Origin of the sequence: Ornithinimicrobium cavernae (assembly GCF_003121625.1) — a bacterium.
Classification (GTDB): Bacteria; Actinomycetota; Actinomycetes; order Actinomycetales; family Dermatophilaceae; genus Ornithinicoccus; species Ornithinicoccus cavernae.
This window is the reverse complement of record NZ_QDDJ01000013.1, coordinates 1-57,110: the sequence shown is the minus strand read 5'-3', so window position 1 is coordinate 57,110 and position 57,110 is coordinate 1. Positions and strand designations below refer to the sequence as shown.

The 57,110-nt window shown below is 71.3% G+C and carries 48 protein-coding genes (1 of these 48 running past the window's edge); 32 read left to right on the top strand and 16 right to left on the bottom strand.

Annotated features, from left to right (window positions below; all coding sequences use genetic code 11):
- The 5 genes from atpD to DA085_RS15105 all read left to right on the top strand — a co-directional run.
- A protein-coding gene (atpD, locus tag DA085_RS15125; protein ID WP_109473820.1) for a F0F1 ATP synthase subunit beta crosses the window boundary here: on the top strand, positions 1 to 519 show its end. The gene continues 939 nt to the left of window position 1, outside the view; 519 of the gene's 1,458 nt are visible here — the last part of the coding sequence; its start codon lies off the left edge, out of view; the stop codon is at positions 517 to 519.
- A 115-nt stretch (positions 520 to 634) separates the two neighbouring features.
- Positions 635 to 904: a F0F1 ATP synthase subunit epsilon gene (locus tag DA085_RS15120; protein ID WP_109473819.1), complete on the top strand. Its 270-nt coding sequence runs from the start codon at positions 635 to 637 to the stop codon at positions 902 to 904.
- Positions 905 to 911: 7 nt separating this feature from the next.
- Positions 912 to 1,340 (top strand): DUF2550 family protein, encoded by a 429-nt coding sequence (locus DA085_RS15115; RefSeq protein WP_109473818.1) that lies wholly within the window; start codon positions 912 to 914, stop codon positions 1,338 to 1,340.
- 146 nt (positions 1,341 to 1,486) lie between these two features.
- Positions 1,487 to 2,146 carry a cob(I)yrinic acid a,c-diamide adenosyltransferase gene (locus tag DA085_RS15110; RefSeq protein WP_109473817.1) on the top strand — a complete coding sequence of 220 codons (660 nt, stop codon included), beginning with the start codon at positions 1,487 to 1,489 and terminating at the stop codon, positions 2,144 to 2,146.
- Positions 2,147 to 2,383: 237 nt separating this feature from the next.
- Positions 2,384 to 2,788, top strand: a complete 405-nt coding sequence (locus DA085_RS15105) for an STAS domain-containing protein (protein ID WP_161958516.1) — start codon at positions 2,384 to 2,386, stop codon at positions 2,786 to 2,788.
- 32 nt (positions 2,789 to 2,820) lie between these two features.
- Here DA085_RS15105 and DA085_RS15100 read toward each other — a convergent pair whose 3' ends face one another.
- The 4 genes from DA085_RS15100 to DA085_RS15085 form a co-directional block, all read right to left on the bottom strand.
- Positions 2,821 to 4,368: a gamma-glutamyltransferase gene (locus DA085_RS15100; protein WP_109473815.1), complete on the bottom strand. Its 1,548-nt coding sequence runs from the start codon at positions 4,366 to 4,368 to the stop codon at positions 2,821 to 2,823.
- Positions 4,369 to 4,455: 87 nt separating this feature from the next.
- Positions 4,456 to 5,376, bottom strand: a complete 921-nt coding sequence (locus DA085_RS15095; RefSeq protein WP_109473814.1) for a type IV toxin-antitoxin system AbiEi family antitoxin domain-containing protein — start codon at positions 5,374 to 5,376, stop codon at positions 4,456 to 4,458.
- A 211-nt stretch (positions 5,377 to 5,587) separates the two neighbouring features.
- Positions 5,588 to 6,283 carry an endonuclease NucS gene (gene nucS / locus DA085_RS15090; RefSeq protein ID WP_109473813.1) on the bottom strand — a complete coding sequence of 232 codons (696 nt, stop codon included), beginning with the start codon at positions 6,281 to 6,283 and terminating at the stop codon, positions 5,588 to 5,590.
- A gap of 108 nt (positions 6,284 to 6,391) precedes the next feature.
- On the bottom strand, positions 6,392 to 9,865 hold the full coding sequence (locus tag DA085_RS15085) for a phosphodiester glycosidase family protein (protein WP_161958515.1): 3,474 nt from the start codon (positions 9,863 to 9,865) through the stop codon (positions 6,392 to 6,394).
- Positions 9,866 to 10,025: 160 nt separating this feature from the next.
- Here DA085_RS15085 and DA085_RS15080 point away from each other — a divergent pair, with 160 nt between their 5' ends.
- Genes DA085_RS15080 through DA085_RS15065 form a run of 4 tightly spaced genes read left to right on the top strand, consistent with a single transcriptional unit; the run spans position 10,026 to position 13,066 of the window.
- On the top strand, positions 10,026 to 11,681 hold the full coding sequence (locus DA085_RS15080; RefSeq protein ID WP_109473897.1) for a 3-hydroxyacyl-CoA dehydrogenase family protein: 1,656 nt from the start codon (positions 10,026 to 10,028) through the stop codon (positions 11,679 to 11,681).
- A gap of 4 nt (positions 11,682 to 11,685) precedes the next feature.
- On the top strand, positions 11,686 to 12,000 hold the full coding sequence (locus tag DA085_RS21700) for a hypothetical protein (protein ID WP_109473811.1): 315 nt from the start codon (positions 11,686 to 11,688) through the stop codon (positions 11,998 to 12,000).
- Entirely contained in the window at positions 11,997 to 12,461 is a 465-nt protein-coding gene (locus DA085_RS15070; RefSeq protein ID WP_109473810.1) for a hypothetical protein, read from the top strand. Before DA085_RS21700 ends, DA085_RS15070 begins: the two co-directional genes overlap by 4 nt.
- Positions 12,458 to 13,066 (top strand): hypothetical protein, encoded by a 609-nt coding sequence (locus DA085_RS15065; RefSeq protein WP_154402220.1) that lies wholly within the window; start codon positions 12,458 to 12,460, stop codon positions 13,064 to 13,066. The genes DA085_RS15070 and DA085_RS15065 overlap by 4 nt, the downstream gene beginning before the upstream one ends.
- Positions 13,067 to 13,163: 97 nt before the next feature.
- Here DA085_RS15065 and DA085_RS15060 read toward each other — a convergent pair whose 3' ends face one another.
- Both DA085_RS15060 and mce read right to left on the bottom strand, forming a co-directional pair.
- Entirely contained in the window at positions 13,164 to 14,531 is a 1,368-nt protein-coding gene (locus DA085_RS15060; protein ID WP_237565552.1) for an AI-2E family transporter, read from the bottom strand.
- Between the two features lie 10 nt (positions 14,532 to 14,541).
- On the bottom strand, positions 14,542 to 15,060 hold the full coding sequence (mce, locus tag DA085_RS15055; protein WP_109473808.1) for a methylmalonyl-CoA epimerase: 519 nt from the start codon (positions 15,058 to 15,060) through the stop codon (positions 14,542 to 14,544).
- Between the two features lie 92 nt (positions 15,061 to 15,152).
- Here mce and DA085_RS15050 point away from each other — a divergent pair, with 92 nt between their 5' ends.
- The 7 genes from DA085_RS15050 to DA085_RS15020 all read left to right on the top strand — a co-directional run bounded on the left by DA085_RS15050 (position 15,153) and on the right by DA085_RS15020 (position 23,821).
- Entirely contained in the window at positions 15,153 to 16,739 is a 1,587-nt protein-coding gene (locus tag DA085_RS15050) for an amidohydrolase (protein ID WP_109473807.1), read from the top strand.
- Between the two features lie 75 nt (positions 16,740 to 16,814).
- The gene (locus DA085_RS15045; protein ID WP_109473806.1) at positions 16,815 to 18,050 is read left to right on the top strand and encodes an acetyl-CoA C-acetyltransferase; all 1,236 of its coding nucleotides are present in this window, start codon (positions 16,815 to 16,817) and stop codon (positions 18,048 to 18,050) included.
- 66 nt (positions 18,051 to 18,116) lie between these two features.
- A complete protein-coding gene (gene meaB / locus DA085_RS15040; RefSeq protein ID WP_109473805.1) occupies positions 18,117 to 19,073 on the top strand; it encodes a methylmalonyl Co-A mutase-associated GTPase MeaB in 957 nt (318 codons plus the stop codon).
- Between the two features lie 56 nt (positions 19,074 to 19,129).
- Positions 19,130 to 19,681 carry a GNAT family N-acetyltransferase gene (locus DA085_RS15035; protein ID WP_109473804.1) on the top strand — a complete coding sequence of 184 codons (552 nt, stop codon included), beginning with the start codon at positions 19,130 to 19,132 and terminating at the stop codon, positions 19,679 to 19,681.
- A gap of 4 nt (positions 19,682 to 19,685) precedes the next feature.
- The gene (locus tag DA085_RS15030; protein ID WP_109473803.1) at positions 19,686 to 20,468 is read left to right on the top strand and encodes a DUF1353 domain-containing protein; all 783 of its coding nucleotides are present in this window, start codon (positions 19,686 to 19,688) and stop codon (positions 20,466 to 20,468) included.
- 214 nt (positions 20,469 to 20,682) lie between these two features.
- On the top strand, positions 20,683 to 22,431 hold the full coding sequence (locus DA085_RS15025) for a coenzyme B12-dependent isobutyryl-CoA mutase large subunit (protein ID WP_109473802.1): 1,749 nt from the start codon (positions 20,683 to 20,685) through the stop codon (positions 22,429 to 22,431).
- Positions 22,432 to 22,585: 154 nt separating this feature from the next.
- Positions 22,586 to 23,821: a hypothetical protein gene (locus tag DA085_RS15020; RefSeq protein WP_109473801.1), complete on the top strand. Its 1,236-nt coding sequence runs from the start codon at positions 22,586 to 22,588 to the stop codon at positions 23,819 to 23,821.
- A gap of 31 nt (positions 23,822 to 23,852) precedes the next feature.
- On the opposite strand, the gene DA085_RS15015 is transcribed toward DA085_RS15020, so the two are convergent.
- Positions 23,853 to 24,341: a hypothetical protein gene (locus DA085_RS15015; protein WP_154402219.1), complete on the bottom strand. Its 489-nt coding sequence runs from the start codon at positions 24,339 to 24,341 to the stop codon at positions 23,853 to 23,855.
- 30 nt (positions 24,342 to 24,371) lie between these two features.
- On the opposite strand from DA085_RS15015, the gene DA085_RS15010 reads away from it, so the two are divergent.
- Positions 24,372 to 25,382, top strand: a complete 1,011-nt coding sequence (locus tag DA085_RS15010) for a co-chaperone YbbN (protein ID WP_109473799.1) — start codon at positions 24,372 to 24,374, stop codon at positions 25,380 to 25,382.
- A gap of 88 nt (positions 25,383 to 25,470) precedes the next feature.
- Here the strand turns inward: DA085_RS15010 and pgm are convergent, their stop codons facing one another.
- Genes pgm through DA085_RS14990 form a run of 4 tightly spaced genes read right to left on the bottom strand, consistent with a single transcriptional unit; the run spans position 25,471 to position 34,817 of the window.
- Positions 25,471 to 27,111, bottom strand: coding sequence for a phosphoglucomutase (alpha-D-glucose-1,6-bisphosphate-dependent) (pgm, locus tag DA085_RS15005; protein WP_109473798.1), 1,641 nt, complete (start codon positions 27,109 to 27,111; stop codon positions 25,471 to 25,473).
- Positions 27,112 to 27,119: 8 nt separating this feature from the next.
- Positions 27,120 to 31,019: a 1,4-alpha-glucan branching protein GlgB gene (gene glgB / locus DA085_RS15000; RefSeq protein WP_109473797.1), complete on the bottom strand. Its 3,900-nt coding sequence runs from the start codon at positions 31,017 to 31,019 to the stop codon at positions 27,120 to 27,122.
- A gap of 1 nt (position 31,020) precedes the next feature.
- Positions 31,021 to 32,754 carry a maltose alpha-D-glucosyltransferase gene (gene treS / locus DA085_RS14995; protein ID WP_109473796.1) on the bottom strand — a complete coding sequence of 578 codons (1,734 nt, stop codon included), beginning with the start codon at positions 32,752 to 32,754 and terminating at the stop codon, positions 31,021 to 31,023.
- Positions 32,754 to 34,817 carry an alpha-1,4-glucan--maltose-1-phosphate maltosyltransferase gene (locus DA085_RS14990; RefSeq protein ID WP_237565550.1) on the bottom strand — a complete coding sequence of 688 codons (2,064 nt, stop codon included), beginning with the start codon at positions 34,815 to 34,817 and terminating at the stop codon, positions 32,754 to 32,756. The genes treS and DA085_RS14990 overlap by 1 nt, the downstream gene beginning before the upstream one ends.
- Before the next feature lie 70 nt (positions 34,818 to 34,887).
- On the opposite strand from DA085_RS14990, the gene glgP reads away from it, so the two are divergent.
- Positions 34,888 to 37,470 carry an alpha-glucan family phosphorylase gene (gene glgP, locus DA085_RS14985; RefSeq protein WP_109473794.1) on the top strand — a complete coding sequence of 861 codons (2,583 nt, stop codon included), beginning with the start codon at positions 34,888 to 34,890 and terminating at the stop codon, positions 37,468 to 37,470.
- Positions 37,471 to 37,779: 309 nt separating this feature from the next.
- Entirely contained in the window at positions 37,780 to 38,628 is an 849-nt protein-coding gene (locus DA085_RS14980) for a hypothetical protein (protein WP_154402218.1), read from the top strand.
- A 178-nt stretch (positions 38,629 to 38,806) separates the two neighbouring features.
- Here the strand turns inward: DA085_RS14980 and glgX are convergent, their stop codons facing one another.
- Positions 38,807 to 40,930: a glycogen debranching protein GlgX gene (glgX, locus tag DA085_RS14975; protein WP_109473792.1), complete on the bottom strand. Its 2,124-nt coding sequence runs from the start codon at positions 40,928 to 40,930 to the stop codon at positions 38,807 to 38,809.
- A gap of 34 nt (positions 40,931 to 40,964) precedes the next feature.
- Between glgX and DA085_RS14970 the strand changes: the two genes are divergently transcribed.
- Entirely contained in the window at positions 40,965 to 41,591 is a 627-nt protein-coding gene (locus tag DA085_RS14970) for a hypothetical protein (RefSeq protein ID WP_109473791.1), read from the top strand.
- Complete coding sequence (locus DA085_RS14965) at positions 41,588 to 42,394, top strand: enoyl-CoA hydratase/isomerase family protein (protein ID WP_109473790.1); 807 nt, start codon at positions 41,588 to 41,590, stop codon at positions 42,392 to 42,394. The genes DA085_RS14970 and DA085_RS14965 overlap by 4 nt, the downstream gene beginning before the upstream one ends.
- A gap of 23 nt (positions 42,395 to 42,417) precedes the next feature.
- Here the strand turns inward: DA085_RS14965 and DA085_RS14960 are convergent, their stop codons facing one another.
- The gene (locus DA085_RS14960) at positions 42,418 to 43,446 is read right to left on the bottom strand and encodes an LLM class flavin-dependent oxidoreductase (RefSeq protein ID WP_109473789.1); all 1,029 of its coding nucleotides are present in this window, start codon (positions 43,444 to 43,446) and stop codon (positions 42,418 to 42,420) included.
- A gap of 180 nt (positions 43,447 to 43,626) precedes the next feature.
- Here DA085_RS14960 and DA085_RS14955 point away from each other — a divergent pair, with 180 nt between their 5' ends.
- The 5 genes from DA085_RS14955 to DA085_RS21030 all read left to right on the top strand — a co-directional run bounded on the left by DA085_RS14955 (position 43,627) and on the right by DA085_RS21030 (position 48,221).
- Positions 43,627 to 44,409 (top strand): electron transfer flavoprotein subunit beta/FixA family protein, encoded by a 783-nt coding sequence (locus DA085_RS14955; RefSeq protein ID WP_109473788.1) that lies wholly within the window; start codon positions 43,627 to 43,629, stop codon positions 44,407 to 44,409.
- A gap of 28 nt (positions 44,410 to 44,437) precedes the next feature.
- A complete protein-coding gene (locus DA085_RS14950) occupies positions 44,438 to 45,397 on the top strand; it encodes an electron transfer flavoprotein subunit alpha/FixB family protein (RefSeq protein WP_109473787.1) in 960 nt (319 codons plus the stop codon).
- Between the two features lie 348 nt (positions 45,398 to 45,745).
- A complete protein-coding gene (locus tag DA085_RS14945; protein WP_419866515.1) occupies positions 45,746 to 46,948 on the top strand; it encodes a cysteine desulfurase family protein in 1,203 nt (400 codons plus the stop codon).
- A complete protein-coding gene (mnmA, locus tag DA085_RS14940) occupies positions 46,948 to 48,045 on the top strand; it encodes a tRNA 2-thiouridine(34) synthase MnmA (RefSeq protein ID WP_109473786.1) in 1,098 nt (365 codons plus the stop codon). The genes DA085_RS14945 and mnmA overlap by 1 nt, the downstream gene beginning before the upstream one ends.
- Entirely contained in the window at positions 48,042 to 48,221 is a 180-nt protein-coding gene (locus DA085_RS21030; protein ID WP_154402217.1) for a hypothetical protein, read from the top strand. The genes mnmA and DA085_RS21030 overlap by 4 nt, the downstream gene beginning before the upstream one ends.
- Positions 48,222 to 48,325: 104 nt before the next feature.
- Here the strand turns inward: DA085_RS21030 and DA085_RS14935 are convergent, their stop codons facing one another.
- Positions 48,326 to 49,279, bottom strand: a complete 954-nt coding sequence (locus tag DA085_RS14935; RefSeq protein WP_109473785.1) for a LacI family DNA-binding transcriptional regulator — start codon at positions 49,277 to 49,279, stop codon at positions 48,326 to 48,328.
- A 141-nt stretch (positions 49,280 to 49,420) separates the two neighbouring features.
- Here DA085_RS14935 and DA085_RS14930 point away from each other — a divergent pair, with 141 nt between their 5' ends.
- From DA085_RS14930 to DA085_RS14910, 5 genes are read left to right on the top strand one after another with little or no spacing between them, the layout of a single operon-like run.
- Positions 49,421 to 50,242, top strand: coding sequence for an ABC transporter permease (locus DA085_RS14930; protein ID WP_109473784.1), 822 nt, complete (start codon positions 49,421 to 49,423; stop codon positions 50,240 to 50,242).
- Positions 50,239 to 51,036, top strand: coding sequence for an ABC transporter permease (locus DA085_RS14925; RefSeq protein ID WP_109473783.1), 798 nt, complete (start codon positions 50,239 to 50,241; stop codon positions 51,034 to 51,036). The genes DA085_RS14930 and DA085_RS14925 overlap by 4 nt, the downstream gene beginning before the upstream one ends.
- Entirely contained in the window at positions 51,033 to 52,070 is a 1,038-nt protein-coding gene (locus DA085_RS14920) for an ABC transporter ATP-binding protein (protein WP_109473782.1), read from the top strand. Before DA085_RS14925 ends, DA085_RS14920 begins: the two co-directional genes overlap by 4 nt.
- A 31-nt stretch (positions 52,071 to 52,101) precedes the next feature.
- The gene (locus tag DA085_RS14915; RefSeq protein WP_109473781.1) at positions 52,102 to 53,178 is read left to right on the top strand and encodes an ABC transporter substrate-binding protein; all 1,077 of its coding nucleotides are present in this window, start codon (positions 52,102 to 52,104) and stop codon (positions 53,176 to 53,178) included.
- 2 nt (positions 53,179 to 53,180) lie between these two features.
- A complete protein-coding gene (locus tag DA085_RS14910; protein WP_237565549.1) occupies positions 53,181 to 54,266 on the top strand; it encodes an adenosine deaminase family protein in 1,086 nt (361 codons plus the stop codon).
- A gap of 75 nt (positions 54,267 to 54,341) precedes the next feature.
- On the opposite strand, the gene DA085_RS14905 is transcribed toward DA085_RS14910, so the two are convergent.
- Complete coding sequence (locus DA085_RS14905; protein WP_109473780.1) at positions 54,342 to 54,965, bottom strand: DUF5701 family protein; 624 nt, start codon at positions 54,963 to 54,965, stop codon at positions 54,342 to 54,344.
- Positions 54,966 to 55,290: 325 nt separating this feature from the next.
- Here DA085_RS14905 and DA085_RS14900 point away from each other — a divergent pair, with 325 nt between their 5' ends.
- Positions 55,291 to 56,817: a multicopper oxidase family protein gene (locus tag DA085_RS14900; protein ID WP_109473779.1), complete on the top strand. Its 1,527-nt coding sequence runs from the start codon at positions 55,291 to 55,293 to the stop codon at positions 56,815 to 56,817.
- 47 nt (positions 56,818 to 56,864) lie between these two features.
- On the opposite strand, the gene DA085_RS21185 is transcribed toward DA085_RS14900, so the two are convergent.
- Positions 56,865 to 57,110: hypothetical protein (locus DA085_RS21185; protein WP_202619263.1), on the bottom strand; the 246-nt coding region annotated here is incomplete at its 5' end.

Genomic DNA, 57,110 nt, shown 5'->3' with positions numbered 1-57,110 from the left:
TCGATGCAGGCGATCTACGTGCCGGCTGACGACTACACCGACCCGGCTCCGGCGACCACCTTCGCCCACCTCGACGCGACGACCGAGCTGTCCCGTCCGATCGCGTCCATGGGCATCTACCCGGCCGTGGACCCGCTGGCCTCGACCAGCCGGATCCTCGACCCGCGCTACGTGACCCAGGAGCACTACAGCACCGCGGTCCGGGTGAAGTCGATCCTGCAGCGCTACAAGGAGCTCCAGGACATCATCGCCATCCTCGGCATCGACGAGCTCTCCGAGGAGGACAAGATCCTCGTCGGCCGCGCCCGTCGCATCCAGCGGTTCCTGTCGCAGAACACCTACGTCGCCAAGCAGTTCACCGGCATCGAGGGCTCGACCGTGCCGCTGGCCGACACCATCGAGGCGTTCACCAAGGTGGCCGACGGCGAGTACGACCACGTGCCGGAGCAGGCCTTCTTCATGTGTGGTGGCCTCGACGACGTCGAGCGTCAGGCCGCCGAGCTCGAGAAGAACAACTGACCCAGCACTGAGCAGCCGGTTCACGGGCGGGTGGCGGCCTCGGCCGTCGCCCGCCCGGCAGTACCGGGCACTGGACTAGACTTGAACCACGATCTCCACGGAGAGGACACAGCACGTGAGTGCACTGCAGGTTGAGCTTGTCGCCGCAGACCGGATGGTCTGGAGGGGCGAGGCGAGTTTTGTGCGCGCGCGCAGCATCGACGGTGACCTCGGGATCCTGCCGGGGCACGCACCGCTGCTGGGCGTCCTCGTGGCGGGTGAGGTCAGCTTCGACGCCGACGGCACCCACCAGACCGTGACCATCGACTCGGGCTTCCTCTCGATCGACCACGACCGTGTCACGATCGTGGCCGCCCAGGTGGATGCGTCCGGGCTGACCGCGTGAGCTGACCATGGACACCGGTGGCATCCTCCTCATCGTGCTCGCGATGCTGGCGGCTGTGCTGCTGATGGCTGTCGGCTTCGTCCTCTTCACGCGCTTCGGAGCCGGCTCCCACGCCTTCCCCTGTGCCTACCGCGCGGACGAGTCCTCGGACTGGTCCCGCGGACAGCTGACCTACGACTCGGGCCGTCTCGACCACTATGGTCGCGGCGGCCCGTTCCGTGACCCCCTGCACCGCTGGCAGCGCTCCGGCCTCGAGCTCGGCATCGCCCGGGCGCAGGATCCCGCGGACGTCCCCTGGCTGTCCGGGCACGTCCTGGCCGTCCCGTGTGCCTACGCGGACGACCGTTTCGAGCTCGCTCTCGGGCTGGAGCACTACACGGCTCTGCGCTCCTGGCTGGAGTCCGTGCCGCCCGGCTGGAACGCCAACGTCGCCTGACCCCCTATCGACCGAGCGCGCCGTGACCCGGCATTTCCCTTGATCGAGCGCGTCGTGACCCGGCTTTCTCTCGACCGAGCGCGCTTCGACGCTTCCTGCCCATGACAGGCCGCACGGGCTCTCGGGCCGAGTGCGATGATGCGGGCATGGTCATCCTCAACCGGATCTACACCCGCACCGGCGACGACGGCACCACGGCCCTCGGAGACTTCAGCCGCACGAGCAAGAACGACCCCCGCCTCGTGGCCTACGCCGACACCGACGAGACCAACTCGGTCATCGGGGTGGCCATTGCCGCGGGTGGGCTCCGGCAGGACGTCGAGGAGACCCTCGTGCGGATCCAGAACGACCTCTTCGACGTGGGTGCAGATCTGTGCACGCCGCTGCGCGCGTCCTACGAGTACCCACCACTGCGCGTGAAGGAGGCCTGGATCGATGAGCTCGAGGCCGACTGTGACCGTTACAACGAGGAGCTGGAGAAGCTCCGTTCCTTCATCCTGCCGGGTGGCACCCCGGGCTCGGCCCACCTTCACGTGGCACGGACCGTGGCACGGCGGGCGGAGCGTTCCTCGTGGTTGGCCCTGGACACCTATGGCACCGAGCCGGCCGCGGAAGCTGCGGAGCGGGGCGAGGGCGGGGTCAACCCGTTGACCGCGAAGTATCTCAACCGGCTCTCGGACCTGCTCTTCATCCTGGCCCGCGTCGCAAACGTGGAGGCCGGAGGTGACGTGCTGTGGCAGCCGGGCGGCGGTCGGGCGGAGGCGCCGCAGAAGGAGAAGCGGGGACCGAGCGCCTCGGACGCCTGAGGCCCAACGAGGGACACGTCGTCGATCCTCCCCGGCTGACCGTGCGTCCGGTGGGCTGAGATCCCAGGCCACCGCGCGCTCGGTCGAGAAGGGGGCGGCAGGGGACTTTACGAAATTGTGACCGGTGCCACGGCAACCTTTCCTGGATTGATGGCGTTATCTGGGTACACACTGTCCGGCAACACCGCAACGTGTGGGTGCTGCCGGACACTCAGGGGCAGTTGGGCGGAGGCTGGGATGACCGCAGTGGCGTGGGCAGGGCCGGGCATCGAGTTGTTCATCGACTCACCCGGCCGCGAGGCAACCATCCGTGGCCAGCTCGGGGTGCGCACCGTGCCCGAGCTGCGCAGCCACCTCCAGCGAGTCCTTGCCGCCGGTGACGGCGACCTGGTGCTCCACCTGCGCGAGGCCGAGGTGGCCGACGCCACTGGGCTGGGCGTGCTGGTGGGACTGCACCAGCGAGCCCGCCGGCAGAACCGCCGCCTCGTGATCGCCGAGGCGTCCGAACGCCTGGAGCGACTGATGCGGATCACCCGCCTGCACCTGGTCCTGGCCCGTGTCGACGGCCTGCACGCCGCCGGCCCGCCGCCGCTTGGTGGCGGGCTCCCGCAGATGCCGCCCATGCCGGGTCAGCCGCGCTAGACCGTCCGGCCTGACCAACCCCGCGAGACCGCTCAGCCGACCGCCGTCGCCGAGTCGCGCCGCGGGTCCGCCGCTGCCGTCAGCTCACCCTCCGGTGTGCGCAGCGCGGCGCCGACGCCCCCGAAGTACATGGCGTGCCGCGCGTGCGCGTGCAGCGGGACCGGCTCGCCGGAGTCAGCCGCCCGCAGACCACCCAAACCCTCGCGCAGCACCTCGGACTCCTCGTGGTCGATGCGGACCCGACCGTCGTCCAGGTGGCGCACGTGCAGGCGAGGTGCGTCCACGGCATACTGCAGCGTCTCGCCGTGTAGGCAGAAGTGCAGCAGCACCTGCAGCAGCGCCGTGGTGATCCGGTCGGCTCCCGGGGTGCCGATCGCCAGCACACTGCCGTCAGGATGCCGCAGCGTCGTGGGAGCCATGTTGGAGGCCAGGCGGGTCCCCGGTGCCAGCGCGTGCAGCCCGCGCCGGTTGAGCTCAGGCTCCCCGAGGGCGTTGTTGCCCAGCATGCCGGTGCCGGCCACGGTCATGCCCGAGCCGTAGCCGGCCGAGGCGGTGATCGCGCACGCGGTGCCGTCGCTGTCGACCACGGACACGTGCGCCGTGTCCGAGGAGGTGGGCAGCCCCACCGCGCCCATCGCCGCGATCGTCTCGAGCAGCTCGTGCCCGGCGACCTCCAGGTCATCGGCCACGTCGACCCGGTGCAGGCGCAGGTCCAGCACGTCCTTCATCACGCGCGCGGCGTGCTCCGGGGAGACCGGGCCGGCGACGTCCCCGAGCAACCGCAGCATCGCGGTGAGGACCGCGCCCCCGATCGCCGGAGGCGGGTTGCAGGCCAGCTCCCAACCGTTGAGCGTCGTGCGCAGGGGAGTGCGGGCGAGGGGGCGGTACTCCGCCAGGTCCCGGGCCGTGATGAGGCCACCGCGCTCGGTCATGTCCGCGACGATCCGCGCGGCCAGGTCGCCGGTGTAGAGGCTCGCGGCCCCCTCCTCGCCGATCTGGCGCAGCGTCGCGACGAGCGTGTCGTCCCGCAGCTCGTGGCCGGGCGGCCAGGGTGCGGCGTCGTCGGTGTAGATCCGCCGGGTGTCCTGGTCCCAGGCGAAGATGGTGTGGGCGACCAGCTCGAAGTAGGAGGCGGCCGTGTGGCTCAGCTGGAACCCGTCGGCGACGGTCGCTGCGGCGAACCCGAGCAGCTCCCCCCAGGGCGCCGCGCCGAAGCGCTCGTGCGCCAGACCCAGCCCGGCGAACATGCCGGGGATCGCGACGGAGCCCGGTCCCGCATAGGTGGTCAGACCACCGCCGTATGCCGTCACGCACTCGATCAGGCCGCTCCCGAACCGCGCGGGGTCGGCTCCGCGGCCCGGCATCTCGACGTTGCCGTCGATCAGCACCGGCTCGCCGTCCACCGGCCAGACATTGATGAAGCAGCCACCCAGCGGGCTGATGATGCCCGGCTCGGTCGCGCTGGCCGTCACCATGGCAGCGATCGCGGCGTCGACGGCGTTGCCGCCGCAACCCAGGGCGTGCAGCCCGGCCTGGGTGGCCGAGGGGTTCGGGGCGGCGAGGGCGGCGCGGCGGGTCATGGGGTGATTCTCCCCCTTCCCTGAGATCCCGACGGCTCGTGAGTGGATCCTGGGCCCCTCCAGGGGAGTGAGTTCCACTCGCGAGCATCACCGCCGTGCGACGTGGCAGCGTGGGCCACAGGGCTGAGGGCTCCCCTGCCAGCCGCGGTGCGTGAAGATGCGGGCCAGGTCCGCAGCCAGATCGCACGGGTCCTGGCTCACGTCCCACCAGGTCGCCCGCACGGTGACGCCGCCGTGCGCAGAGGTCTTGCGGTCCCGGCGGCGGTCGGTGTGGAACCGTTCACCGGCGTGCCAGAGCTGCCCGTCCACCTCGATCGTGACGCGGAACTCCTCGTTGTCGAAGTCGACCCGGCCGAGTGCCTTTCGCACCTGGAGCGTGAAGGTGGGGAGGCCGTGGGCTCTGGCGACCCGCCTCAGGAAGCGGTGCTCGGCAAGGGACTCGATGCCGTCGGCCACGTCACCCAGGGCCAGGCGCAGGTCGGCGCGACGGGCGTGCTGTCGGCGGCGTGCGAGCTCGGCCAGGAGCTTGTCAGCGGTGGTGGAGCCCTGTTGGCACGCCCGGGCACAGAGGCTGATGACCTCGTCCATGGTGATGCGGGGGAGGTCAGCGACGTCAATCAGGCTGCGACTCACCGGCGTGACGGGCAGGCCATCCATGAAAGCCCCCTCCAGGGAGCGGGTCCGGATGATGCGCGCCCCGCGCACGGTGACCTGGCTCCGATTCGGGACCATGATGGTCAGCCCCCTCGTCTTCTTCGCGAGGCCGATCACGGCCAGCGCGGAGAAATGAGCCAGCACGGAAGGTTGACCGGCCTTGGCGAGGGCGGCGGCGGCCCGGATCTCCCACGTGATGGCACCGGTGTTCGTGAGGAAGACACCGGGGTGGAGACGCTGCCAGCGGCCCGAGTTGACCCGGTGGGCAACCGCCTTGGTGCTCAGCCCGTCCTCGTGTGCCAGAGCGGTGGTGATGACGCCGTGGCGGTTGAGGAGGATCCGGGCGTAGTCCATCCGCCGAGGGTGCCAGGATCGAGCAGACGTCCGTCAGGTCTATCCACAGGCGTCCGGCAGTTCACGCGTCTGCCGTGTCGGTGTCGTCGTGAGTGGCAAACGACCCCCTATAGGGGCGCAGATTCCACTCACGAGCGTGGTGGGGGCGGGGCAGCTGCGGCGGGGTGCCGGTGGGGCAGCGGGGGCCGCGTGTGGTGAGGCTGCGGTGCGGCTAGAAGAGGCGTGAGGCGGAGTTGTCCTGACCCCGCAGCGCCTCGTAATCCAGGGTCACGCAGCGGATGCCGCGGTCGGTGGCCAGGACCCTGGCCTGCGGCTTGATCACCTGCGCGGCGAAGATGCCCTGGACGGGGGCCAGGTGCGGGTCGCGGTTGAGCAGCTCGAGGTAGCGGGTGAGCTGCTCCACGCCGTCGATGTCCCCACGGCGCTTGATCTCGACAGCGACCGTCGCGCCGGCGCCGTCCTTGCACAGGATGTCGACGGGGCCGATGGCTGTGGCGTACTCGCGCCGCAGCAGCGTGTAGCCCTCGCCGAGGGTGCCGATGTGCTCGGCCAGGAGCGACTGCAGCTGTGCCTCGACACCGTCCTTGACCAGGCCCGGGTCGATCCCCAGGTCGTGTGAGGAGTCCGAGTGCACCTCGTGCAGGCGGATCCGCAGGTGGTCCTCGCGCTTGCCGTGCTGCACCAGCCAGACCGACTGGACCCCCTGCTCCCGCTCCTCGTCCTCGGGCTCGAGCTCCGTCATACGGCAGGGCGGTGCCATCCAGTTGAGGGGCTTGTAGGACCCGCCGTCGGAGTGGATCAGGACCGAACCGTCGGCCTTGACCATCAACAGACGGGTGGCCAGGGGGAGGTGAGCCTGCAGGGCCCCCTCATAGTCGACACTGCACCGGGCGATCACGACACGCACGTGCCACACCCTAACCGGAAGGTGGTCCGTCCCCGGCGGGCAGGCGCACTACCTGCCCGCCGGTCCCAAGAGGACCGACGCACTGCCCGTCCCCCGGAAACGGGCGGCTCACTCCACGCGCACCTCCGTCGAGGCGGTCTCGCCGTTGACGGTGACCTCCAGCGTCACCACGCCGGCCTGCAGCGCGGTGAGCGTGCCGGAGCCCGGCTCCAGCACCGCGACCGCATCGTCCGGTGCGGAGGCGGCATCACCCACGTGCAGCTCGGCCGAGCCGGCCCAGGTCGCGGCCACCGGGTAGTCAACGGGGATCTCCCGCCCGCCCTGGTGGACGGTGGCCGTCACCTGGGCCGACGAGCCGGGGGCGACCGCGGCAGGGGCGCTGAGCTCCAGCGCGTCGACGTGCGGTCGCAGCTCGACACGCAGCCACTGCTCCGGCGCGGACCAGCGTCGCGTGGCCAGCGGGGCGGGCTCGGCGTCCGGGTCGACCCCGACCAGCGCCCACCCGGTGAAGCCTCCGTCACCGGGGGCGGTGCTGGGTGTCTTGCCCGCGTTGCCGGTGATGACCTGCAGCACCCCGTCGGTGCGGGACACGTGGAAGGTGCCCACGCCCGCGGCCATCAGCGCAGCGCCCTTGCCCGAGTCGGCGCGGAAGTCGGACAGCCAGTCCTGCAGGAGCGCGGCCTCCTTGGGGTCGGTCAGTCCGGATCCGCCGGTGGGGGTCGGGTCGGTCATCGGGTGGTGCTGCAGGACGACCACGTTGTTCACGGCGTCGTCCTCCCGGGCCTGCTCCAGCTGCTCCTGCAGGTCGATGACCTGGTCCAGGCCGCCGGAGCGCAGCGAGTAGCCGTGCGTGTCCCGGATGAGGAAGCGGGTGCCGCGGTGGTCGAAGACCCGGCTCGGCTCGCCGAACACGGCGCTCCACTCCGTGAGGTCGCCCGGGCCGGCCGCCTCGTGGTTGCCGGGGACGTAGTGGACGGGCACCCGGTCGCCGACCTCCTCGGTGATGACGCGCTGCGCCAGCGCGATGTCCTCCGCGAAGCCGCGGTCCACGAAGTCACCGGTGATGACGATGAACTCGGGATCGGCGGCGAGCGCCTCGCGGAGGGTGCGGCGCGCCTGGGCGACCAGGTCGCTGTCCGGGTTGTCGGCCGTGAACTGGACGTCGGACAGCACGGCGTAGCGCCACGAACCCTCCGGCACCGATCCCTGGGTGACCACGGCCGGGTCGTCGACGGCGGATACCTCCAGCGGCTGTGCGGGCAGCGCGGCGCGGACGGTCAGGTCGTCGACCACGATGCGTCCGGAGTACTGCCGGGAGGGCACGGTCTCGACCACGTAGAGCCGGTAGAAGGACAGCGGACTCACCAGCCCGGCCGGGATGTCGGCCTCGACGTAGCGCCACCCGGTCCAGTTGACCTTGGCGGCGAGGTCGACGGTCTTGGCCGACCCACCGGTGGCCTCGTAGATGTTCGCGCGCAGCCACGCACCCTTGCCGTCGCCGTGCACCCAGGCGCCCAGCCGCTGCGGGTCACCGGACAGCTCGATCCTGGCGGGTCTGGTGAGGTATGCCGCACGGGTGGCGGTCGTCCCGGTGAGGGAGTAGTCCATGGCCACCGCCGAGCCGCCGTCGCGACCGGGAGCGGTGGACAGCGAGGCCGTCACCGCAGCGGGATAGGTGACGGCCCGCCACGTCGTGACATCGTCCATCGTGTCGATGACGTCGGTGCCGAGCCCGACGCTGTAGGACAGCTGCGTGCGGAGGTCACCCACGGTCACCGTGATGACCCCGGCCGCGCTGTCGGTGAGCGGGGTGACCCGGAAGTGGTCGCCCTCCGCGGCCACGCTGACGGCTGACTCGTCATAGTCCAGCGTCACGTCGGCCGGCTCGAGCCAGGTCGTGAAGCCGTCCGCGTCCTGCCCGCTCACCTGGAAGGTGCCCGTGACGTCGTCCGAGGCGAGGGACACCTGGTGGGTGCTGGTGGTGAGCCTGACCGGCTCGCCGAGGACCGTGAGGACCGGCGTGGTGACCACGGCGCCGGAGCGTACGACCAGGCCAGCCTGTCCCGCCTTGTGGCCGGTCAGGGTCACCACGCCCGCAGGGTCGCCGCAGGTGCGGCAGACGAGGGCGTTGCCGCCGGGGACCACGAACGAGGGAGCGGCCTCGACGGGGGCATAGGTCTCGTCGTAGCCGCTGGCCCGCAGCACCCTGGTCTGACCGGTCAGGACGCGCAGGTCCTGCTCCGTGTCGGTGTCGGCGCCGCGAGCCGCGTCCGCGGCCGCGACGGTGAACCCCTCGAGCTCGCCGGAGCCCTCGCGGACGAACAGGCCGAGGGAGTTGGCCGTGTGCCGCTCGCCACCGTCGGACGGGCTGGACTTGATGGTCGGGGCGGTCTCACCGGCGGTGCGGTTGATCATCTCCGAGGAGCCTCCGCCGTCGAGGTTGAGCACCGTCGGGTAACCCATGCCCATCACGAGTTCGGCCGTCTCCACCTCGGTCAGGCCGCGGGAGTCGGCCTGCCGCCCGTCGACGGTCATGAGGACCAGCTGCTCCCCGTCCCCGGTGACCCCGACGACGGTGCGCGGGTGCAGGTCGCGGTCGTTGGTGGTGACGACCTCGCCGTCGATGGCGACCGGGAAGAAGCCGTTGAGCGCCACCGCGAGGTCCTCGGAGCCCTTGGCGCCGTAGGTCACCTGCACCTCGTCGCCGACCTCGAAGCCGGTGAGCAGCTCGGCGCCGGCCTCACGACCGACGAGCACCTGCTCACCGTCCAGCACCGCCCCGTGGTCGACGGTGGTGTCGTTCTCGACGACGGTGCCGTCCCGCAGGACGACCTCGCGGACCGGGTCGGCGCCGTCGAGGGCGCGGCCGATCTGCACGTCGCTGCCCCAGTCGCTCGTGTAGAGCCCCACCCCGCCGGCCGCGACGTGCGGGGAGTTGAGGTTGCCGATCGTCACCGTGGAGTCACCGTCGGACGCCGTGCCCTCCAGGAACAGCTGGGCCACCTCGGCCAGGCCGTCCTTGCCGATGACCAGGCTCGGGCCGCGGCGGGTGGCGTTGTCGGCATAGCCGTGCAGGACGCGGGGCTCCTCGCCGTCCGGGCCCCGCTGGACGCCCATCCCGTAGGGAGCGCCCGTGTCATTGATGTCGAAGCCGTCACCGTTCACGGCGCCGATCGCACCGCCTCGCTCGACCTGCGAGGACAGCGTGCCGGTCCCCGCCACCGCACCCGAGTTGAGGTAGTCGAAGGTGATGTCCTCACTGGTCAGGTCGGCGACCATCATGTCGCCGCGGACCCAGCCGCGCGCGTCGTACCGGTCGAAGCTGGTGTAGACCACGCCTGGCGCGACCGGGGCGTCCTCCCGGTCGGTGAGGATGGCCTCGCCGGCGGGAGCGAGCGCGATGTCGGGGACGTCGGAGGGCGACGAGGTGGCCTGCTGGTCCTCGACCCCGGGCGGGATGACGGGGGCGCCGGCGCCGGTCGCCGTCAGGGCCGGTGTGCCGGCGGCCAGGACCGTGGCCAGTCCGGCAGCCGCGGCGGCGACCGCGCCGCGCCGCGCCCGTGGGGTTCTGCTGCGATGCATGGGTTCTCTCCTCGGAGTGGTGGGGAGCCTCATGAGTACCCGTGCCCGGCCAACGACGATGGCTGGCCGGGTGATGCCTGGGCGACGTCCGGGTGAAGAGCACCGGACGGTCGGGCGGGCGAGGGGACCCGGCCCGTGGCCGGGGTGAGAGGATCGGCGCATGGCACGTGAGATCACTACCGTCGGAGTCATCGGACTGGGCACCATGGGTGCCGGCATCGTGGAGGTGTTCGCCCGCGGCGGGCTCACCGTGATCGGGGTCGAGAGCAGCCAGGAGTATGCCGAGCGGGGCCGGGGCATCCTGCAGGCCTCCACCGACCGGGCGGTCGCCAGGGGCAAGCTCGACGAGGCGGGGCAGGCGGAGATCCTGGGGCGGATCACCCTCACGACCGACTACGCCGACCTGGCCCCCGCCGACCTGGTCGTCGAGGCCGTGCCGGAGATCATGACGCTCAAGCACGAGGTGATCGGCAGGCTCGAGGGCGTGCTGGCCGAGGACGCCATCGTCGCGACCAACACCTCCAGCCTGTCGATCACCGAGATCGCCGCGCCCGCGAAGGTGCCGGGGCGCGTCATCGGCATGCACTTCTTCAACCCGGCGCCGATCCTCAAGCTGGTGGAGGTCATCACCACGCCGATGGCGGACCCGGAGGTCACCGAGACCGTCCGCGCGCTGGCCGCCGGCCTGGGCAAGAAGCCGGTCGTCATCGGGGACCGCGCCGGCTTCGTGGCCAACTACCTGCTCTTCGGCTACCTCAGCACCGCGATGCGGATGTTCGAGAGCGGCCACGTCAGCCGCGAGGACCTGGACACCGCGATGCGGGTGGGCGTCGGCCTGCCGATGGGCCCGCTGACCCTGATGGACCTCGTGGGGCTGGACGTCTGCCACCACATCAGCGACGTGATCTACGGGCACAGCCGCAGCCCCCTCCACGCGCCGAGCACCATGCTGGAGCGGATGGTCCTGGCGGGCCGGCACGGCCGCAAGAGCGGCCGCGGCTTCTACACCTTCGCCAAGCCCGGCAGCGGTCAGCTCGTGGACGACGAGCTCACCCCGTCGCACGGGCCCGGCCGCGACGTGCAGTCGGTCGCGGTGATCGGCTCCGGTGCGCTCGCGGACGAGCTGGTGGGCAGGTTCGAGGAGGGCGGGTATGCCGTCACTCACCTGGCCGACGCGATGGAGGACCTCTCCCGGCTGGCTTCGGTGGGGCTGGTCGTCGAGGCCCAGGACGAGGACGTCGAGGACGACGCGGCCGACGAGCTGCGGGACGTGGACGACCTGTTCGGCGAGCTCGGTGAGGTCACGGCCCCGGGCACCATCCTGGCGACGGTCAACACCTACTCCGCCGTCGCGCTGGCGGCGATCAGCGGTCGCCCCGAGGACACCGTGGTGCTGCGGGTGCACGCCCCCACCCCGAACGGCCAGGTGATCGAGGCGGGTCGGACGATCAGCACCTCCGCGGAGACCGTGGACACCGTGCGCGCGGTCATCCGGTCCATCGGTGCCGAGCCGGTGGTCTGCAAGGACCGCACGGGCCTGGTCGTGGACGCGATGCTCGTGACGCACCTCAACGACTGCGTGCGCATGCTGGACGAGGGCTACGCCAGCGCGGAGGACATCGACACCGCGCTGCAGTTCGGCCTGGGCTACCCGGTCGGGCCGTTCGCGATGATCGACCAGCTGGGCGCCGACGAGGTGCTCGCGGTCGCCGAGGAGCTCTACTCCGGGACGTCCGGCTTCCAGGCGCACCTGGCGCCGTCGCCGTTACTGGTCGAGCACGTCCTCCTGGAAGAGCCGTTCCTGCGCGGGCAGTGAGCCGATGGGCCGGTCCAACCGGAAGCGCCGCGGCGGCCGGGTCCAGCCGCGGCGTGGCGGCCCGCCGCCGGCCGACCGCCGCCCGGTCCTCGACGAGGTCGAGTTCGGGGGCCAGGCGTGGGCGGCACGGCAGGTGCGCGGCAACGACTCCGGGCGCAGCTATCTGTGCCCGGGGTGCCTCCAGGAGCTCCCGGCGACCACTCCGCATACCGTCGCCTGGCCGACCGCCGGCATGCACGGGGTGGAGAACCGTCGTCACTGGCACACCACCTGCTGGGCGGCGCGCGAGCGGCGCCGCCCCGGGGAGGCGTGGGCATGAATGACACCGCCGTGGTCCTCCTGGCGGTGGGGATCGCCCTGGCTGCGGGTGCCTTCATCGCCGCGACCGCCTTCTTCATCGTCCGCTACCACCAACAGCCGACCGCGGAGGCAACGGTGGCGTCCGGCCCGCAGGGGCCCGTCGCGACGGTCCCGACCCGGCAGATCTCGGTCGTGCGCTCGAGCGCGCCGTGGCTCGCGCTGGCGAGGTATGCCGTGCGCGGCACCCTGACCATCGGGCCCGACGGCCTCCGGTACACGCGCTTCCTCCGGGGCCCCAAGCACCTTCCCTACGACAGGGTCAGGCATGCCGGGACGCCGGACCCGTCGCGCCCCACGCTGCTGACGATCCACCTCACCAACGGCTGGGGGATCGTCGCGCTGACCGGCACGCCGCAGGCACGGCACGTCGCCCTGGTCGAGCTGTCCCGCTGGGTCCCCGTCACCGCGGCCCAACGATGACGGCGTCGTACCCGGTGGTCCTGTGGCACCTGCTGCGGGTCGCGGTGCTCTGGGCCGTGCTCGCCGCAGGCGTGGTCTGGGGATGGGTGAGGTGGGGCGATGTCGAGCCGTGGACCGCCTGGATCTCTGGTGTCGTGGCCATCCACATCGCCGTTCCGGCCTACGCCCTGACCGGCCTGGGGCGGCGGCTGGGACACCGTGCGATGACGCGCGGCCAGCTCGTGCTGGGCGGGGTCTGCCTGCTGGTGCTGACCATCGGGACGACCCTGGCCCTGGCTCTGCTGCTGCGCCCGGCCGCGCCCGTGTCGCCGTCGGTGCCGACCCTGGTGGTCTGCACGGTCTTCCCGGCCGTGGTGATGGCTGCCTGCTTCGTCACGCTGCCGCGGCTGTGGCACCTCGGGCGCGCCTGGGGGGCCGCGGTGAGCATCCTGCTCATCCTGGGTGCCCTGTCCCTGTGCCTGCTGGCTGTGTGGCAGGTCAGTGGTGGGCCCGACTGGCTGGTCCCCGTCCTGTGGGTCGGGTCGGTGGCTGCGTTCCTGCTGGCCGGCTCTCAGGTCCTGCGGGTGCCGATGGAGAACATGAACTCCATCCAGGATCTCTACTGAGCGCTGGCACGCGGGGTAGTGCAGCAGCTCTCGTGAAGGCCTACGAGACCAGTGTCTTTTGCGGGGAAGGCCTACGAGACCACTATCTATTGCGGGGCTAGAGGCGGGCCTGCCGGGGGATGACGACCTCGTTGTAGAGCAGCAGCAGGCCCGCGGCGACCGGGATCGCGATCAGCGCACCGAGGACGCCCATGAGGGTGCCGCCCGCCAGGACGGCCACGACCGTCACGGCCCCCGGCACCGACACCGTGCGGGACATGATCCGCGGCACGATCACGTAGTTCTCGATCTGCTGGTAGATCAGGTAGTAGATGCAGACGATGAGCGCGATGACCCAGCCCTGGCTGAGGGCGACCAGCGCGACGAGCACCGCCCCGAGCGTCGCGCCGACCAGAGGGATCAGGCCCAGCATGCCGACCAGCACAGCCAGCACAGCGGCATACGGCACGTCGAGCAGGGACATCATGATCCACGAGCAGGTGCCGTTGATCGAGGCGACCGCGACCTGGCCCAGGGCGTAGCCACCGACGCGGCGCATGATCTCCTCGGCCAGGCCGATGACCCGGGCGCGCCGGCTCAGGGGCACGATCTTGTAGGCGGCGTCCTTGACGGTCGGCAGGGCCGCCAGGAAGTAGAGCGTCAGCACGAGGGCGGTGAAGGCGCCGATCAGCCCGCCGGCCAGCCAGCCCGCGGCGCCGAGCACCCCGCCGAAGACCGTCGAGATGAAGTTGGTGTCGCCGAGCCGCTTCTCGAACTCGTCCTCGAGCCGGGAGCCGAGGTCGTAGCGGGCGTCGAGCTGGGCGACCCAGGGCTGGGCGTTGAGATCCTCCAGGTAGCGCGGCGCGCGCTCGATCAGCGTGGAGGTCTCCTGGACGATCGGCGGCACGACCAGCCAGCTGAACAGGCCGAGCACGATGATCATCCCGAGGAAGACGGTGAACACGCCGGTCGCCCGGGCCAGGCCGCGGCGGGTCAGGCTCTCCACGATCGGGTTGAGCGCCAGGGTGAGGAAGACCGCGATCATCACGAAGGTGATCACCGAGCTGAGCCGGGTGAGGTTCTGTGCCAGCCACCAGGCGACCAGCACCCCCAGCGCACCGAAGAAGCCGAACATGAACGGCGAGGTGACCATCATCAGCTCGCGCCGCCGCTCGACGGGCTCCTCCGCGGCGGCGGGAACAGGGCCGGGGGCGGGAACGGGCGTGGGGCCGGGCTCCGCCGGCACGCCGGTCAGTCCGGGCAGCGTGGCCTGGGCGGCGGGGGCGTGCGTCCGCTCGATGAGCTCGCGCTGCAGGCGGTTGCTCTCGGCCAGCTCCGTCAGCTGGGTCTCGCGGTAGCGGCGCCACGACTCGACGGCCTCCCGTCCGCGCCCGCGCACGCCAGTGTGTCCGCGCCCGATCCGGGGCAGTCGCAGCCGCGACCGTCCCCGGGCACCGGTGCCCCCCGTGATGTCTCCCTCACTCACCTCCTCATCATCACTCACGCGGGACCCGCTCGGGAGTCAGCGCGCCCGCCTCCCCGGTTGACGCGCCGTGCTGGCCCCCGGTGGCCGGCGGCTCGACGAGCTCGACGAGGACACCCCCCGTGTCCTTGGGGTGCACGAAGTTGATGCGGCTGCCGCCCGTGCCACGACGCGGAGCGTCATAGAGCAGGCGCAGGCCCCGCTCGCGGAGCACCGAGGACACCTCCTCGACGTCGGCGACCCGGTAGGCCAGCTGCTGCAGCCCGGGGCCGGAGCGGTCCAGGAACTTGGCGATCGTCGACTCCGGGCCGGTCGGCGCGAGCAGCTGGAGCTGGGCCGAGCCGTCCGGCGCCCCCGGCGCCCCGAGCATCGCCTCACGCACGCCCTGCTCCGCGTTGGTCTCCTCGTGCAGCACGACCAGACCGAGCACGTCGCGGTGGAAGCTGATCGCCTCGTCCAGGTCGGGCACGGCGATGCCCACGTGGTCGATGGCGAGCAGGAGCGGGGTCACGTCCTCGGGAAGGCCTGTCATGGCCCGAGCCTACCGAGGCGGTCCGACACGGCTCCCGCCCGACGCGACGGCCGGTGCCACCACCGGGAGGGATCGGGACGTACCGTGCAGCCATGACCGATCTGCTGCTGCGCGGCGTCCGTCCCGTGGCCCTGGACCCTGCCGTCCCGGGGACGGCCGGAGGCCCCTCCGAGGGTGCGTCCCGCGCGACCGGCGGCCGGGGGGAGACCCGGCCCGTCGACATACTCATCAGGGACGGGCGGATCGCCGCCGTCGGGACCGACCTGCCCGCCTCCGGTGTCCCGGAGCTCGCCGGGGAGGGCCGTTGGGTGGCGCCGGGCCTGTGGGACCAGCACGTGCACATGGTCCAGTGGGCCCTGGTGCGCTCGCGGCTCGACGTCTCCGGGACCACCGGTGTCGAGCAGGTCGTGGACCGCGTGCGGGCCGCGCTGGCCACCGCCCCCGTCGGGACGGCCGCGTCGCCGCTGGTCGGGTGGGGGCACCGTACGGCCGGCTGGGCCCGTCAGCCGACCGTGGCCGACCTGGACGCGGTCAGCCCGGAGCGCCCCGTGGTCCTCATCAGCGGCGACGGGCACCACGGGTGGCTCAACTCCGCGGCCCTGCGGCTCCTGGACTGCCCGCCCCGGGAGGGCGTGGTCGCCGAGAACGAGTGGTTCGACGCCTACGACCGGCTCGGCAACCTGCCCGGCGCGGCGGAGCTCGCCGAGGCGGCGGTGCTCGAGGCGGTCGCGGACGCCCGACGGCAGGGCGTGGTCGGCGTGGTGGACCTGGAGTTCAGCCCCGCGTGGGACCTGTGGCCCGCCCGGATCGCCGCGCTCGGGCCGTTCCGGGTGCGCACCGGCGTCTACGCCAGCCGCCTGGGTGACATCACCGGCCGCGGCTGGCGGACGGGGGACCCGCTGCCAGGCACCGACGGGTGGGCGCGGATGGGCGCCCTGAAGATCATCTCCGACGGCTCGCTCAACACGCGGACCGCGTGGTGCTGCGACCCCTACGCCGACTCCGCGGACCTCGACGAGCCGCACGGCTTCTCCAACTTCACGCAGGACGAGCTGGTGAGCCTGGTCCGCACCGCCCACGAGCACGGCGTGGAGACCGCCCTGCACGCCATCGGCGACCGCGCGGTCCGGCAGGCGCTGGACGTGTTCCGCGAGACCGGCGCCACGGGGTCGATCGAGCACGCCCAGCTGGTCGCACCGGGCGACCTGCCGCACTGGTCGGGTCTGCCCGTCCGCGCGAGCATCCAGCCGGCGCACCTCATCGACGACCGCGCGGCCACCGAGCACTGCTGGCCGGACCGCACGCGCCACGCGTTCGCCTACCGTCCGCTGCTGGAGGCCGGCATCCCGCTCGCGCTGGGCTCGGACGCCCCGGTCGCGCCCCTGGACCCCTGGCTGGCGATGGCGGCGGCGGTCTGGCGGGGGCCGGTGGACGGCGAGGCCTGGCACCCGGAGCTCTCCCTCACCCCGGCAGAGGCGCTCTCCGCCTCGGTCGACGGGTGCCGTCTGGCGGTGGGTGAGCCCGGTGACCTGGTGCTGCTCGACCAGGATCCGTATGCGGCGGGCGGGCTCCCCGGGTCCGCGCCGGACCCGGGGCGGGCCGCCGAGCAGGCGCAGGTGCTGCGCACGATGATGGTGTCGGCGACGGTCGTCGGCGGCTTCGTCGTGCACGGTGGCTGAGGTCGGGAGCCGCGCCACCGCTCGGTAGGATGGGGACTGACGCTCACGCACCCACCGAAGTCGCTGGAGGACCCCATGACCGCAACGCCTGACGCCACCACCACCCCCGCGGGCGGCGCGCCCGTCTCGGTCATCGTCGCGGGGGCCCGCACCCCCATGGGCCGGATGTCCGGCGGGCTGAAGGACTTCTCGGGCAGCGACCTGGGCGGCTTCGCCATCAAGGGCGCCCTGGAGCGGGCCGGCATCTCCGGTGACCAGGTCGACTACGTGATCATGGGCCAGGTCCTCACCGCCGGCGCCGGGCAGATCCCCGCCCGCCAGGCCGCGGTCAAGGCCGGGATCCCGATGGACGTGCCGGCCCTGACCATCAACAAGGTCTGCCTCTCCGGCCTGGACGCGATCGCGCTGGCCGACCAGCTGATCCGCGCGGGAGAGTTCGACATCGTCGTGGCCGGTGGCCAGGAGTCGATGACCAACGCGCCGCACCTGCTGGAGAAGAGCCGCGCCGGCTTCAAGTACGGCGACGTGACGATGCGCGACCACATGGCCCACGACGGACTGTGGGACGCCTTCACCGACCAGGCGATGGGCAACCTCACCGAGGACGCCAACACGGCGGACCGCGAGTTCACCCGCGAGGAGCAGGATGCCTTCTCCGCGCGCAGCCACCAGCTGGCCGCCAAGGCGTGGGAGGACGGCAAGTTCGACGACGAGGTGGTCACCGTCCAGGTGCCCCAGCGCAAGGGCGACCCGGTCGACTTCCGCACCGACGAGGGGATCCGCGCCGAGACCACCACCGAGTCCCTGGGCAGGCTGCGCCCCGCGTTCTCCAAGGACGGCACCATCACCGCCGGCAGCGCCTCGCAGATCTCCGACGGTGCCGCCGCGGTCGTCGTGATGAGCAAGGCCCGTGCCGAGCAGCTCGGTCTGACCTGGCTGGCCGAGATCGGTGCCCACGGCGTCGTCGCCGGCCCCGACTCAACCCTGCAGAGCCAGCCCGCGCGGGCCATCGTCGCCGCCTGCAAGAAGGAGGGCATCGAGCCCGCCGACCTGGACGTCGTCGAGATCAACGAGGCCTTCGCCGCCGTCGGCCTGGCCTCCACCAAGGAGCTCGGCCTGGACCCGGAGCGGGTCAACCCCAACGGCGGCGCCATCGCGCTCGGCCACCCCATCGGTATGTCGGGTGCCCGGCTGGCCCTGACCCTCGCCCTGGAGCTGAGGCGCCGGGGCGGTGGCACCGGCGCGGCGGCCCTCTGCGGCGGCGGCGGACAGGGTGACGCCCTGATCGTGCGCGTGCCGGCCACCTCCTGACCCGTCCTGGTCCCCGTCCACGGGGTACGGTCAGCAGTTCGTTGAAGTCCCCAGGTCAGGAGGACCATGTCGCGGCGTGAGGTCGATGTCCCCAGCCTCGTCGAACAGGCCAGAGCAGGCTCTCCGCGTGCCGTCGCGCGCCTGATCACCCTGGTCGAGAACGACCACCCCGCGCTGCGGGAGGTGATGGCGGCCCTCGCGCCGCACAGCGGTCACGCCTACGTCGTGGGACTCACGGGCAGTCCGGGCGTCGGCAAGTCCACCAGCACCTCGATGCTGGTCAGCGGGCTGCGTGGCCGTGGGCTGCGGGTGGGTGTGCTGGCCGTCGACCCCTCCTCGCCGTTCTCCGGCGGCGCCCTGCTCGGCGACCGGATCCGGATGACCGACCACGTCCTCGACCCGGAGGTCTACATCAGGTCGATGGCCAGCCGTGGTCACCTGGGTGGTCTCTCCTGGAGCACCCCGCAGGCCCTGCGCGTGCTCGACGCCGCCGGCTGCGACGTGGTGCTGGTGGAGACCGTCGGGGTCGGTCAGAGCGAGGTCGAGATCGCCGGCCTGGCGGACACCACGCTCGTGCTGCTCGCCCCCGGCATGGGCGACGGGGTCCAGGCCGCCAAGGCCGGCATCCTGGAGGTCGGGGACGTGTTCGTGGTCAACAAGGCCGACCGGGACGGTGCCGACAGCACGGTCCGCGAGATCCGGCACATGATCAGTCTGGGGGACCGCACCGAGCCGGGGTTGTGGCGGCCGCCGGTGCTCAAGACGGTCGCCGACCGGCACGAGGGTCTCGACGAGCTCCTCGAGGCGCTCGACAAGCACCGGGAGTGGATGGCCGACGGCGAGCTGCACCGGCGCCGGGTCCGCCGCGCCGGGGCCGAGATCGAGGCGATCGCGGTCGCCCAGCTGCGTGAGCGGATGGGCGTGCTGGGCCACGGCAAGGACCTCGAGACCGCGGCCGAGCAGGTCGTGGCCGGCGACACCGACCCCTACGCCGCCGCCGACGAGGTCGTCTCCGCCCTCTGAGGCGATCGCCGGCGGTGCTCGTCGCCCCGGTCGGTGATCCGTCGTAGGTTAGGGCCATGGCTGAGGAGTCGGACTACGTGATCCGCCCACCGCGGGCCGAGGACGTCGAGGCACTGGGTGTGCTGCACTGCCGGGTGTGGCAGGAGGCCTACATCGGCCTCATGGACGAGGCCGCCTTCGCGGCCCTCACCCCGGAGCGGTTCGCCCGGGGGTGGGCGCGCAGACTCGTGGCCGAGGACGGTGTCCAGGACGCTGACCAGGATCCCAACCTGCTGCGGGAGGGGCGCAGCGCCCGCGGGGAGCGGGTGGCGGTCGCCGAGCACGGTGCGGACCTGGTGGCCTTCATCAGCGTGGGCCCGGCGCGCGACGACGACGCTCCCACCGACACGCAGCTGTGGGCGATCAACGTCGTCTCCGACCACCTGGGCACGGGGGTGGCACAGCACCTGATGGAGGAGGTCCTGGGCGACGGGCCGGCCTACCTCTGGGTCGCCGAGGGCAACGACCGGGCCATCCGGTTCTACGAGCGCAACCACTTCCGTCTCGACGGCGCCAGCGCGACGGACCGCGACGACGGTCTGGTCGAGCTGCGCATGGTGCGCCGCTAACGCCGTGGGGGAGTTCTTCGACGCGGAGCAGGGAGGGCCGCTGCGGCTCGAGCTGCGCAGCGTCGACGGGCGGGACTTCACCCTGCTGCGCCAGATCGGGTTCCGCAGCGAGCACTACGCGGAGTGCTTCGTGGTGCCCGCGGACCTGCGCCGGTTCACCACCGACCTGGCCTCGGTCCCCGCGGTGTTCACCTGGCTGGTGCCCAAGAGCGGTGACTTCCTCCCCGCGGCCGTGCTGCACGACGCGCTGACCCGCCCCGGGGCGTGGATCGGGCCCGACCTCGACCGCCACGGGGCACCCTTCGGCCGCGTCGAGGCCGACCGCATCTTCCGTGAGGCGATGATCGGTCTGGGCACCGGACGGGTGCGAGCCTGGCTGATGTGGGCCGCCGTCACGCTGTCGACGATGTGGCACTCGGGACGGTCCTGGACCCGCGCCGCGCTGCTCGGCGTGCTCGGCACCGTCCTCGTCCTCGGTGTCCTGGCCACCCTGGACTTCTTCGACGTGTGGGACGTGCTGCCCTGGATGGGGGAGCACCGCTGGTGGCGCGAGCTGCTGCAGGGTGCCCTCGGAGCCGTCGTCGTCCCGTCAGTGCTCGGCCTGACCTGGGGGCCGCTCTGGCGGGCCGGGGTGATCACCGGCACCGCCCTCGCCTTCCTGCTCCACGTCACCGCGGTGCTGGCCCTCCTCGTGCTGGCCTACCAGGTCGTCGAGCGGGTCGTGAGCGGTCCCACCGACAGCCGGGGAGTGCGCACCAAGGACCGGGCGAGGGCCGAGACGACCTAGGGCCCCGGTCCCCGCGCTGACCGACGGACACGCGGTCGACGCCGCCCGCGACCGGCCCCACGGACACCGGCCCTGACCGCCCGGCGCGACCACGCGGCATACCGTCTCCTCCTGCGGACGTGCCCACGCGCGGTGCCGGGCTCCACCGGCGGAGGTGGCCATGCGCCATACCGTCTCCCCCGGCGGCACGGCCGCGGGGCGGTAGCCTGGCAGCATGAGCGACAGCGTTGTCCCCGAGACCGCCCAGACCTCCGGCCGTGACCGGTGGCAGCAGCGCTTTGAGGCTGCCGTCGCCAAGGGCCAGGTGCGCGACGCCGACTTCACCACCCTCTCCGGGATGGAGGTCCAACCGGTCTACGGTCCCAGCCCCGAGGCCGAGGCCGCCGACGAGCGCATGGAGCGCATCGGCTGGCCCGGGACCTACCCGTTCACCCGCGGGCTGTACCCCACCGGCTACCGCGGACGCACCTGGACGATCCGGCAGTTCGCCGGCTTCGGCAACGCCCAGCAGACCAACGAGCGCTACAAGATGATCCTGGCCCGCGGTGGCGGTGGCCTGTCCGTCGCGTTCGACATGCCGACCCTGATGGGGCGCGACTCCGACGAGGCCCAGAGCCTGGGTGAGGTCGGGCACTGCGGTGTGGCGATCGACTCCGCCGCGGACATGGACATCCTGTTCTCCGACATCACTCTCTCCGACGTCACGACGTCGATGACGATCAGCGGGCCGGCCGTGCCCGTGTTCTGCATGTATCTCGTGGCGGCCGAGCGCCAGGGCGTGGACATCACCAAGCTCAACGGCACGCTGCAGACCGACATCTTCAAGGAGTACATCGCCCAGAAGGAGTGGCTGTTCCCGCCGGAGCCGCACCTGCGCCTGATCGGCGACCTGATGGAGTACACCTCCCGGACGATCCCGGACTACAAGCCGCTGTCCGTGTCCGGCTACCACATCCGCGAGGCGGGCTCCACGGCCGCGCAGGAGCTGGCGTTCACGCTGGCCGACGGTTTCGGCTACGTCGAGCTGGGACTGTCCCGCGGGCTGGACGTCAACACCTTCGCCCCCGGTCTGTCGTTCTTCTTCGACTCCCACCTCGACTTCTTCGAGGAGATCGCCAAGTTCCGTGCCGCCCGCCGGATCTGGGCGCGCTGGATGCGCGACGTCTACGGCGCCACCGACGAGCGGGCGCAGTGGCTGCGCTTCCACACGCAGACGGCCGGCGTGTCCCTCACGGCACAGCAGCCGCTCAACAACGTGGTGCGGACCGCGGTCGAGGCGCTCGCCGCCGTGCTCGGCGGCACCAACTCGCTGCACACCAACGCACTCGACGAGACGCTCGCCCTGCCCACCGAGCAGTCGGCGGAGGTCGCGCTGCGCACCCAGCAGGTGCTCATGGAGGAGACCGGCGTCGTCAACGTCGCCGACCCGCTCGGCGGCTCCTGGTACGTCGAGGCGCTCACCGACCAGATCGAGGCCGAGGCCGAGACAATCTTCGAGACGGTCCGGGCGATGGGCGAGCGCGACCGCACCCCCAGTGCCGACGGCACCATCGAGCACCCGATCGGCCCGATGACCAGCGGCATCCTGCGCGGCATCGAGGACGGCTGGTTCCAGTCCGAGATCGCCGACGCCGCCTTCCAGTACCAGATCGCCCTCGAGAAGGGGGACAAGAAGATCGTCGGCGTCAACGTGCACACCGAGTCGGTGAGCCACGAGCTGGAGATCCTGCGCGTCAGCCACGAGGTGGAGCGGGACCAGGTGGCCCTGCTCGGTCAGCGCCGCCAGGGACGCGACATGGGCCGGGTCCGGTCGGCGCTGGACGCCATGGTCGCCGCCTCGCGCACCTCCGAGAACATGATCCCGAGCATGCTCGACGCGGTGCGCGCCGAGGCGACCCTGGGCGAGATCTGCACCGTGCTGCGCACCGAGTGGGGCGTCTACCGCGAGCCGGCGAGGTTCTGACGCTGCGCCCCTGGGGCCGTGAGAGCGACAGGGCGGATGAGATGTCCGTCACGCTGGATCCGTGCGTGGGCAGGCGTCATAGCACACCCCGGTGGGCGCTGTCTGAGACCTGTGGATTAGGATCCGCGCCGGGCTCGGGGTTTACCATTTCGTTATGAACTTGTCCCGTACCGCGCTTGCCCTCGCTCTCAGCTCGTCGCTGCTGCTCGCTGCCTGCAGTGGCTCTGACGAGCCCGAGGAGAGCACCGACACCCGCTCCACCGCCGCTGACAACGGCTCGGAGGCCGGCTCCGACACCACCGACAGTGGCGAGCAGTCCGGGTCGACCGGTGACGCCGCCGACGCCTCCGGCGATGCCGCCGACGCCTCGGGCGCCGGCTCCAGCGGGGATGCCGCCGGGTCCACCGGGGACGCCGCCGACTCCACGGGGGACGCCGTGGGCTCGACCGGCGACGCCGGGGAGAGCACGGCCGGGCCGACCGACGACGACGGCACGGTCACCGCGCCGCCGCAGGGGGCCGGAGTCATCTCGGTCGAGGAGGCCGAGAAGGTCGCCGCCGAGCTGATGCGCCAGGCCGCCCAGTCCCAGAACGCGGACCCGGAGGAGGCCGCGGAGCTCAACGAGTCCGCGTTCGCCGGCTCCGAGCTGCGGGCCGCCGTGGCGGCCACCTCGCTGCGTGAGGTCGGCATCGAGCCGGTCATCGACTACCACCCGACGGGCCCCAACGTCCTGGCGATCAGCCGGGACGACGGCGAGTCGCCTGCCTTCATGGTGGTGCAGACCGTGCCGGAGTCCGGACTGCCCGAGCTGCACCTGATGACCAGCGAGGACGGCGGCGAGAACTGGAAGATCGGCTGGAGCGCCCCGATGCTCGCGGGCACGGAGGTCGGCACGTTCGCCCCGCGCTCCGAGGGTTCCACGGTGATCCGTGAGGGCAAGGCCGGCCTGAGCAACTACCCGAGCTATGTCGTGGACCTGCTGTTCAAGATCCTCGACTACCCGTTCGCGGAGGAGCGGCCCGACTTCCGGACCAACGACTACGGTCCGCAGGTCCGCAAGGCCGCCGACGAGCAGGCCGCCAGCGTGAGCGAGCAGGCGTCCCTCACGCAGGAGCACTCCCTGCGCTCGGGCACGCTGCGCACGATCGAGCTGGCCGACGGTTCCGCCCTCATGTTCCCGGTGCTGGAGCGCAAGAGCACCTTCGACGTCAAGGACGGCATGATTCTGAAGCCGCCGACGGCGTTCGCGCACTTCGCGGAGGACGACACGATCACCGACAGCGCCGAGATGACCACCCTGGTCTTCCTCGCCGTGCACGTCCGCGCCGACGGTGGGGACCCAGAGGTCATCGCCGCCCGCGAGCAGGTCGTCGGCGGCACCGGCAGCTGACCACCGGGCCGGTGCGGACCGGCCCCCCTGCTCAGCCCGAGTAGCTGGTGACCAGCCAGTCACCGTCCACGCGAGCCAGGCCGACCTCGACCCACACACCCGGGCTGCCGCCGGGATCGCTCACCCGGACCGTTCGGGTGTCGCCGTCCATGGTGACCTCGAGGACCTCCACGTCCGCTGCCGGACCGTTGTCCGGAAGCAGCGTGGAATCCTCCTCGGCGGCGGCCACGAGCCCGGAACAGTCCTCCACGCCGAGACTCTCGAACGCCGGCTCCAGCAGCTCGGGGGCGGCCAGGGCGCAGACCGTCGCGGCATCGCCCTCGTAGCTGCTCACCGTGAAGTCGGCGGCCACCCTCTCCGGTGTCGCCAGGCCGGGCAGCACGAACCGCACGACCACGAGGGCGGCGAGGGCCAGGCCGACGAGGGTGACGAGCAGCACCACGAGGGGGCCGCGCGAACGGCTTCCGCTGACGGGCTGGGGCGGGCCGGGGAGCGGACTGCCTGGAGGGCTCGATTCCATCCCACCATCTTGCCGGGTCACAATAGGGGCATGACACAGCCCTCGCAGCCGCTCAGTGCCGCCCTCCGCGGAGCCGTCGACCTCTCGGCCCTCTCCCGGCCGCGTCAGCAGGCGCAACCCGGTGCTGCCGCCGGGCCCGGGGGCGCCCCCGCTGGCGGGTCCGGGGCGCCGGCGTCGGCTCCCCCGGGAGCCGACGGCATCCTCGTGCAGGGCACCGACGCCGGGTTCAACGCCCTGGTGACCGGGTCCACGAGCGTGCCGGCCGTGCTCGTGCTGTACACCGACCAGATCCCCGAGTCCGCCCAGTTCGTCCAGACCATGGTCGACGAGGCCGTGGCGCAGGAGGGACGCTTCCGCGTCGTCGCGGTGGACCTCGCGGCCAACCCGGGCATCGTGCAGGCGCTGTCGCCGGTGCTCCAGGAGGCGTTCGGTCAGGTCAGTGCCCTTCCCGTGGTCGTCGGGCTCCTGCAGGGGCAGCCGGTGCCGTTCTTCCTCGGGGTGCAGCCGGTCGAGCAGGTCCGGGCGCTGCTCGAGCAGTTCCTGTCCGCTGCCGTCGCCAACGGTGTGACGGGCCGCGTCGAGGGCGTGTCGGACGCGCAGTCCGAGGGGGAGGAGGCCGAGGAGGAGCTGCCCCCGTTGCACCAGCAGGCCTACGACGCGATCGACCGTGGTGACCTGGACGCCGCAGCCGCCGCCTACCAGCAGGCGCTGGAGCAGAACCCCAAGGACGAGGACGCCCGGCTGGGGCTCTGGCAGGTCGAGCTGCTCCGGCGGACCACCGGTCTGGACCTCAACGCGGTTCGTGCCGCCGCGGCCGCGGACCCGGCTGACGTGCAGGCCCAGCTGCAGGCAGCCGACCTGGACCTGGTTGGTGGCCACGTCGAGGACGCGTTCCTGCGACTCATCGACCTCGTCCGCCGGACCAGCGGCGACGAGCGCAACACGGTGCGCCAGCACCTCCTCGGTCAGTTCGAGGTCGTCGGCGCCACCGACCCCCGGGTCGTCAAGGCCCGCCAGTCACTGATGAGTGCACTGTTCTAGAGCGGCCCCTCAGCCTGCCGGGTCGGCACTCGCCCTGCACGCCGCATCACACGATCTCGCGCCGTGACCGCCGGCGTCAGCCCAAGCCTCAGCCGCCGAGGGCCGCGTCCACCAGGGCCTGCGCCTCCTCCTGCACCCGGGCCAGGTGGTCGGGCCCCTGGAACGACTCGGCATAGATCTTGTAGACGTCCTCGGTGCCCGAGGGCCGCGCCGCGAACCACGCGCTCGCGGTCTGCACCTTCAGGCCGCCGATCGCCGCGCCGTTGCCCGGAGCCTCGGTGAGGATGGCCGTGATCTCCTCGCCGGCCAGCGTGGTCGCCGTGACGTCGGCGGGGGAGAGCTCCTTGAGCTTCGCCTTCTGCGCGCGGTCGGCCGGGGCGTCGATGCGGGCGTAGGCCGGGTCCCCGTGCTCGGCGACCAGCTCGGCATACCGCTGCGAGGGGGACTTGCCGGTCACCGCCTGGATCTCGGCGGCCAGCAGGGCCAGGATGATGCCGTCCTTGTCGGTGGACCACACCGAGCCGTCCCGGCGCAGGAACGAGGCGCCCGCGGACTCCTCGCCGCCGAACCCGATGCTGCCGTCGAGCAGGCCCGGCACGAACCACTTGAACCCGACCGGCACCTCCAGCAGCTCGCGCCCCACGCCCTCGGCCACCCGGTCGATCATCGAGGAGGAGACCAGGGTCTTGCCGATCGCGGCGGTGCCGGGCCAGTCGGGGCGACCCCCGCCATACAGGTAGTCGATCGCCACGGCCAGGTAGTGGTTGGGGTTCATCAGCCCGCCGTCTGGGGTGACGATGCCGTGCCGGTCGGAATCGGCGTCGTTGCCGGTGCTGATCTGGAACCGGCCGCGGTTCTCGATGAGGCTCGCCATCGCGTGCGGGGAGGAGCAGTCCATCCGGATGCGGCCGTCCCAGTCCAGCGTCATGAACCGCCAGGTGGGGTCGACCAGCGGGTTGATCACGGTCAGGTCCAGCCCGTGGGTCTGCCCGATCGCCGCCCAGTAGTCCACGCTCGCCCCACCCAGCGGGTCGGCGCCGATCCGGATGCCGGCGCGGCGGATCGCCTCGAGGTCGAGCACCTCCGGCAGCGCGTCGACGTAGGTGCCGAGGAAGTCGAACTCCTCGGCCGCCTCCCGTGCCTGCGCGAACGGCACCCGGCGCACGCCGTCGAGCCCCGCCCGCAGCAGCTCGTTGGCCCGGTCGGCGATCCAGCCGGTCGCGTCCGTGTCGGCCGGGCCACCGTGCGGCGGGTTGTACTTGAAGCCGCCGTCCCGCGGCGGGTTGTGCGAGGGCGTCACCACGATGCCGTCCGCCCGCGCCACCGGGTCGCCGGCATTGGCGCGCAGGATCGCGACGCTCACCGCCGGCGTGGGCGTGTAACGGTCGGCACTGTCCACCATGACGTCCACCCCGTTGGCGACCAGCACCTCCAGCGCGCTGGCCCAGGCCGGCTCGGAGAGCGCGTGGGTGTCCCGCCCGAGGAACAGCGGACCCTCGGTGCCCTCGCCGGCGCGGTAGTCGCAGATCGCCTGGGTGGTCGCCAGGATGTGCGCCTCGTTGAAGGCGGCGTCCAGCGCGCTGCCGCGGTGGCCGGACGTGCCGAAGCTCACCCGCTGGTCGACCTGCTCGGGGTCCGGCCGCACGGTGTAGTAGGCCGTCACCAGGTGGGCGACGTCGATCAGGTCCTCCGGCCGCGCGGGCTGCCCGGCGCGCTCGTGGGTGGCCATGGGTGCTCCTAGGGGGTCGGCGTCGGCTTGGGGTCGGTCGGGGACTGCTGGGGTATGCCGTCAGCCGGCTGGGCACTGGTCGGCACCCGGGGCGTGGGTTCGGTGGACGCCTCCTGGGCGTCAGCCGGGTCGGCGGGTGCAGGCGGCGCGTCGTCGGGGACCAACCAGAGCACCCCGAGCGGCGGCAGCATCAGCTCCACGGAGTGGGGCTGGCCCTGGTGGGGGTCGTCGGTCGCCGTGACGGCGCCGAGGTTGCCGACGCCGGAGCCGCCGTAGGGGTGCGCGTCGGTGTTGACCAGCTCCGCCCACCGTCCCGCGCGGGGCACGCCCACCCGGACCTGGCGGGGCGACCCGGAGAAGTTGGCGGCCGCCACCAACACGGGGCGCTCACCGGCCTCGTCCTCGGTCCCGTAGCGGACGAAGCTGAAGGTGTTGCCCCGGGCGTCGTCGGCGTCCAGCCACTGGAAGCCCGAGCCGTGGTGGTCCAGCTGCCACAGCGCGGGTGTGGCCCGGTAGGCGAGGTTGAGGTCGCGCACCAGGTGCTGGACCCCCACGTGAGCCGGCTGGTCCAGCAGCCACCAGTCCAGGCTCCGGCCGTCGGCCCACTCCGCGATCTGGGCGAACTCCTGCCCCATGAACAGCAGCTGCTTGCCGGGGTGGGCCCACATGAAGGCCAGGTAGGCGCGCAGGCTGGCCAGCATCTGCCAGCGGTCGCTGCCGCCCATCTTGCGCAGCAGCGAACCCTTGCCGTGGACGACCTCGTCGTGGCTGATGGGCAGCACGAACTGCTCGGAGAAGGCATACATCAGCGAGAAGGTCATCTGGTGGTGGTGGTACTGGCGGTGGATCGGCTGGCGGGCGATGTAGTCCAGCGAGTCGTGCATCCAGCCCATGTTCCACTTGAAGCCGAAGCCCAGGCCACCGGAGGAGGTGTCGCGGGTGACGCCCGGCCAGGACGTCGACTCCTCGGCGATGATGACCACGCCGGGGTTGCGGCGGTAGGCCGTGGCGTTGGTCTCCTGCAGCAGCGCCACCGCCTCGAGGTTCTCCCGGCCGCCGTACTTGTTCGGCAGCCACTCGCCGGGCTCACGGGAGTAGTCGAGGTAGAGCATCGAGGCCACCCCGTCCACGCGCAGCCCGTCGGCGTGGAACTCCTCGAGCCAGTAGAGCGCGTTGGCCACGAGGAAGTTGCGCACCTGGGGGCGGCCGAAGTCGAAGATGTAGGAGCCCCAGTCCTTCTGCCAGCCGCGCCGTGGGTCGGGGTGCTCGTAGAGCGGCGTGCCGTCGAACCGGGCCAGCGCCCACGGGTCGGTGGCGAAGTGCCCGGGCACCCAGTCGAGGAGGACCCCGATGCCGGCCTGGTGCAGCCGGTCGATCAGGTAGCGCAGGTCGTCGGGTGAGCCGAACCGGGCGTCCGCGGCGTAGTAGCCGGTCACGTGGTAGCCCCAGGACGGCGCGTAGGGGTGCTGCATGACGGGCATCAGCTCCACGTGGGTGAAGCCCATCTGCGTGACGTAGCGGGTGAGCTGGTCGGCCAGGTCGCGGTAGGACGCCCCCTGGCGCCACGAGCCCAGGTGCACCTCGTAGATGCTCATCGGCCCGGTGTGCGGGTCCCGCTGAGCGCGCTGGGCCATCCACTCCTGGTCGCCCCACTCGTGCCAGGAGTGCGTGACGACGGACGCCGAGCTGGGCGGCACCTCGCTGGCGCGCGCCATCGGGTCGGCTTTGAGCCGCCGGTGCCCGTCGGGGCCGGTGATGTCGAACTTGTAGCGGTTGCCCGCCCACACCCCGGGCAGGAAGATCTCCCAGATGCCGCTCTCGCCGAGCACCCGCATCGGGTGGGCCGTGTTGTCCCACTGGTTGAAGTCGCCGACCACGTGCACCCCGCGGGCACTGGGTGCCCAGACGGCAAAGCTGGTGCCGCGCACCTGACCCAGCGGTCCGTCATACGTCCGCAGGTGCGCACCGAGCACCTTCCACAGCTGCTCGTGACGGCCCTCGCCGATCAGGTGGCGGTCGACCTCGCCGAGCGTGGGCAGGAACCGGTAGGGGTCGTCCTGCTGGTGGGCCGCCCCGTCGCCCCAGGACACCTCGAGCCGGTAGTCGGGGATGTCGGTGCGTGGCAGCACCACCGTCCAGATGCCGTGGGTCTCGTGGTCCATCGGGTGGCGCTCGCCGTCGGCCAGCAGCACCGTGACCGACTCGGCCAGTGGTCGCAGGGCCCGGATGGTGATGCCGCCGTCGTGCGGGTGGGCGCCGAGCACGGAGTGCGGGTCGCGGTGCAGCCCGCGCATGAGCAGCTCGACGTCGTGGTGCGCGAGCGGTCTCACCCCAATTCTTGGGGAGGTTCGGACCGCCTCATCCGGGTTCTTGGGGAGATCTGGACCGTTGCCCTGCTCGGGGCCGGCCAGCTCGGGGATGAAGTCACCGGTCCGATCCTCCCCAAGAATGGGCGAGACGTGGTCCGGATCTCCCTCAGAATTGGGGAGGACCGGATCACCCTCGGTGACCCCTCCGCTCGCCCCCGACGGCCGACCCACGAGGGACCGCACGGCGGCCACCGGGATGCCGACCCACGTGGGGCGGTTGCGGGCCTCGTAGACCACCTCGTAGAGCGCCTTGTCGAGCTCGAGGGCGGCGAGCACCGGAGCAGCCGCGGCCGGATCCTCACCGGACTCCGCGGCATACCCCTCCAGGAACGCCGCTCGCGCCGCCTGCGCCCACCCGGTCCGGTCCAGGTCGGTTTCCTGCGCGAGGGAGCCGGCGGCGTAGTCGAAGGAGCGCAGCATGCCGGCCACGTCCCGCAGGGCCAGGTCCGGCAGGGTCCGCTCCTCCAGGGGGCGCAGCGGCTCCCCCTCGAAGTCGACGAGCACCCAGCCCCGGTCGGGCACGTCGAGGACCTGCCCCAGGTGGTAGTCGCCGTGCACCCGCTGCAGGGGAGGCCACTCAGCGTCCGCCGCGGCGGCGAAGACCGAGGCGACCTGCGCGTCGTAGGCGGTCAGTTCGGGGACCGCCGCGCAGGCCTCGGCGTGCCGCGCGCGCAGCCGGTCCAGCAGCTCCTGGCGCCGCGGCGCGGTGAGCTCCTCGGTGCCGAAGGCCTCGCGGAGGGTGGCGTGCACCTGCGCCGTCGCGGCCCCCAGCTCGCGGGCGCGACCGGTGAAGTCCGTGTCGTCGCGGGCGGCGACCAGCGCCGTCCGCCAGGCGTCCTGCACACCCGGCAGGAACTCCTGGGCGAAGGCGAGGTGGCCCTCGGCGGGGGAGCCGTCCGGCTGCGTCCACGTGCCGGTCACCCAGCCCACCGGCCGCGGGACCAGCGTGCTGCCCGCCTCGGCCAGCGCCGTCTGGACCGCGACGTCGGGGTTCTCGCCCGGGTGCAGCACGCGGAAGACCTTGATGATGACCGGTGCGGACCCGCCGGGCTCACCGGTCTCGACGATGATCGAGGTGTTGGACTGCTCACCGACCAGCACCGCCGAGCGGCGCACCACCGGCCGGGGTCCCTCCGCCGCGGCACGGGTGGCGCCGCCGCTGACCCGCGAGCCCTCCGCGCCCACGCTCGCGGCCGAGTGCATCAGGTCGGCGAGGGCCTGGACGTAGACCGGGTCGTGGCAGGCGTCGTAGATCCACCGGGTGCCCAGCTCGCTGTGCTCCACGGTGGCGACCAGGGCGGTATGCAGCTCGGGCGCCGGTTCGCCCCGGTAGGTGAACGGCACGTGGTAAACGACCGGTGCCGGCCCCGACTCGTCGACCACGAGGTGGGTGTCGATGCCCACCTCCCCGGCCGGGTCCTCCAGCCGGTAGCCCCCCAGCCGCCGCAGCACCGGGGTGCGCCCCTTGCCGGTGTACCAGCGCTGGGACGCCACCCATCCCGGCAGGAACTCGGCGAAGGAGGGGGTCAGTGTGGCCATCTCATGCTCCTTGGGGAGTCAGGCCGAGCCAGTAGAAGTCCTGCGAGCCCAGGGCGAGGTGGACGGAGCCGTCGGCGTCGACGTCGGGGAAACCGCTGCCGCCGAACAGGTCGGCCGTCACCGCACCGGCCAGCTCGGCGGGCAGGGTGATGCGGGCGGCCTGGGGCCGGGCCGACATGTTGTTGACGCAGAGCACCCCGCGGTGGCCCTCGATCTCGCGCTCGGCGAACTGACCCTCCTCTGCCGGCCTGGGTTCGGGCACGAGCCGCGTGTAGGCCAGGACCGCCGGGTTGTCCGCCTCGCAGAGGGTGAACTCACCGATCCCGAAGACCTCGTGCCGCGACCGGACCTGCAGCATCCCCCGCACCCAGTGCAGCAGCGAGGAGCTGGTGGCCATCTGTGCCTCCACGTTGACCGCGGCGTGGTGGTAGACCAGGCTCGTGATCACCGGCAGGTAGAGCTTGCCGGGGTCGGCCGTGGAGAAGCCGGCGTTGCGGTCGGGTGTCCACTGCATCGGCGTGCGGACCGCGTCGCGGTCGTTGAGCCAGATGTTGTCCCCCATGCCGATCTCGTCGCCGTAGTAGAGGCAGGGCGACCCGGGCAGGCTGAGCAGCAGCGCGTTGATCAGCTCGATCTCGGCCCGTGAGTTGTCCAGCAGGGGCGCCAGGCGGCGCCGGATCCCGATGTTGGCACGCATCCGCGGGTCCGGCGCGTACCAGCCGTACATCGCCGCGCGCTCCTCCGCGGAGACCATCTCCAGGGTCAGCTCGTCGTGGTTGCGCAGGAAGGTGCCCCACTGGGTGCCGGGAGGGATGGGCGGGGTCTCGTTCATCACCCGGACGATCGACTCGGCGCTCTCCTCCCGCAGGGCGTAGTAGAGCCGCGGCATCACCGGGAAGTGGAAGCACATGTGGCACTCGGGCGCCTCGGGCGTGCCGAAGTAGTCGACCACCTCGGCGGGCATCTGGTTGGCCTCGGCGAGCAGGACCCGACCGGGGTACTCCTCGTCCACCATGGCGCGCAGCTGGGCGAGGAACTCGTGCGTGCGGGGCAGGTTCTCGCAGCTGGTGCCCTCCTCCTCGAACAGGTAGGGCACCGCGTCCAGCCGGAAGCCGTCGATGCCCATGTCCATCCAGAACCGGACCACGTCGAACATGGCCTCCTGGACGGCCGGGTTCTCGAAGTTCAGGTCCGGCTGGTGGCTGAAGAACCGGTGCCAGTAGAACTGCCGCCGCACGCTGTCGAACGACCAGTTGGACACCTCGGTGTCGACGAAGATGATCCGGGCGTCGGCATACCTGTCGTCGGTGTCGGACCACACGTAGAAGTCCCCGTAGGGACCCTCCGGCTCGGCGCGCGACGCCTGGAACCAGGCGTGCTGGTCGGAGGTGTGGTTCATGACCAGGTCGGTGATGATCCGTATGCCGCGCGCGTGCGCCTGGGAGATGAGCTCCTGGAACTCGGGCAGGGTCCCGAACTCGGGCAGGACGGCGGTGTAGTCGGCCACGTCGTAGCCGCCGTCGCGAAGCGGCGAGGCGTAGAACGGGGGCAGCCACAGGCAGTCCACCCCGAGCCACTGGAGGTAGTCCAGGCGGTTGATCAGGCCGGTGAAGTCGCCCGACCCCGAGCCCGTCGAGTCGTCGAAGGCGCGGACCAGCACCTCGTAGAAGACGGCCTTGCGGTACCAGTCCGGGTCGTAGCGCAGGCCGGGCTGCTGCAGGTTGAGACCCCGCATCAGAACTTCCTGACCTGGATGATGTGCACCGGTAGCGCACCCGGGCCGAGCTGGACGAAGTTGGCCTCGCCCCAGTGCCACTGCGCCCCGGTGAGCAGGTCGTGCGCGATGAACCGGTCGTTCCAGCCCAGCCCGATCGAGGGCATCGTCAGATGGATCGTGGTGGCCCGCAGCGCGTGCGGGTCAAGGTTGGCCACGACGATGATCTCGTCGCTGTCGGAGCCGTCGTGGGCGCCGCCACCGCGCTTGGAGAAGACCAGGAAGTTCTCGTCGTCCGCGCTGTGGAAGGTGATGTTGCGGATCCAGTGCAGGGCGGGGTGCTCACGGCGGATCTCGTTGAGCCGCTTGAGGAACGGGGCGAGGTTGGGTCTGCCGTGGGCCTCGTCGCGGCCGCCGTCGGGCGTGTCCAGGTCCCAGCGGCGGTTCTTGAACTCGTACTTCTCGTTGTCGATGTGCTCCTCGGCCCCGGGCCGGGCCACGTGCTCGCAGTGCTCGTAGCCGGCGTAGATCCCGTAGGTCGGGACCAGGGTCGCCGCCAGCGCGGCCCGCACCTGGAACGCGGTCGGGCCGCCGTACTGCATGTACGGGGTGAGGATGTCGTGGGTGGTCGGCCAGAAGGACGGCCGCATGTAGGCCGCCGCCCGGCCGGACAGCTCGGTGACGTACTCCGCGAGCTCGGCGGCCTGGTTGCGCCACGCGTAGTAGGTGTAGGACTGCTGGAAGCCGACCTTGGCGAGCGTGTGCATCATCGCCGGTTTGGTGAACGCCTCGGCCAGCCAGATGACCTCCGGGTGGTCCACGGCGACGTCGGCGATCAGCCACTGCCAGAACTCCACCGGCTTGGTGTGCGGGTTGTCCACCCGGAAGAGGGTGATCCCGTGGTCGATCCAGACCTGGATGACGCGGCGCACCTCGGCGTAGATGGTCGCCGGGGCGTTGTCGAAGTTGACCGGGTAGATGTCCTGGTACTTCTTCGGGGGGTTCTCGGCGTAGGCGATCGTGCCGTCCGCCCGGGTGGTGAAGAACTCGGGGTGCTCGGTCGCCCAGGGGTGGTCCGGCGCGGCCTGCAGGGCCAGGTCCATCGCCACCTCCAGGCCCAGCCCCTTGGCCCGGGCGACGAAGGCGTCGAAGTCGTCGAAGTCGCCGAGGTCCGGGTGGAGCGCGTCGTGACCACCCTCCGCGGCGCCGATGGCGTAGGGCGAACCGGGGTCGTGCTCCTGGGCCTCCAGCGTGTTGTTGCGACCCTTGCGGTTGATCCGGCCGATGGGGTGGACGGGGGTGAGGTAGACGACGTCGAAGCCCATGTCGGCGATCGCGGGCAGCCGTTCGGCGGCCGTGTCGAAGGTGCCGCTCGTCCACAGACCGGTCTCCGGGTCCTGCGTGGCGCCCTCGGAACGCGGGAAGATCTCGTACCACGCCCCGTGCAGGGCCAGCTGTCGCTCCACCCACCACGTGTAGGTGCGGCTGGGGCTGACGAGATCCCGCAACGGCGCGTGGGTGAGCAGCTCGCGCAGGTCGGTGCCCCCGGCCAGACGCTCGTCGACGGGACGGCCGGTGTCCCGCAGTATGCCGATCGCCCGGGTCAGCCGGTCGCGGTCACCGTCGGGGCGGGTGACCTCGTCGCGTGCCCGCTCGAGCACCCGGGCGCCCTCCTCGAGCATCAGCTCGACGTCCACGCCGGCCCCGATCTTGATGGTGGCGTCGTGGTGCCAGGTGGCGTAGGGGTCGGACCAGCCCTCGACCCGGTAGCTCCAGATCCCCTCGCGGTCGGCGAAGACCGTCGTGCCCCAGTGGTCCAGACCCGGGTTGAGCAGGTGCATCCGCACGTGGTGCTCGGTGCCGTCGGGGTCGGTGAGGACCACCGTGGCGTTGACCTTGTCGTGGCCCTCACGGAAGACGGTCGCGGTGATCGGGAACAGCTCGTTGACGACGGACTTGGTGGGGCGGTCCCCGCCGTCGACGGCCGGGCTCACCTCCTGCACGGGAATCCGCCCGATGGGCCGCTGGCCCACCAGATCGAGAACGGACTGGCTGGTCGGGCCGTTACCTGGTGTCTCGGTCACGGAGCCGACGCTACCTGTCCGGCGTAGTGAGTGCACGGGACGCGCGTGGCACCGCCTACGCTGGGGCCTCGTGAAGGCCATCCGCAGACTCCATGTGCGCACCGTTCTCCCTGACGCACTGTCCCCGTTGCACGATCTCGCCCTGAATCTCCGCTGGTCATGGCACCCGCCGACGCTCGACCTGTTCGAGAGCATCGACCCGCGCAAGTGGGCCGAGTGCCGCCGCGAGCCGCTGGCCATGCTGAGCGCCCTGACCCCGGACGACCTGGCCAGGCTGGCCGGTGACCCGGCGTTCGTGCAGCGGGTCCGCGAGGCCGGTGACGGGCTGGCGCGCTACCTGAGCGAGCCGCGCTGGTACCAGCGCGAGGCCGAGGCGGGGGCTGCGGCGGGAGGCTTCGGGCAGGCCTACGCCTACTTCTCCCCGGAGTTCGGCATCACCGCCGCGCTGCCGCAGTACTCCGGCGGACTGGGCATCCTGGCCGGCGACCACCTCAAGAGCGCCTCCGACCTCGGTGTCCCGGTCGTCGGGATCGGCCTGTTCTACAAGAGCGGCTACTTCCGCCAGCGCCTGAACGCCGAGGGCTGGCAGCAGGAGTCCTACCCGGTGCTGGACCCCGATGACCTGCCTCTCGCGCTGCTGCGCGAGGAGGACGGCAGCCCCGCGGTCGTCTCGCTGGCGATGCCCGGCGGCGCTCACCTGGACGCCCACGTGTGGCGCGCCCAGGTCGGCCGGGTGCCGCTGCTGCTGCTGGACTCGGACGTGGAGACAAACGAGGCGAGCAAGCGCGACCTGACCGACCGCCTCTACGGCGGCGGTGGTGACCAGCGGCTCCAGCAGGAGATGCTGCTCGGGATCGGTGGCGTGCGGGCCCTGCGGCTGTGGTCGCGACTGACCGGTGCGCCGGCCCCGGACGTCTACCACATGAACGAGGGCCACGCCGGGTTCCAGGGCCTGGAGCGGATCAGCGAGCTGACGACCTCGGCGGGGCTCTCCTTCGAGGAGGCGCTGCGGGCGGTGCGGGCCTCCACGGTCTTCACCACGCACACTCCCGTGCCCGCCGGCATCGACCGGTTCGGCACCAACCAGATCAGCCAGCACTTCGGTGGGCCGGCCGAGCTGCCCGGTGTCCCGCTGCCCAGGCTGCTCGAGCTGGGAGCCGAGAGCTATGACGGCGGGGACCCTGGGGTCTTCAACATGGCCGTGATGGGTCTGCGCCTGGGCCAGGGCGCCAACGGCGTGTCCGTGCTGCACGGCGCCGTCAGCCGGGGCATGTTCAAGGGGCTCTGGCCGGGCTTCGACGAGTCCGAGGTGCCGATCGGCTCGATCACCAACGGCGTCCACGCCGGCACCTGGGTGGACCGCAAGGTGCTCGAGCTCGCCGAGGAGTTCCTGGGGCGCGAGTCCCTGGCCAACGGCAACGTCTTCGAGCAGGTCGGCCGCGTGCCGGCCGACCGGATCTGGGCGACCAAGCGCGAGCTGCGCCAGCAGCTCGTGGAGGAGACCCGCTCGCGCCTGCGCAAGTCCATGCGCACCCGGGGTTCCACGTCCGCGGAGCTGGGGTGGGTAGATGACGTGCTGGACCCAGACATCCTGACCATCGGCTTCGCACGGCGAGTGCCGACATACAAGAGACTGACTCTCATGCTCCGGGACCCGGAGCGGCTGGCCAGGATCCTGCTGGACGAGGAGCGTCCGGTGCAGCTGGTCATCGCCGGCAAGGCGCACCCGGCCGACGACACCGGCAAGCGACTGATCCAGGAGATGGTCAAGTTCACCGACGACCAGCGGCTGCGGCACCGGATCGTCTTCCTGCCCAACTACGACATCGGGATGGCTCAGAGCCTCTACCCGGGCTGCGACGTCTGGCTCAACAACCCCCTGCGCCCGTTCGAGGCGTGCGGCACGTCCGGCATGAAGGCGGCGCTGAACGGTGCCCTCAACCTGTCGATCCTGGACGGCTGGTGGGACGAGTGGTTCGACGGCCAGAACGGCTGGGCGATCCCGACCGCCGACGGTGTGGAGGACGACCGCCGGGACGAGCTGGAGGCGACCGCGCTCTACGAGCTGCTGGAGAACAGCGTCGTCCCGACCTTCTACGACAGGGACGAGGCGGGGCTGCCTACGCGCTGGCTGGAGATGCTCACCCACACGCTCGGGACGCTGGGCCCGAAGGTGATGGCCGACCGAATGGTGCGCGACTACACCCAGGCGCTGTACCTCCCGGCCGCCCGCGCCGGGTGGGCCGTGCGCGAGGACGACTTCGCCGGGGCGCGGGACCTGGCTGCTCGCGTGGAGCGGCTGCGTGCCGCGTGGCCGTCGGTGCAGGTCGAGCACGTGGAGGCGGAGGGCCTGAGCGACAGTCCACAGGTCGGTGAGACGGTGCGGGTGCACGCCTACGTGTGCCTGGGCGACCTCTCGCCCGAGGACGTCACCGTCCAGGTGGCCTTCGGCCGGGCCTCGGAGTCCGACGAGCTGACCGAGGTCGAGACGAGCCGGTTGGAGCCCGTGGGATCCGACGACGGTGGACGCCACCGGTTCGACGGCGAGCTCGAGCTGACCCGCACCGGCAGCCTCGGCTGGACGGTGCGCGTCCTGCCGGCACACCCCCACCTCGCCAGCGACGCCGAGCTGGGCCTGGTCGCCAACGCCTGACCCATTTTTGGGGAGGTTCGGACCGCTTCTTGCGCGATTTTGGGGAGGTTCGGACCGCTCCTCGCGCCTTCTTGGGGAGGTTTGGACCGCTCCGCACACCCGTTCAAGGACGTGTGGAGCGGTCCGGCACGGCCTGTCCCCAGCCAGCCCGCCGAGCGGTCGCTGTCCCCAGCTTTTCCTCCCTGCTGGCGCCACCTGCCGTGGTCGGTCGAGCGTGGGCCCGGGAGGTGGCATATGTTCGAGATCGCGAGAACGGCAGAACTGCGCACCAGAGGCATGTCCAAGCGGGCGGCAAACAGTCTGCAGCGCGTGCCTGGTCTCTCGGGCGTCCGGGTCCTCGGCGATCCACCGGATGACGCCCGGCTGTTGCGGATCTGGGCGGCGTGGGAGCGCGCGCCCAGGGGTGCCGTCCTGTCCGGGTGGGCGGCGGCCGTGCTGCACGGAGTGAGCCCCCGGTTTCTGGACGGCACGACCGACGGGCGCACGCTGAGCCCCATCGACCTCAGCGTCCCTGCAGACGTGGGCAGCTATGACACTCGCGGCCTGCGCATCCGGCGATCCAGGGTGCCCGACGCCCACGTGGAGGAGCTCGGCGGCATCGCCGTCACGAGCGCGCCGCGGACGATTCTCGACCTGGCTCGTTGGGCACCCACTGAGGGAAAACGCCTGGCCATGCTGGACGTGGGGGCAGGGCATCGGATGATCGAGCGTGACACCTTCGCCGACTTCCTGGACCCGCTGGGTGGCCTGCACCGGCTGTCCCGTGTCCGTGAACTCTTTCCGCTCATCAGCACGAGGGCCGAGTCAGTGCCGGAGAGCGAGATGCGCTATCACTGGATCCAGGCCGGCCTGCCCACGCCGGTCGTGAACCAGCCGGTCCACGACCTGCGGGGAGACTTCGTGGCACGGGTGGACCTGTGCGACCCAGAGACTGGTCTTGCGGCGGAGTACCAGGGCCTGCCGCACCGCGTCGACCTAGCCGAGGAGCTCGACGAGAAGCGAGCGAAACGTCTCAGACGGATGAACCTGGAGGTCGTCGAGGTCTGGAAGGAGGATCGGCCCCGAATTGAGACGATCCTGCTCGAGAGCGCTCGCAGGGCAAAAGATCGGGACGTCCGGCTCGATGCCTGGGTCTGTCCGGAGGTTGAGGACTGGTGAATCGTCTCGCTGGCTGCTGCTCGGAGGAGCGCGTGTGTATGCCGCTCGCTCACCTTTGTCAGTGACCAAGACGGCGAGCATGGTCGGCGGCGCTCTGTTATGGCTGGTGATCCGCGCGTAGCACGGTGCGCCGAACTTCCCCAAGAATGCGCGATGGGCGATCCGAACGTCCCCAAAATTAGGTGCTGAGGAGTGACGTGGAGCTGCCGGGCAGCTCGAGCTCCTCACCCACGAGCTCGGCGTCCTGCGGTCGCTCCCAGGTGCTGTCCCACTCGAGCCGCCAGGGGTGGCTGGTGTCGGCGTCGGGCAGCCGCACGGTGCGGGGCTCCGGGGCCCCGTTGAACGCCACCATGACCACGTCGGGGGCCCGGCCGGCGGCCTCGGCCACGGCCCGGTCGTCCAGGAGCGCGACGAGTGTGCGGAGCGCCGGGTCGGTCCACTGTCCCTCGGTGAGGATCTGCCCGTCGGTGCCGAACCAGCGCAGGCGCACCCTCCCGGGGGCGGGGTCAAAGGTCTGGAACTCGGGCGGGCTGAGCACGCGGTGGCGCCGGCGCAGCTCCAGCAACCGGGTCACGGTCGCGACCAGGTCCGGGTCCGTGGCGTCCCAGTCCAGCCAGCTGATCTCGTTGTCCTGGCAGTACGCGTTGTTGTTGCCGCGCTGCGTCCGCCCGAGCTCGTCACCGGCGGTGATCATCGGCACGCCGGCGGCCAGGAGCGTGGTCGCCAGGAGGTTGCGCACTGACCGGCGCCGGCCCGCCAGGATCTGCGGGTCGTCGGTCGGTCCCTCGACACCGTGGTTCCAGCTGCGGTTGTCGCCGTGGCCGTCCCGGTTGTCCTCGAGGTTGGCCTCGTTGTGCTTCTGCTCGTATGCCGTGGTGTCGGCCACGGTGAAGCCGTCGTGGGCGGTGACGAAGTTGACCGAGGCGATCGGACCGCGGTCGTGGGCGCCGTAGAGGTCCGCCGACCCGGCGAACCGGGTTGCCAGCTCCCGGGCACCGTGCCCCGTCTCGCCTCGCAGGGCGCGGGCGGTGTCCGGCAGCCAGAAGGTGCGCACGGTGTCCCGGAACCGGTCGTTCCACTCGGCGAACGGCGGCGGGAACTGTCCCGTGCGCCACCCGTGGACGCCGATGTCCCACGGCTCGGCGATGAGCATGACCCGGGACAGCACCGGGTCGGTGCGCAGCGCCACGTGGAAGGCGTGGTCCGGGTCGTAGGCGTCGTCACGGCCCCGCGCCAGCGCCGGTGCCAGGTCGAACCGGAACCCGTCGACGTGGAACTCGGTCACCCAGTGCCGCAGCGAGTCCAGGACCATCTTGGCCACCATGGGCTGGCGCAGGTCCACCGTGTTGCCGCACCCGGTGACGTCGATGTCGTGGCCGCGGTCGTCGAGGCGGTAGTAGGTGGCGTTGTCCAGCCCGCGCCACGACAGGGTCGCCCCCTCACGGTTGCCCTGCTCGCAGGTGTGGTTGTAGACCACGTCGAGGATCACCTCGATGCCCGCCGCGTGCAGCGCCCGGATCGCTCCCTTGACCTCGTCGACCACGCCCTGCGGGTCCCGCGCCGCGGCATACCCAGGGTGCGGCGCGAAGAAGCCGAGCGTGTTGTAGCCCCAGTAGTTGGTGAGCCCGTGGCGGACCAGGTGCGGCTCGTGGGTGAGGGCGTGGATGGGCAGCAGCTCCAGGGTGGTGACACCGAGGCCGGTGAGGTGCTCGAGGACGGCGGGGTGCCCGAGGGCGGCATAGGTTCCCCGGATCTCCTCCGGCACACCCGGGTGGCGCATGGTCAGGCCGCGGACGTGGGCCTCGTAGATGACCGACTCGGTCCACGGCGTGACGGGGGAGCGGTCCCCGGCCCAGTCGAAGGAGGCGTGGTCCACGACCACCGACCGGGGGACGTATGCCGCACTGTCCCGGTCGTCCCTCGTCTCACCGTCGCCGTGCCACCCCTCGTCCACGGTGTGACCGAACACCTCGGGCCCCCAGGTCACCTCGCCCTCCAGCGCCCCCGCATACGGGTCCTGCAGCAGCTTGGCCGGGTTGTGCCGGTGCCCCTCCCGGGGGGCCCAGGGGCCGTGCACGCGGAAACCGTAGCGCTGGCCCGGCCGCACGTCCGCGACAACGTCCCACCAGATCCCGTACGCCTTGCGGGACAGCGGGACCCGACGTTCCGCACCGTCGTCGTCAAAGAGGCACAGCTCGACGGCGTCCGCGTGGACCGCGAGGACGGAGACATCAGCGCCCCCGTCGTGGACGGTGACGCCGAGGGGTGGCGGCACATCTGGTCGGCGGCGCGGGACGGGCATGGTGGCAGCCTAGGTACTCGGTTACGTTAGAACTATGACCGACCCCACCTCCCTGCCGAACTTCCCGCCGCCGCCCGAGGAGCACCCCCTGCGGGGCCGGGTGCTCGACGCCCTTCAGGACCTGAAGCTGCAGCCCGACCTCGACTCCGACGGTGACGTGAAGTTCACCGCGCAGGAGCAGCAGCTGTTCGCTCGCTCGCTCACCGGGGGCCAGGTCGACATCCTGCGCATCTACGGCCAGTGGCAGATCGCCGACAGCGTGCCCGCCGACCTGCTCACCAGGCTCAACGGCTGCAACGACATCACGCTGGGCGTCAACCTGGTCAAGGCCGGGATCGCCGCCGGCAACCTGGTCCTGAGCGTGGAGCAGGTGATCGCGCCCAAGGAGAACCCCAAGCCCAAGGTGCAGATCGCGGTCAGCATGATCCTGCAGGCCGTGGCGCTGTGGCACCGCAACGTGACCGCCAAGGCCAAGCGCGAGGCGGACCTCGCCGCGGGTGGCACCGGCGACGTCGTCGCGGGGGACCAGGACGCGGTCACCGACGGTGAGCCCAAGACGGTCGGTCCGTGGTTGTCCGAGGGGATCCGCCGCAACCGGTCCGGCGGCGAGGGCGACGGCGGTCAGGGCACTGGTGGTCAGAGCAACGGTGGTCAGGCATGAGCGGGGTGCGCACCATCGAGACCTCGACCGAGCACGTCCGCGTCGAGGTCGAGGACGGCATCGCGACGATCCGCATCGACCGGCCGAAGATGAACCCGCTCGACGTCGCGGTCCAGGACGCCCTCGGTGAGGCGGCCGGCATCGTGTCGGCCGATGCCGAGGTCGGCGCCGTCATCATCTACGGCGGGGAGAAGGTGTTCGCCGCGGGCGCGGACATCAAGGAGATGCAGGCCATGTCCTACACCGACATGGTCGACCGCGCCGCCGTGATCCAGGAGTGCTTCAAGGCGGTCGCGCACATCCCGAAGCCGACGATCGCGGCGATCACGGGCTACGCGCTCGGGGCCGGGTGCGAGCTGGCCATGTGCGCCGACTTCCGCATCGCCGGCAGCGACGCCAGGCTCGGCCAGCCGGAGATCCTCCTCGGGGTCATCCCCGGCGCGGGCGGCTCGCAGCGGCTGCCGCGACTGATCGGGCCCGCCAAGGCCAAGGACCTGGTCTTCAGCGGCCGGATGGTCGAGGCCGACGAGGCGCTCGCCATCGGGCTCGTCGACGAGGTGGTCGAGCCGGACCAGGTGTATGCCGCAGCGCGCGCCCGCGCCCAGCGTTACGTGGGTGGTCCGGCCTACGCCCTCCGGGCGGCCAAGGAGGCCATCGACCGCGGGATCGAGACGGACCTGGACACCGGCCTGGCGATCGAGGCGATGCTCTTCGCCGGCGTGTTCGCCACCGAGGACCGCCAGATCGGGATGACCTCGTTCGTGCAGGACGGCCCGGGGAAGGCGAAGTTCACCGGCAAGTGACCGGGCGCGTTGCCGCCTGAGCCTCAGGCCAGCAGGTCCCTGACGCGCGGGGCGACGTGCTCGGCATACAGCTGGATGCACGTCAGCCGCTGCTCGTGCGGCAGGTGACCCATGCTGTATTTCAGCTGGAACCGCGAGAGCCCGAGCAGCCGCGCGGTGTCGGCGATCTTGCGCGCCACGGTGTCCGGCGACCCGACATAGGCGGCGCCGTCCGGGCCGAGCTGCTCGAGAGCCCGGTCCCTGGTCATCGGGGGCCAGCCACGCTCGCGACCCAGGCGGTTCATGTACTCGACGAAGGGGTCGAGGTACTCCTCGATCGCCTGCTCGTCGGTCGCTGCGACATGCCCGGGTGAGTGCACGCCCACGGGCAGCTCGGGCTGGTCGGCCTGCTGCAGGGCTCGGCGGTAGAGGTCGATCAGCGGCGCGAACTGGCGTGCCGGTCCGCCGATGATCGCCACCACGACCGGCAGGCCGTAGGACGCGGCGCGGACCATCGACTGCGGCGTGCCGCCGACGGCGACCCAGGTGGGCAGCCGACCACTCTCCGTGCCAGGGATGACGCGCGCCACCTCCAGCGGGGGTCGGGTCGTGCCCTCCCAGCGCACGGGCTGCTCGGTGAGCAGGTGCGCCAGCAGGTCCAGCTTCTCGGAGAACAGCACCTCGTAGTCCTCGAGGGCATAGCCGAACAGGGGGAAGGACTCGATGAAGGACCCACGACCGACGGTCACCTCGGCCCGTCCGTTGGAGAGCGCATCGAGTGTCGAGAACCGCTCGAAGACGCGCACGGGGTCGTCCGAGCTCAGCACCGTGACCGAGGTGCCCAGCCGGATCCGCTCGGTGGTGCCGGCCAGCGCCGCCAGCACGGTGTCCGGCGCCGAGATCGCGTAGTCGGGGCGGTGGTGCTCGCCGACCCCGAAGAAGTCCAGGCCGAGCCGGTCGGCGAGCTGCCCCTCGGCGAGAACCTCCCGGATCACGACCGCAGGGTGCAGGGGGTGGCCGTCGGGACCGTTCGAGATGTCGCCGAAGGTGTCCAGGCCGAGTTCGAGGCTCATCGCCACATCGTAGGAGCGCAGAGCTCGCGCGGACAGAGACGCGTCGGCGCTGACCTCGTGCTGCCGGTGTAGACGCACGTTGCCGCGCGCTGACCTGACCCCCGGTTTGGTGCAGCCCCTCGGGGCAGTGCAAAGATGACCACCAGGTAACCACCCGCCCCCAACGATGAGGATCGAGACGTGAACATCGTCGTGTGTGTCAAGTACGTGCCGGACGCGCAGTCCGACCGGTCGTTCGAGTCGGATTTCACTACGGACCGGGAGGCCGTGGATGGTCTGCTCTCGGAGCTGGATGAGTATGCCGTTGAGGCGGCTCTGGCGTTGAACGAGGCTGGGGAGGGTGGTGAGGTGACGGTGTTGACGATGGGGCCGGAGGACGCGGCGGACGCGATCAAGAAGGGTCTGCAGATGGGCGCCGACAAGGGTGTGCATGTGCTGGATGAGGCGATCGCTGGTTCGGATGCGGTGGCGACGTCGTTGGTGCTGGCCGAGGCGATCAGGAAGGTGGGGCCGGTGGATCTGGTGATCACGGGTCTGGCCTCGACCGATGGGGCGATGAGTGTGGTGCCGGCGATGCTGGCCGAGCGGTTGGGGTTGCCGCAGGTGACGTTTGCCTCGGAGCTGACCGTGGAGGGTGGGGTCGCGCGGATCCGGCGCGATGGTGACACGGCCTCGGAGACGATCGAGGCGTCGTTGCCGGCGGTGGTGTCGGTGACCGACCAGATCAACGAGCCGCGGTATCCCTCGTTCAAGGGGATCATGGCGGCGAAGAAGAAGCCGGTGCAGACCTGGGGTCTGGGTGACCTGGGGGTGGATGCCTCGCTGGTGGGGTTGGCGGCGGCGTGGACGACCGTGGAGGGTGTGCAGGCGCGTCCGCCGCGGGCGGCGGGTGAGGTCGTGACCGATGAGGGGCAGGGCGGTCAGGCCCTGGCGCAGTTCCTGGCCTCCCGTAAGTTCGTCTGAGTCCGACCAGAGAAGAAGGAGAGACATCATGGCTGAAGTGCTTGTTCTGGTCGACCACGTCGACGGGACCGTCCGCAAGACCACGGCTGAGCTGTTGACCGCGGCGGCCCGTCTGGGTGAGCCGTCCGCGGTGTTCGTCGGGGCCGGGTTCGAGACCGCGCAGGCTGCGTTGGCGCAGCATGGCGCGGTGAAGGTGTACCGGGTGGATGACCCGGCGGTGGTCGATCACCTGGTCGCCCCGACCGCTGAGGTCCTGGCCCACCTGGTGGGTCAGGTCAGTCCCGCGGCGGTGCTGTTGCCCTCCTCCCCGGAGGGCAAGGAGATCGCGGCCCGGTTGGCGATCAAGACCGAGTCCGGTCTGGTCACCGACGCGGTGGACGTCCAGCCCGGTGAGGGTGGCGGGGTGCGCACGGTGCAGTCGGTGTTCGCGGGCAGCTACACGGTGACCACCTCGGTGACCAAGGGGTCCCCGATCGTGACGGTCAAGCCGAACTCGATCCCGGTGGTGGAGGCCCCGGCCGCCGCGGCGCAGGAGACGCTCACCGTGCCGTTGTCGGAGCAGGCCACCGCGGCCAAGATCGTGGAGCGCAAGGAGAAGGCGGCCTCGGGTCGGCCGCAGCTGACCGAGGCCGCGATCGTGGTCTCCGGTGGGCGGGGCACCGGCGGTGACTTCGGCCCGGTCGAGGCGTTCGCCGACGCCCTCGGTGCCGCGGTCGGCGCGTCCCGGGCCGCGGTCGATGCCGGCTGGTACCCGCACGCCAACCAGGTCGGCCAGACCGGTGTGCAGGTCTCCCCCCAGCTCTACATCGCCGCCGGCATCTCCGGAGCCATCCAGCACCGCGCCGGCATGCAGACCTCCAAGACCATCGTGGCCATCAACAAGGACCCCGAAGCACCCATCTTCGAACTCGTCGACTACGGCATCGTCGGCGACCTCTTCCAGGTCCTACCCCAGGCCACCCAGGAGATTCAGGCCCGCAAGGGCTGACCCAGCCACACGGCATACGGCCCGGCCCGGCCCGGCCCCAGAGCTCACCCGAGTTCTGGGGCCGGTCTGTCTGCGGGTCCGGGTCAGGGAACTGGTTGGGGCTGGGTCGGCCGTCGAGGACCCTGGTTCGCCGTGGTGGATGCCGCCAGGGCCTGGCTGCGCGTATGCCGAGTGGTCGCCAGAGTGCACAGGGCACCGGGGCCGAACCTCCCCAAGAAGGGTGATCTGGCGGTCCGAACCTCCCCAAGAACGGTGATCTGGCGGTCCGAACCTCCCCAAGAACGGTGATCTGGCGGTCCAAACCTCCCTCAAATTTGGGGGAGCCTGCACCGGTGGGATGATAGGTCAGTGCTGGATGCCCCCGCCTATCTCGACCATGCCGCCACGACCTCGACACTTCCCGAGGTCATCGAGGCAGTCGTGGAGCAGATGGGCAGGCTGGGGAACGCCAGCTCGCTGCACGGTTCGGGGCGCGACGCCCGACGGGTCGTCGAGGAGTCGCGTGAGTCCATCGCCGGCGACCTGGGGGTCCGTCCCTCCGAGGTGATCTTCACCTCCGGCGGCACCGAGTCGGACAACATGGCGGTCAAGGGCACCTGGTTCCAGAACTACGAGAACGACACCGGGCGTGACCTGCTCATCGTCAGCTCGATCGAGCACCACGCGGTCCTGGACGCCGTGGAGCACCTCGTGCTGGAGCACGAGGCGGAGGTCGCCTGGCTCGAGCCGGACGCCCTGGGCCGGGTCGCGCCGGAGGCCCTGGAGGCGTCCCTGCACGAGCACGCCGACCGGGCCGCGCTGGTGAGCGTGATGTGGGCCAACAACGAGGTCGGCACGGTCCAGCCGGTCGCCGAGCTCGCGGCCCTGTCCCGGGAGCACGGGGTGCCCTTCCACACCGATGCCGTGCAGGCCCTCGGTCAGGTCCCGCTGCCGCTCGGCGACGTCGGCGCCGACCTGGTCGCGCTGACCGGGCACAAGATCGGCGGGCCCATGGGCGTCGGCCTGCTCGTCGCGGGGCGGGACCAGAGCCCGGTCCCGCTGACCCACGGTGGCGGTCAGGAGCGTCAGCTCCGCAGCGGCACCCTCGACACCCCTGCGATCGCGGGCCTGGCGGTCGCGGTCCGCCTGGCCGTCGCCGAGCAGGAGCTCAGCGCCAAGACGATGATCCAGCTGCGTGACCGGCTGATCCAGGGTGCCCTCGCGCTGGACCCCACGATCGAGGTGAGCGGTCCGTGGGAGCCGGGTGACGGCATACGGCGGCTGCCCGCCAACGCCCACCTGCGCGTGCCGGGGTGCGACGGCGACTCCCTGCTCTACCTGCTCGACGCCGCCGGCGTGCAGTGCTCGACCGGCTCGGCCTGCCAGGCCGGTGTGCCCCAGCCCAGCCACGTGCTGCTCGCGATGGGGGTCGAGGAGACCGACGCCCGCGGTTCGCTGCGGCTCACGCTGGGCCGCACCTCCACCGACGCCGATGTGGACGCCTTCCTCGCGGCGCTGCCCGGCGCCGTCGACCGCGCGCGCCGGGCCCGGGGCGCGACCAGGAGGGCCTGATGCGGGTCGTCGCCGCGATGAGCGGCGGGGTGGACTCGGCGGTGGCCGCTGCACGCATGCTCGACGCCGGCCACGAGGTGGTCGGGGTGCACCTGGCCCTCAGCCAGTCGGCCGCCACGCTGCGGGAGAGCGCCCGTGGCTGCTGCACCATCGAGGACGCCGGTGACGCCCGCCGCGTCGCGGACCGTCTGGGGATCCCGTTCTATGTCTGGGACATGGCGCAGCGGTTCAAGGAGGACGTCGTCGAGGACTTCGTCGCCGAGTACGCGGCCGGGCGCACCCCCAACCCGTGCCTCCGCTGCAACGAGAAGATCAAGTTCGCCGCGCTGCTCGACAAGGCGCTGGCGCTGGGCTTCGACGCGGTGGCGACGGGCCACTACGCACAGATCGTGGAGGTGCCCGAGGGCACCGGGGTGCGGCGTGAGCTGCACCGGGCGGTCGACATGGCCAAGGACCAGTCCTACGTGCTCGGAGTCCTCGACGCCGAGCAGCTGGAGCGGTCCTTCTTCCCGCTGGGCGACACCACCAAACCCCAGATCCGCGAGGAGGCTGCCGCGCGCGGCTTCTCGGTCGCGAAGAAGCCGGACAGCCACGACATCTGCTTCATCGCCGACGGCGACACCCGCGGTTGGCTGGCCAGGCGTCTCGGCGAGCAGCCGGGCGAGATCGTGGACACCGACGGCACGGTGCTGGGGGAGCACGGCGGCTCCTTCGGCTTCACCGTCGGACAGCGCAAAGGTCTGGGCCTGCGGGTGCCGGCCGAGGACGGCGCGCCCCGGTATGTCGTGGAGACCCGGCCGCAGACCAACACGGTCGTGGTGGGCACCGCGGAGCTGCTCGGCGTGGACGAGATCACCGGCGACCACGCCCGCTGGTGCGGCCCTGCCCCGGAGGGCGTCGTGTCGGTGGGCGCGCAGGTCCGCGCCCACGGCGAGGAGATCCCGGCGACCGCGTGGGCCGAGGGCGACGACGTCCAGGTCCGGCTGACGCGCCGCATCCGTGGGGTGGCACCCGGGCAGTCCGTGGTGCTCTATGACGGCACGCGGGTGGTCGGCTCGGCGACCATCGCCTCGACCCAGACGAGCAACAGACGGTGAGTATGCCGGGGGGCTGGCTGGAGGAGGGCCGGCGCAGCGATGTCGTGATGGCCGCGGGGGCGGTGGTCGGTGTGGGGGCAGCCCTGGTGCTGCGCGCCTGGTACCCCCGGGCGCTCATCGAGGGTTCGCCGGGAGCGACGCGCAGGTCCTCAGTCAGCGGATGCGTCGAACCGTGACCGGCCACAGCGTCCTGGCGTTCGGCTTCCACATCCTCGCGGCAGTCGTCAGCCTGCTGCTGCGCTGACATTCCCGACGGCGGGGCGGCGTGCGCCAGCGCCGGTCAGGGCTGTGGCCAGCTCACCGGCACCGGCAGCCGCTCCGCTCGCGGGCCGCCGCCCAGACCGTTGATCAGGGCGGCCAGGCGTGACATCGCACGTCTTCCCAGGGCCACTCCATCGACATCGACCATCGGTGCGCCGGGAACACCGACCACCGCCAGGCGGCCCTCGTCGTCCGGGTCCAGTCGCCAGGAGGCTCGCCCCGCACGATGCAGATTCAGCAGGAGCCCAAGCCCCAGGTCGGTGGCATAGGGCAGCACCACCGAGGCCTCGAGGGCGAGCACCTCCTCGGTCACCCCGGCCCCCGCCTCGAAGGTGGGCAGCAAGGGCCCGAGCACCTCCAGCTCGACCTGGCTGCGCCCAGCTGCCGCGGCGACGGCCTGCTCCCGTTGGGTGTTCTGCCAGGTCCGGTCCGGGCCACCGATGTAGATCAGGCGGGTGTGCCCCTCCCCGACCAGCGCGTGGACCAGGCGGGCGAAGGCCGAGGCGGTGTCCGCCGTGACCGAGTCCACCCCGTCCAGCTCCCGATCGACCAGGATGGTGGGCTTGAGGCCGGCCAGGTGCGCGATGGTGGCGTCCGCCGCGCGCGGGGCCACGATCAGCATGCCGTCCACCTCGCGCGCCAGCCGCTCGAAGCGCCGCAGGTCCTCGCTCGACTCCAGGGCATTGACCGCCACGGTCAGCTGCAGGTCGTCCTCCGCCGCACGGTCCTGGGATCCACCGATGATGGGTGTGAAGAACGCGTTGGACAGGGTCGGCACCACCAGGGCGACGATGCCGGAGCGGCCCCGAGCCAGCCCCCGCGCGGCCCGGTTGGGCACGAACCCCAGCTCGACGGTCGCCTCGAGCACCCGCTCGACCGTGGCGGGTGCCACCAGCGCCGGCGTGCTCAGGGCCCGGGACGCCGTCGACTTCGAGACTCCCGCACGCGCAGCGACATCGGACAGGGTGGCCACTGGTCGTTCTCCTCACGATGAGACGGGCGAGACGCCCGCACCCCGGCGTCTGGTTTAGTATCCCATTGAATGAAACCGGTTGTGGGACCGGTTTCATCTGCGACCAAGACCACCCATGGACCAGAGTGCAGCGAGGACACGATGCGAGGACGACGGCTAGCGTGGCTGCTGGTCCCCGGCCTCGTGCTGCTCCTGGCGGGCTTCCTGATCCCGTCGGTGATCATGGTGTTCGCCCCGCCCGACACTGCCGCGGCCGAGGTCTTCGCCCGGCTCGCCCAGATGCTGACCGACCCCTACGACCTGGCGATCATCGGCCGCACCCTCGGCCTGGGACTGATCGTCACGATCGCGTGCGTGGTGCTCGGCTTCCCGACGGCCTACCTGCTGGCCCGGTCCAGCTCCCGCTGGTCCGGGGTGCTGCTAGCCATCGCGATCTTCCCGCTGCTGCTCTCCAGCGTCGTGCGCACCTTCGGGTGGTTGGTAGTGCTGGGGTCGCAGGGCGCGCTGGCCCAGGCCCTGGTCGCGCTCGGCGTGGTCAGCGAGGCGCCGCAGCTGCTCTACACACCGCTGGCGATCGTGCTCGGCCTGCTGCAGCTGTTCCTGCCCCTGGCGATCGTCGCGTGCTACTCCGCGCTGGCCCAGGTGGACGCCTCCCTCGATGACGCCGCCCGCGGCCTGGGGGCCGGGCGGGCCCGCACCTTCTGGACCATCGTGGTGCCGTTGTCCTGGCCGGGTGTGGTCGTGGCGGCCACACTCGTGTTCGCCGGGTCGGTCACCGCCTACACCACGCCCTACCTGCTGGGCGGCTCCCGACAGCGGATGCTGTCCACGCAGCTCTATACCTACTCCAGCACCACGATCGACTGGGCCGCGGCCAGCTCGATCGCCATGGTGATGACGGTGCTCGTCTTTGCCGTCTCCGCGATCTCCAGCCTGATCGGGCGGAAGGCGAGGGTGGAATGAGGAGTCGTCGACCGGTCGTGGCCTCGCTCGCGGTGCTCGGCTACGTGGTGATGATCGTGCCGCTGGTGTTCATCGTGATCACGGCCTTCACGTCCGGGTCCACGCTGCGCTTCCCGCCCGAGGGGTGGTCGCTGCGCTGGTTCTCCGAGGCCCTGGCCTACAAGCCGTTCATGACCTCGCTCGTCTCCAGCCTGCAGCTGGCGGTGCTGTCGGCGGTCTTCGCGCTGCTGCTGGGGGTGCCGGTGGCGCTGGCGATCCATCGTGGCCGGCTGCCGGGCCGCTCCCTGCTGGAGGGCCTGTTCCTCTCCCCGCTGATCGTGCCCGAGCTCGTGGTCGGCCTGGCGCTCTACCAGCAGTTCATGATCGGGCTCGACCTGGACAACCTGTCCACCCTGCTGATCGGGCACACCGTGCTGATGTTCCCGTATGCCGTGCGCGTCACCGGAGCCTCGCTGGCGCTGATGGACCCGGCCGTGGAGGACGCGGCCCGCGGTCTGGGCGCCTCCCCGCTGCGCACCTTCTTCACGGTGACGCTGCCCCTGCTGCGCCCCGGGCTGTTCTCCGCAGGGCTGCTCAGCTTCATCACCTCGTTCAACAACGTGCCCCTGTCGCTGCTGCTGCAGAGCCGTGACTTCCGGACTCTGCCCGTGACGATGCTCGACTACGTCCAGCAGAACTACACCCCGATCGTGGCGTCCACGTCGGTGCTCATCCTCGCCGGCACCGTGGTGATCGCCATCATCGCCGAGCGCACCGTGGGGTTCGCCAAGATCTTCGGAGGAATCAACGCATGAGCGCGAGCACCACCCAGACCGGGACGCCGGCCGCCCAGTTCCGGGCCGTGACCCAGAAGTTCGGCGACTTCACCGCCGTCGACGCCATCGACCTGGACATCCCCGACGGCAAACTGACCACGCTCCTGGGTCCCAGCGGGTGCGGCAAGACCACCAGCCTGCGGATGCTCGCGGGTTACCTGACGCCGACCAGCGGCACCATCACCATCCGCGGCAGGGACAGCACCCGGATCCCGCCGGAGAAGCGCAACCTGGGCATGGTCTTTCAGTCCTATGCCCTGTTCCCGCACATGAGCGTGGCCGACAACGTGGCCTACGGCCTCAAGCTGCGCAAGGTCGAGAGCGCCGAGCGGACCCGCCGGGTGACCGAGGCCCTGGAGATGGTGGGCCTGGGCCACCTGGCCGGCAGCCGCCCCAAGCAGCTCTCCGGAGGTCAGCAGCAGCGGGTGGCGGTCGCCCGCGCGATCGCGATCCGCCCTGACCTGCTGCTGCTCGACGAGCCACTGTCCAACCTGGACGCGCGCCTGCGCCTGCAGATGCGCAGCGAGATCCGTCGTATCCAGTCCGAGACCGGCCTGAGCGTGGTGCTGGTGACCCACGACCAGGACGAGGCGCTGGAGATGAGCGACCAGATGGTGCTGATGAAGGATGGTCGGATCCAGCAGCAGGGGGCCCCGCACGAGGTCTTCGCGGCCCCGGCCAACCACTTCGTGGCGGAGTTCCTGGGCTATGAGAACTTCATCCCCGACGGGCACGGTGCCGAGCTGACGGTGCGACCCGAGCACCTGGTCGTCACCACCGAGGCCCCGCAGACCGACACCACCGGGGCACTGTCCCTGGCCGCGACCGTCCTCGACGTCGCCTACCGGGGTGTGGACGTCCTGATCACCGTCGAGGCCGCCACGCCAGGCGGCGAGACGGTGCGCCTGCTCTCCGACACCCGCGCGGCCGGGGCACCCGACCTGCGCGCCGGTGACCGGGTGAGCGTCCAGGCCCCCGAGGCGCACCTGGTGCGCCTTCCCCTGAAGTCCTGACCCTGCCCAACCCCCTCGAAAGGACCACCTGATGTCCACCCTGCACCGCCACCGCCGCTCTCTGTCGATCGCTCTGGCCGCGACCACGGCCGTCTCCCTGGCCGCGTGCGGCTCTGGCGGCGGTGAGGAGGCTGGCAGCTCCGACACCCTCGTGGTGTCCACCTTCCCGTTCGGGGTGGAGGAGTTCACCGAGGCCGTTGTGGACCCGTTCACGGAGGCCACCGGCATCACGGTCGAGCTGGACACCGGCTCCAACGCGGACCGGCTCTCGCGGCTGAAGCTGGAGGGCGAGGACTCCGGCATCGACGTGATGCTCATCTCGGACACCTACGCCGGCATCGCCGACGAGGAGGAGCTGTTCCAGGAGGTCACCGCCGAGGACGTGCCCGCGCTCGGTGACATCGCCGACTTCGCGATCGACGAGGCCTACTCGGGCCCCGCCTACAGCTACCAGCTCAACGGCGTGCTCTACAACACCGACGAGCTGACCGCCGAGGAGGCCGCGTCCTGGGAGCTGTATGCCGACCCGGCCCACAGCGGGCGCGTCGCGCTGCCGGACATCGCCGTCACCGCAGGTCAGCTGACCGTCTCCGGCGTCGCCGCGACCTATGGCTCCGGCCCCTACGACGTGGACACCGCCTTCACCACCATGGCGCAGTGGGCCCCCAACGTGCTGCAGTTCTACTCCTCGACCACCGAGTTCACGAACCTGCTCACCCAGGGCGAGGTGGTCGGTGGCGTGGCGCTGAACGGTTTCGCCACCGACCTGATCGCCGCCGGCGAGCCGATCGCCTGGACGCCGCCGGCCGAGGGCCGCTTCATGGCCACCAACCGGGCGATGGTCCCGGTCGGTGCACCGAACGAGGACGGCGCGCACCAGTTCATCGACTATCTGCTCTCCGTGGAGGCCCAGCAGGCCTCGGCCGAGCTGGTCGGCGACCTGCCGGTGAACCTGGCCGTGGAGCTGCCCGAGGAACTCACCGCGGTCGTCGGTGATGTCGCGGCCGACCCGACCGGCGCGGGCTACGCCACGCTCGACCCGACCGAGATCGTGCCGAACCGGACCGAGTGGGTCGAGCGGTTCGCACGAGAGGTGGTCGGTGGCTGAGCATGGCTGACGAGCTCACCCCCTTCCTGACCGCCCTGCCCAAGGCAGACCTGCACTGCCACCTGCTGGGCACGGTGCGGGCGGACACGTTCGCCGAGCTGGCACGCCGCGAGCAGCTCGACCTGCCGGAGGCGCCCGAGACGATCTTTGCCTCGATCAACTCCCGCCCGCCGGACCCCGAGCTGTATCGCAGCACGCGGATCCCGATGCCCCAGGGCAGGTCGGCCGACGAACCGGAGACTTCCTACTCGCTGTTCCAGGTCTCGGAGTGGGTGCGGGAGGTGCTGCGGGACGCGGATGACCTGACTCGGATCACCTACGAGGCATTCCAGGCAGCGCACGCTGCGGGCACCTGGCACCTGGAGGTCTCCTTCGACATGGTCCCCGAGCACCTGGCCCACCTGGGGTATGCACGCTGGGTGGAGGCGCACGCCGAGGGGATCCGGCTGGCCGAGCGGGACTTCGGGATGACCGGCCGGCTGCTGGCCGCCATCGACCGCAGCGGCACGGGGGAGGAGGCCCTGGAGTGGGTGCGCACGGTGACAGCGCACCCGCACGAGTACGTGGCCGGCATCGGCCTCGACAACCTGGAGACCGCGGGGCCGCCGGAGCGTTTCGCCGACGCCTACCGGCTCGCCGGGCAGGCCGGACTGGGGCGCACCGCGCACACCTCCGAGCACGTCCCCGCGGCGCGCAACGCCGTCACCTGCCTGGACGTGCTCGGGTGTGACCGCCTCGATCACGGCTACTTCGTGCTTGAGGACGACGCGGTCGTGGCGCGGATGCGTGAGGAGCAGGTGGCGTTCACGGTGGCCTCCACCACCTCGCGGAGGTCGTGGCGTCCGTGGCGCAGGGCATCCATCCTGGCGATGCTCGAGGCCGGGCTGAACGTGTTCCCGTGCAGCGATGACCCGGGCATGTTCCCCACCACCGTGCTGGCCGAGTACGGCATCCTGGCCGAGGCCGGGGTGCCAGTTCAGCGGCTCACCGAGATGGCGCGGGCCTCGTTCGTGGCCAGCTGGCTCCCCGAGCCGCAGAAGGCCGAGGTGTTGAACCGCTTCGACGCCCTGGTGGATTCCCTGCGCTGACGCCGCGCCGATGAGTTGACGCCGCGCCGATGAGTTGACGCCGCGACGATGAGCTGGCGCCACGCCGATGACAGGTCAGGTGTTGCGTGCACCGACCGAGGCGATGCCCAGCCAGGTGTGCCGGTTGCCGGCCCAGCACCACCCGACCTTCGGGGCGTTCCTGCGGGCCGCGCCGTCGCGCCCGGTGCCGTTGCTGATCCACAGCGCCGGGACCCGGGCGTCGAGCTTGCCGGGGCGCGCGGCCGGCTTGCGGGAGCCGGTGGTCATGAAGCAGTGGTTGCGCTCGATGACCGCGGGCACCTGCAGGGCCCAGGCCAGGCCCTCACTGACCGTCATGAGGTCCCGGTCCCTGGCCCGGATCTGTGGGGCGACCTCGTCCGGGCTGAGGTTCGCGTACTCGTCGCCGCGCTCCGGGGCCGTCACGGCATACAGGTCAGCTTCCGGAACCTCGACCCCTGGTGCCGGGACGAACTCGGCCAGGTCGGTCAGGTCCTCGACCACGAAGCCAGCGTGGTCCCCCAGGCGCAGCAGCGGCGCGAGCAGCGCGGCAGGAGTGTGTCGCGGATGCAGGACGAGCAGGTCTCCGGTCAGGTCCGCCGGCAGGTCGGGCACCTCGAGGCCGAGGCTGACCAGACGCTCGTGCTGGTCGTGGAGGGATGGCAGGGACTCGACGGGCACGGGGATGGACTGGGCGGACATGCGGCTCCTCGGGTCGGGGCGTGGTCCACGGGCCGAGGGGGTCCTCGGGCCGGGCCCGGCTCAACGCATCCGGCCGGGCCGGCATTCCCGGGAGCGGCCAGCCAGTCGGCGACGCTGCCGCGGCGGGCGGCCACGAGTACACCCGAGTTCGTGAGGACCGGCGAGGGGATGGGGTCGGTGCGGGCGGCACTGGCCTCGTGGGACTGGGGGAGCTCCCTGATCGGTCCCTGAGAGGGACCCTGAGCGGACCCGCAGACCCGGCCATTCGGCATACGAGCAGCTCCATCGTGGAAGGGAACACGTTCTCGTCCACCCAGGAGTCACCATGTCCCGCCGGCGCAGCCGCAGCTTCCTCTCGATCTTTGTCCGTGTCGTTGCCGTGGGCGTCGGCGGCGTGAACCTGCTGGTCGCCGGTCTGCTCGGCGCGGTGTGGCTCGCGTTCAGCCCGACCGACACCGTGGGTGACGTCGCGTTCGACGCCGAGCTGACCGTCCCTCCCCTGGCCGAGTCGACGACCGACGAACAGGGCCGGACCGTCTTCGACCTGACCGCGCAGCAGGGGAGCCACGACCTGGGCGAGGGCACCGTCGAGACGTGGGGTTTCAACGGCGACTACCTCGGGCCGACGCTGCGGGCGGAGCGTGGCGAGGAGGTCCTGGTCAGGTTCCACAACGAGCTGTCGGAGACCACCACCGTCCACTGGCACGGCATGCACCTGCCGGCGGCGATGGACGGTGGTCCGCACCAGGACGTTGACCCGGGGGAGACGTGGGAGCCGACGTGGACGATCGACCAGCCCGCGGCCACGCTCTGGTATCACCCGCACCCCCACGGCGAGACCCAGGACCACGTGAGCCGCGGCCTGGCTGGCATGTTCATCCTGGACGACCCGGCGCAGTCCGTGGAGCTCCCGTCGGAGTACGGCGTCGACGACCTCCCGATCATCGTCACCGACCCCACGAGCAAGCGGGGACAGGTTGACACCGACAAGGAGTTTGGGGAGCGGGTCCTGGTGAACGGGATCGAGGGGCCGTATGCGGAGGTACGGACCGAGTTGGTCCGGCTGCGGTTGCTCAATGGGTCCCCGATGCGGGTCTATGAGTTCTCCCTCGACGACGGATCGCCCCTGGTGCAGATCGCCAGCGACGGCGGACTCCTGCCCGAGCCGCACGAGACGACCAGCGTGCGTCTGTCGCCCGGTGAGCGGGCTGAGGTGCTGGTGCGACTCGAGCCGGGGGAGACCCGGGTGCTGCGGAGCGTCGACCCCGACCTGGGGCAGAACTTCATCAACGAGCGTTTCAACGGGGGCGAGGACCGCTTTGACGTGTTGCAGCTGCGGGCTGCCGACCAGTTGGCGGACTCGCCGGACGTGCCGGAGGAGCTCGCACCAGGCATCGTGGAGCACGCGGGCGCCCCGGACGCCGTCGACCGCACCCGGGAGTTCCGGCTCAGCGGTCGCAGCATCAACGGTGCGCAGATGCGGATGGAGCATGCTGACGAGGTCGTCACCCTCGGGGACACCGAGGTGTGGGAGGTTGTCAATACCGGCGGCGAGGTGCACTCGTTCCATGTGCACGATGTCCAGTTCCGGGTCCTGTCGGTCGACGGTCGCGAGCCGCCCCCGGAGCTGTCGGGACTGAAGGACACGATCCTGGCCGAGGACGGCGTGACCTATCGGTTGCTCATGACCTTCACCGACTATGCCGACCCGACGATGCCGTACATGTATCACTGCCATCTGCTGAGCCATGAGGACCGGGGAATGATGGGCCAGTTCGTCGTGGTGGAGGAGGGGGACGAGCCGGCCCTGGCCAACCACGCTGAGCACCGGGCGCACGGTTCGCACGGGTAGACGCCTTCGAGGAGATCTACGACGCGCTCCTGCGCCCCGCGCAGCCATCAGAACGGTGGTGGGGCGTCGGGGTCGTGTGTCCAGGGGGTGGTCGGGCCGTCGCTGCTGGGTGTGGCGGTCGTGCCGCCGGTGCCGTTGCTCATCGTGGTCGCGGTCGCCGTGTCGGTGCTGTCGGTGTCGTCGGTCGTGCTGGACGCGTGGTGGCGGTCGTGTTCGGCGCGGGTGGTGTGGGGGTCGGGGTGGTAGGTGCGGCGCCCGTTCTGGGGGGTGTGGGTGAGGGTGATCTGGTCCCA

Excerpts from the sequence above, each read along its gene's own strand:
- DA085_RS15070 (WP_109473810.1), top strand. The coding sequence starts at position 11,997 with ATGAATGACACCGCCGTGGTCCTCCTGGCGGTGGGGATCGCCCTGGCT.
- DA085_RS14925 (WP_109473783.1), top strand. The coding sequence starts at position 50,239 with ATGAGGAGTCGTCGACCGGTCGTGGCCTCGCTCGCGGTGCTCGGCTAC.
- meaB (WP_109473805.1), top strand. The coding sequence starts at position 18,117 with ATGTCGCGGCGTGAGGTCGATGTCCCCAGCCTCGTCGAACAGGCCAGA.
- DA085_RS14900 (WP_109473779.1), top strand. The coding sequence starts at position 55,291 with ATGTCCCGCCGGCGCAGCCGCAGCTTCCTCTCGATCTTTGTCCGTGTC.
- DA085_RS15045 (WP_109473806.1), top strand. The coding sequence starts at position 16,815 with ATGACCGCAACGCCTGACGCCACCACCACCCCCGCGGGCGGCGCGCCC.
- DA085_RS15025 (WP_109473802.1), top strand. The coding sequence starts at position 20,683 with ATGAGCGACAGCGTTGTCCCCGAGACCGCCCAGACCTCCGGCCGTGAC.
- mce (WP_109473808.1), bottom strand. The coding sequence starts at position 15,060 with ATGACAGGCCTTCCCGAGGACGTGACCCCGCTCCTGCTCGCCATCGAC.
- mnmA (WP_109473786.1), top strand. The coding sequence starts at position 46,948 with ATGCGGGTCGTCGCCGCGATGAGCGGCGGGGTGGACTCGGCGGTGGCC.
- DA085_RS14905 (WP_109473780.1), bottom strand. The coding sequence starts at position 54,965 with ATGTCCGCCCAGTCCATCCCCGTGCCCGTCGAGTCCCTGCCATCCCTC.
- DA085_RS15035 (WP_109473804.1), top strand. The coding sequence starts at position 19,130 with ATGGCTGAGGAGTCGGACTACGTGATCCGCCCACCGCGGGCCGAGGAC.
- DA085_RS14950 (WP_109473787.1), top strand. The coding sequence starts at position 44,438 with ATGGCTGAAGTGCTTGTTCTGGTCGACCACGTCGACGGGACCGTCCGC.
- DA085_RS21700 (WP_109473811.1), top strand. The coding sequence starts at position 11,686 with ATGGGCCGGTCCAACCGGAAGCGCCGCGGCGGCCGGGTCCAGCCGCGG.
- DA085_RS15115 (WP_109473818.1), top strand. The coding sequence starts at position 912 with ATGGACACCGGTGGCATCCTCCTCATCGTGCTCGCGATGCTGGCGGCT.
- DA085_RS15110 (WP_109473817.1), top strand. The coding sequence starts at position 1,487 with ATGGTCATCCTCAACCGGATCTACACCCGCACCGGCGACGACGGCACC.
- pgm (WP_109473798.1), bottom strand. The coding sequence starts at position 27,111 with ATGGCCACCCACGAGCGCGCCGGGCAGCCCGCGCGGCCGGAGGACCTG.
- DA085_RS14920 (WP_109473782.1), top strand. The coding sequence starts at position 51,033 with ATGAGCGCGAGCACCACCCAGACCGGGACGCCGGCCGCCCAGTTCCGG.
- DA085_RS15085 (WP_161958515.1), bottom strand. The coding sequence starts at position 9,865 with ATGCATCGCAGCAGAACCCCACGGGCGCGGCGCGGCGCGGTCGCCGCC.
- DA085_RS15015 (WP_154402219.1), bottom strand. The coding sequence starts at position 24,341 with ATGGAATCGAGCCCTCCAGGCAGTCCGCTCCCCGGCCCGCCCCAGCCC.
- DA085_RS15080 (WP_109473897.1), top strand. The coding sequence starts at position 10,026 with ATGGCACGTGAGATCACTACCGTCGGAGTCATCGGACTGGGCACCATG.
- DA085_RS14930 (WP_109473784.1), top strand. The coding sequence starts at position 49,421 with ATGCGAGGACGACGGCTAGCGTGGCTGCTGGTCCCCGGCCTCGTGCTG.
- DA085_RS15105 (WP_161958516.1), top strand. The coding sequence starts at position 2,384 with ATGACCGCAGTGGCGTGGGCAGGGCCGGGCATCGAGTTGTTCATCGAC.
- glgB (WP_109473797.1), bottom strand. The coding sequence starts at position 31,019 with ATGGCCACACTGACCCCCTCCTTCGCCGAGTTCCTGCCGGGATGGGTG.
- DA085_RS14960 (WP_109473789.1), bottom strand. The coding sequence starts at position 43,446 with ATGAGCCTCGAACTCGGCCTGGACACCTTCGGCGACATCTCGAACGGT.
- DA085_RS14915 (WP_109473781.1), top strand. The coding sequence starts at position 52,102 with ATGTCCACCCTGCACCGCCACCGCCGCTCTCTGTCGATCGCTCTGGCC.
- DA085_RS15050 (WP_109473807.1), top strand. The coding sequence starts at position 15,153 with ATGACCGATCTGCTGCTGCGCGGCGTCCGTCCCGTGGCCCTGGACCCT.
- DA085_RS15065 (WP_154402220.1), top strand. The coding sequence starts at position 12,458 with ATGACGGCGTCGTACCCGGTGGTCCTGTGGCACCTGCTGCGGGTCGCG.
- DA085_RS15100 (WP_109473815.1), bottom strand. The coding sequence starts at position 4,368 with ATGACCCGCCGCGCCGCCCTCGCCGCCCCGAACCCCTCGGCCACCCAG.
- glgX (WP_109473792.1), bottom strand. The coding sequence starts at position 40,930 with ATGCCCGTCCCGCGCCGCCGACCAGATGTGCCGCCACCCCTCGGCGTC.
- DA085_RS15010 (WP_109473799.1), top strand. The coding sequence starts at position 24,372 with ATGACACAGCCCTCGCAGCCGCTCAGTGCCGCCCTCCGCGGAGCCGTC.
- DA085_RS14965 (WP_109473790.1), top strand. The coding sequence starts at position 41,588 with ATGAGCGGGGTGCGCACCATCGAGACCTCGACCGAGCACGTCCGCGTC.
- treS (WP_109473796.1), bottom strand. The coding sequence starts at position 32,754 with ATGCGGGGTCTCAACCTGCAGCAGCCCGGCCTGCGCTACGACCCGGAC.
- DA085_RS15095 (WP_109473814.1), bottom strand. The coding sequence starts at position 5,376 with ATGGACTACGCCCGGATCCTCCTCAACCGCCACGGCGTCATCACCACC.
- DA085_RS15020 (WP_109473801.1), top strand. The coding sequence starts at position 22,586 with ATGAACTTGTCCCGTACCGCGCTTGCCCTCGCTCTCAGCTCGTCGCTG.
- DA085_RS14970 (WP_109473791.1), top strand. The coding sequence starts at position 40,965 with ATGACCGACCCCACCTCCCTGCCGAACTTCCCGCCGCCGCCCGAGGAG.
- DA085_RS14910 (WP_237565549.1), top strand. The coding sequence starts at position 53,181 with ATGGCTGACGAGCTCACCCCCTTCCTGACCGCCCTGCCCAAGGCAGAC.